The sequence below is a fragment of the Paenibacillus sp. JT22N7 genome, assembly GCF_059383875.1.
The window spans coordinates 1-57,671 of record NZ_JBXENY010000004.1; the positions used below are offsets into that span (position 1 = coordinate 1).

The following is a 57,671-nucleotide window of genomic DNA, read 5'->3' on the forward strand; positions in this document are numbered from 1 at the left end:
CAACTCCGATCATGCGACCAAGTTGTGTATCCGGTATTAGCATTCGTTTCCGAATGTTATCCCAGTCTTACGGGCAGGTTACCTACGTGTTACTCACCCGTCCGCCGCTAAGCATCAGGAGTGCAAGCACTCCATCAACTCCGCTCGACTTGCATGTATTAGGCACGCCGCCAGCGTTCGTCCTGAGCCAGGATCAAACTCTCCATTTAGGTGTTGTTTGACTTGCTCATTACTTAACTAGCTATTTAAAACATTGTTTGGATTTTGACGTGATCCATTTGTTCAGTTTTCAAGGAACTTGTTTGTCACATTTTGTAGTGACAGTTGTATATGTTATCACCATTCTTCGACAGTGTCAACAGCTTATTTTATTGTTTATTTCTCAATATTTCTGCTGTGTAACGCGATGTCTCCGAAGCGACAAGAAGTAATATACCATGTCCATTTTCGAAATGCAACTACTTTCGCAAAAAACTTTTCATTTTTTATTAATCCACATTTAAATCCTTAGCCCTTATAACGATAAAAAGCGCCGCGCACGTCCCAAAACCCAGGCGTGGCGGCACTTTTCGGTCTATTACGCTTCGTTTCCTTCTAATAAACGCTGCAATTCGGCTTCATCTTCAATAACGGTAACACCGAGCTCCTTCGCTTTCGTGAGCTTGCTGCCTGCATTTTCGCCCGCAATGACATAATCCGTCTTCTTCGACACGCTGCCGGATACTTTCGCTCCGCATGCTTCGAGCTTCTTTGCAGCTTCGTCGCGGCTCATGCCGGATAATGTCCCTGTAATGACCACCGTTTTGCCGCTGAATACACTATCTTCCCGTACAACGGCTTTATGCTCCGCTTCCGCGCTTACACCTGCAGCCCGCATACGGGCGATGCTGTCAGCCATTACCGGATCGGCAAAGAAGCTTACAATACTCTCCGCTACAATACCTCCGATATCAGGCAGCTCCACCAGCTCTTCCGCCGAAGCGGCCATAACAGCATCCAGGCTGCCATAATGATCTGCTAGCGTCCGCGTGGTGGACTTCCCTGTATTCGGAATGCCGAGCGCATATAGAAATGCCGTCAAATCCCTGCTCTTGGACTTCTCGAACGCATCAAGCAGCTTGCGCGCCTTCCGCTCGCCGAACCGTTCAAGCTTAATCAGATCGTCATACTCCAGCGCATACAGATCAGCAGGGTCATGCACCTTGCACTCTGTAAACAGCTGTTCAGCCGTCATAACGCTGAATGTATCAATATCCATCGCATCGCGCGAGGCAAAATGCGTAATACGACCGATCATTTGCGGACCACAGCCTAAGCGGTTGTTGCAAAACAAATGCGCGCCGCGCTGCTCAAGCTCCGTGCCACAAGAAGGACACTGCTCTGGAAAGACGATTTCCTGGCCATCTATTTCATCGGTTTTGCCGAGTATTTCCGGTATGACATCGTTGGAGCGGCGAATGGTTACGAACGTACCAAGCGCAAACTTAAGATTTTTCCGTTCAATATCGCCTATATTGTTGAGCGTGCAGTTTTGCACCGTCACTCCGGCAAGCTCAACGGCTTCGACGCGTGCGACAGGCGTTATTTTGCCAGTACGGCCAACTTCCCAAGAAACGGATTGCAATATAGTTGCCGCTTCTTCCGCTTCGAACTTAAATGCAACCGCCCAGCGCGGAAACTTGTCTGTATAGCCGAGCGCTTCACGAGTGCGGATATCCGTGAGCTTGACCACAGCTCCATCTATTAAATAATCGAGATCGGTACGGCCCTCTGCCAAACGCTCCAGTTCCGCCGCCACCTCTTCAATCGTATCAAAGTAGACTGCATACGGATTTACTTTAAACCGGTTGTCCCGCAAAAACTGCTGCATTTCCTGATGGGTGGTGAATGCCAGCTCTTCCGAATAGCCTATATTGTAGAAAAAAGCGCTCAGCTTCCGCTCAGCCGTCGTCTTCGGATTTAAGTTGCGCAGGGCGCCAGCAGCTGCATTGCGCGCGTTTTTGAGCGGCTCAGCAGCCGTCTGATTGTACTTCTCCAGCACCGACAGCTGCATAATACCCTCGCCTTGCACCTCAATCAAACCCTCCCGATAAGGAATCGTGAGCGGGACAGAACGAATCGTCTTCACCTGTGCCAGAATCCCTTCGCCTATCGCTCCATTGCCCCGCGTAGCCGCCTGAATCAGTTGTCCATCCTCATAGGTCAAGTTCAGCGTCAATCCATCGAACTTCAGCTCAATAACATAGCTTGGGTCTGGGAGCGGATCAACATCTGGATTTTTCGTATTATAATCGTTTACCGCCCGCAGCATCCGCTGGTTCCAGGCATGCAGCCCTTCAATGTTTTGCGCCTTGTCCAAGCTCCACAGCTTGGCCCGGTGACGATGCGGCTCAAAGCCCTTAAGCAGTTCTCCCCCAACACGCTGCGTTGGCGAATCAGGAAGCACGGTTCCCGTCTCCTTCTCCAATGCGACCAGCTCATCATAAAGCTTGTCATAATCAGCATCGTCAATGGACGGCTGATCCAGCGTGTAATACTGGTAGTTATGTGCGGTAATTTCATCAATTAGCGTAATCATTCGTTCGGTTTGGGCAGGCGAAGCTGCAGCTGTTTCCGCTTGGTTCATTTCCACAGCAAATGTCCCCTTTCAATAATGAGCTAAACTTTCGTTATTGGCGCAAAGCCTGCAAGCAGGCGTTTCACCCCTGTCGGAGCGGGAAAAGCGATCTGAAGCTCCATGTCATTGCCTGTTCCTTTCACGGAAACGATAACGCCTTCGCCCCATTTGCCGTGGGCTACCCGGTCGCCGGCAGCGAACTGCTTCGCGCCTGCATCACCAGCTGCGCCCGCTGCACCTGCACCGGCTGCTTGCGGCGTGCTTACTCGAACGCCGCTGCTTGTGCTCGTGCCTAGCGATCGGCCGCCTGAGCCAAGCCCGCCATTTGCCGCCGGACGCGAAGGAGCCGTGCGTCCGCCTGAGCCGAAGCCAGTCGAGCTTCCACCACCGTACCTGCTGCCTCCAATGCGGCCAAAACCGCCCGAAGCGGAAGCATCCTTTTTGAGCTCGCTCGGCACTTCATCCAGAAAGCGTGAAGGCATATTCGATGCGGTCCGTCCGAACAAGGTGCGCATCCGGGCCGAAGTCATAAACAGCTGCTTCTCTGCCCGGGTTATGCCTACATAGGCAAGTCGGCGCTCCTCCTCCAGCTCATCATTGTCGCTTAAGGCGCGGCTGTGCGGGAAGATGCTCTCCTCCATGCCAATAATAAAGACAACTGGGAACTCCAAGCCTTTGGCGCTATGCATCGTCATCAGTACAACAGCGTCACTTGGGGCGGCATTGCCCTGCTCATCCTGTTTATCCATGGAATCAATATCCGCAATGAGAGCGAGATCGGTCAGGAAGGATACAAGCGTCTTGTCTTCGTTGCGTTTCTCAAAATCCATCGTAACGGACAGGAACTCGTCAATATTTTCGACCCGTGCCGTCGATTCCAATGTTTTCTCGCGCTGAAGCTCCAGCTTGTACTGGGTCATCTCTAGCACCTTCTCCGTCAGCTCCGTTACCGACAAATATTCAACCATGCCGGCAAGGTTGCTGATCATTATATAGAACTCTCCAAGCAGCGCTTGCGTACGGGCATTGATATCCAGCCCCTGTAGATTACCCAAGACGTTGAAAATGGAAGTGCCACTCCGCGCTGCCTCCTCGGCCAGCTTGCCAACCGTCGTATCGCCAATGCCGCGCTTCGGCACATTAATGACGCGTGCAAGGCTAATATCGTCATCCGGGTTGGAAATCAGCCGCAAATAAGCGAGCAAATCTTTAATCTCTTTGCGATCGTAGAACTTGATGCCGCCAACGATTTGATAAGGAATATCCGACTTGATCAAAATTTCCTCTATGACCCGCGACTGAGCGTTGGTCCGATACAAAATGGCGTGATCTGCAAATTTGCGTCCGCTATTTTTATTTTTGCGAATTTCGCCTGTTACAAAATAACCCTCGTCATGCTCAGAATCGGCCTGATACACCGTAATTTCGTCTCCGGCACCTTGATCGGTCCAGAGATTCTTCGGCTTGCGTCCGGTGTTGAGGCTGATGACCGCATTCGCCGCATTCAAAATATTGGCCGTAGAACGATAGTTCTGCTCCAGCATAATCGTCTGCGCTTCGGGATAATCGCCCTCGAAATTCAAAATATTCGTAATGTCCGCTCCGCGCCAACGGTAAATCGACTGGTCGCTATCGCCGACGACGCAAATATTGTGATGCTTGTCTGCGAGCATGCGGCACAGCATATATTGCGCACGGTTCGTATCCTGATACTCATCGACATGGAGGTAACGGAATTTGTTCTGGTAAAAATCAAGCACCTCCGGCACTTCCTGGAACAGTTGAATCGTCTTCATAATCAAATCGTCGAAATCGAGCGAGTTGTTGCTTTTGAGCCGCTTCTGATAGGACTTATACACCTTAATGACGATATCCTGAAAATAGTCCCCCGCCTTCTGCTCATACCGCTCCGGCGTTAGCAGCTCATTCTTCGCGGCGCTAATGGACGCTTGAACAGCCTTCGGCTCGAATTTCTTCGTGTCGATATTCAGATCCTTCATGCAATTGCGAATAACCGACAGCTGATCGCCTGAATCCAAAATCGTAAAATTCGAAGTAAAGCCAATCCGGTCAATGTCCTTGCGCAAAATCCGCACGCACATCGAGTGGAACGTTGATACCCAAATATCGTTGCCCGACGGGCCAATCAGTGCGCTAACTCTGTCACGCATTTCACGCGATGCCTTATTCGTAAAGGTAATCGCCAAAATGCTCCAAGGCGCTACGCGCTTCTTCTCAATTAAATAAGCTATCCGATGGGTTAATACGCGGGTTTTGCCGCTGCCCGCTCCCGCCATAATCAATAGCGGCCCATCGGTTGCTTTTACCGCTTCGCGCTGCGGTGGGTTAAGCTTCTGTACCGCCTCGTCGATGCTTATAAAATTAAACATGGTCGTTCTCCTTTGTTCGCATTTGTTCGCCTATCAACAGTGTAGACAACGGGCCGTGAAGTGTCAATTTACCGATGCAAATAAATCCCTAAATAGACGGTTGTTTTTATAAAAGCTAGGCTTCGTTTCTTGTATGCTTGCGAATCGTGTTGTGAACGGCAGGCACAGTAGCCAGTGCTGCCTCCAAATCTGCATAAATAATATTGCCGACGACGACGGTATCGCAAGCCGATGCCGCCTCGCTCGCCTTCTCTGCGCTGTCGATGCCCCCACCATAAAATAGCTGGGCCTGCGCGATCGTATCATACGCTTTGTGAACGAGTGCCATGTCGCCGTAACGTCCGCTGTATTCGATATAAATGACGGGTAGGCGCATGAGCCGGTCTGCCATTTGCACATGCGCAAGCAGCTGCTCCTCGTCCAAGTCGGCATTCGCGCCTGTCAGCTTGGCCGCGGTCGCTTCTTCATTCAATATAATATAACCTTGCGCCGCCGTTTCCTCCCAAGGAATGAAAGAGCCGAATGCTTGCAGCCCTTCTGTCTGGCGGCCATTAATCCACTCTGCCTGGCTCGTGTTCAATACGAGCGGCACGAAATAGCCATCAAAGCCGGGAACCGCCGCATCCATCGTCGATACCTCCAGCGCGCAATCTACCGCATAACGGCGAATGCGCGCCATTAAATCTACTGTATTTTCAAATGTTACGCCACTAGAGCCTCCTACTAATACAGCGTCTGTACCCGACATGCAAATTGCATCCAGCTCCTCATCCGAGATGCTGCGCTCCGGGTCCAGCTTAAATACATGTCTCCAACCTGCATACCATTGTACGTCCATCCTCAACATTACCCCGCTTATCCCTATCCGTTATGCGACTCACTTAGGAGCTACGAGGAAATTAGTACCGCTTTTGTTGACAAAATCTCCACGGTTTTGGGAGTTTTGCCAACAAATTAGCGGTACTTTCTTTCGTCGCAGTCTCTTGTCGTTATGAGCGCTTCAGTTATTTCAGTAAATACGGCTCTAAATTGCAGCCTGCTTCTTCCTATGCTAAGCGAGCCGCATGGCGGTGTCAAACAACTTCGATAAGCTCAAAATTCGCCCCTGAGAGTGATCTGGTTGTATCCTTCAAAAAGAGCCGGCACTGCGTTTCCCGCAATGCCGGCTCCCCCCTCTTGCTGCTTTCTTACTTCACCAATTGTCCGCGCGTTACGCCGATTTGGTTCGTTGCTTTCAGCGTACGCCATACTTTAGTGCCCGTAATACGGCCATCGAGCGCATCGCGGTAAAGAGATAGCACTTCCGTTACCCGCTCCGGCGTTTCTTCCAAAAACTCGACGCGGAACGATGGAATGCCCAGCTCCAAAAATTGCTTAATATATTCAGCGCCTGATTGCTCAATAGCGTTGTACACCGTATTGCGGCAGCCTTCGTCTACGCGAACCGGATGGGACATGCCAATACGGTCCTGCAAGGAAGCGCGCGAATCTTCACACGGGCGTCCACAATTCGTGAAGTTGGTGCCTTCACTCATAAAGGTGCAATAGACGCAGTGCTCCGTATGGAACATTGGCAAATGCTGCTGGATTACGACTTCCAGCTTCGCTGTATTAGCCTTGTTCAGCATGTCCATCATTTGCTGAATGTTCAGGTCGTAAGACGGCGTAATCATATCGAGGCCAACTTCTTCAAAAAGCTTCACTGTCTTGTGATTAGCCACATTAAGCGAGAAGTCGCCAATCAGCTTAGGGAATGGCTGATCTGGGTTTTCGGCCTTAGCGCGCAAATAATAATAAAGCGCACCTGTATTGCGGACAAGCACAGCATCTGGCTTAAGCTTCAAAATGTTAGCATGGTAGCCGTTTTCACCCGGCATATGAATGCGCGGGGTTGCCAGAGCGATCGGCTTGCCAGCCGCACGCGCCAGCTCTACAGCTGCCGGAAACTGCTTAATAAATTCAAAATCAGCATAAATCATATCGACATCGGCGGCGATTGCCGCTTCGACTTGCGGCAAGCCGCGGCATAGAGCCGTCAGGCGCGGCGCAAGATCGCCTTCGTGCGAATAGCCGGAGACAGCTGCTGGAACAGCTTCTTGATCCGCGGTATAGGCCAGCGGGTCGATGTTATTTTTCACATAGACGGGCGGCTTCGGACGTTCTCCAGCCAAATGCTCCACCGCTTCGCGGCGCATCCGGTTAAGCTCGCGCACGGGCACAATAAGTTCGCCCTCAAGCAGAACTTCCAAATGATCGAGCTGATAAACCGTTCCGCCTAGACGGCCCAGTTGATCATTAAGCAGCTCGGCATCCATCGGACGCTTTTGCGCCTGCTCCAGCATCAGTTCGGATACTACTTCTACCGTCGTTCCTTTTTGCATATCTGTCCATATCGTCCGCAGCGGCTCGCCAAGCTTGCCTGTTACCGAAACATGAAGCGGGAAAACGCGGTAGGGCTTTTCCGTCTCATAGGTCGCACGCAGACGTTTATCCAGCGCCGGGTCATTCGTCTTCCATACGCGGTCACCCACATGCACCTTGCGCAAATCAACGTCGCTGCGCCCTGGAACGAGCTCCAGCAGCGTTCCTTCCTGCGCTTCGCCTTCAATCTTCACGCCTTGGCGGCGAATGTCGTAGACGCGGCCGCCCTCTTCCTTCTTCGTCGGATCGCCAGCGTCGAAGACGACGCCATCGCCACGCTTAAGCGGAGCTTCCAGACGCACCGTTACCGCATCGCGGAGAATCCGCTCGACACGGCCAATGAAGACGCCGCGGCTTTTTGGGAACGTGCCTTCGACGAGCATTTTATTGTTCGTGCCCGACAGGAAGCCATGTGTGAAGCCGCGCGAGAAGCTTTGCTGCAATTCGCGAACTTCCTCTACCGATGGCTTGGACAGGTCGCCGTCAAAATATTTATCAATCGCCTTGCGGTATTTGCTGACCACATTGGCTACGTATTCCGGGCTTTTGAGACGTCCTTCGATTTTGAAGGAAACGACGCCTGCTTCAATCAGCTCAGGCACGAGATCGATCGCCGCCAAATCCTTCGGTGACAGCAAATACGAAATATCGCCCATCGGCTGATGCTTGCCATCGACCATCAGATCATAAGGCAGACGGCACGCCTGCGCGCATTCGCCGCGGTTCGCCGAGCGTCCGCCCCACATTTCCGACGTTAGACACTGACCGGAATACGATACGCATAATGCGCCATGCACGAACACTTCCATCGGAAGCTTCGCCTGCTCGCCAATCGTTTTGATTTGCTTGAGGTTATTTTCGCGGCCGAGGACGACGCGCTCCATATTAAACGGCTTCGTAAATTCCACCGCTTCCGGAGAAGTAATCGTCATCTGCGTCGAGCCATGAATCGGGAAATCCGGCGACAGCTCGCGAATGAGCTTCACGAGTCCCAAATCCTGCACGATAACCGCATCCACACCTGCATCTATACACATTTCAATGAGCGTCTGAGCATCGCGAAGCTCGTCCTCAAACACTAGAATATTAAAAGTCAAAAAGCCCTGCACGCCATAGCTGTGCAAAAAGGCCATAATCTCAGGCAGCTCCTCGCTGCGGAAATTATTCGCTCTCGCACGCGCATTGAATTTTTCCACACCAAAAAAGACAGCATCCGCACCGTTCGCAACCGCCGCCCGCATACATTCCCAGTCGCCCGCCGGAGCAAGCAACTCTACATCTTGACGCGTTATATTTGCTTTCATAGTACCGCACATTCTCCTCAATAGTTAGCAATCTGTTGCTACTAGTGTAACAAACCGCCGCCAGCTATTCCACCATACATTGTTGACAAAATAATAGAAAGTCCAGACATGCTATCAAAATTTCTGTTAAAAATAAAAAAAGGAAGGAGCTTCCTTGCCGCCCCCTCCTTTGCTTTCGCCAACCTTAGGACTGCTTCGCAGCCTCTTCGTTCTCAATCTTCTGCCCATCGCTCAGCGTATGCTGGCCGGAGACGACAACGGTCTCGCCTGCTTTCAATCCTTCCAATACTTCCTGATAGACGCCATTGACGCGGCCCAGTTTAACTGCGCGCTTCTCGGCTGTACCCGCATTGGACAGCATGACGAAAGTTTCGCTGCCTTCACGCACAATGCTCAGCGAAGGAACGGCAATAACCTCTTCCTCTGCAACCGTCGTCAGCTCCACCTGAACGCGTCCGCCTGGTTTTAGCGAGCCATCCGTATTTTCCGTTGTAAGCTCAAGCGCGTACATTCTCGTTTTGGCATTAGGTACCGAAGCGAGGTAGACCACTTTCGCCTTTTTCTTCACCGAAGGGTTATCGGCATTGTAGTAAACGAGCTCTTTCTTGCCTCGTGCAAGCTCGGCCGCTGGTTCGCTCAGCTCGGTTTTAATTGAGATTTGCTTCACATTTTGCACCACAGCTACTACCGTACCTGCATTAATCGTCATGCCCTCGCTCACGGAAAAATCAGTAATCGTACCGTCCGCTGGAGCGGTAATTTGATAGCTGTCCAGCTGAATATCCGCCTGCTCGACGGCTAATCTCGCCGCATCGATTTGGGACTGCAAGCCGGAAAGCGAGCTGCCATTATCCAGATCGGAAAGCTGCTGCTTGGCCGACTCCAGATTGCGGCGTGCGGCATCAATCAAATTTTGATCGTCACCGGCACTAGCTTGAATGTACTGCGTCTCCAGGCTAGCAATATTATTCAGCAAAGTGGAACGGCTTGAAGCTATATCCTGCTTAGCCTTTACCAATGATTGCTCTGCTGCCGTCAAGCTGGTTTCCGCGCGCTTGCGGTCCAGCTCTGCGAGATTCGACTCCAATCGAATGATGGCTTCTCCTTTTTTAACCGTGTCGCCATTGTTCTTCAGCACGCGGGCGATTTTGCCAGAAGCCATTGTCGGGATATCCAGACGTACCGAGGCGCTTACCTCAGCGACCTGCTCGCGCGGATTTCCCATGCTGTGCTTGGCTGCCGCCTCAGTTTTAATGACTGTCACTTGCTGCTCTACTACTGTCTCCTCTGCAGCAGGTGCCGCGCTCGAGCATCCGGCAGCCATTAAAGCCACCGCAAACACGGTTGCGAGTGCGGCTTTGCTTCGCCGCTCCTGCTTGATCAAACGAAAAAACATATGTTCCAGCTCCCCTCTATATTGTTAACCCTCTTAATCATTTATGTGCTAAATGGTTAACCTTCCAAATTAGCAGGCTTATTGAAATCTACTGGTGCAGATTGGCCTTTCCCTTTGCGGAACAGCTTGCCCGTAATCGCTTCAAGCATCTCATATACGACGGGTACAACCACAAGCGTGAGCAGTGTAGAAGTGATCAAGCCGCCGATAACAACGACCGCAAGTCCTTTAGAAATAAGTACGCCTTCACCAGCGCCCATTGCCAGCGGTATCATCGCTACTATCGTTGCGCCTGCCGTCATAATAATCGGACGCAACCGGACTCTGCCCGCTTCAACCAGTGCATGGCGGACGGAGAAGCCTTCATGCCGCAGCTGCTGCGCTCGGTCGAGCAATACGATCGCGTTGGTCACGACGATGCCGATCAGCATCATAAACCCGATGAGCGATGTAATATTAATCGATTCATTCGTAACCAGCAGGCCGAGCAAACCGCCAATAATGGCGAGCGGAAGCGAGAATAGAATTGCAAATGGCGTGCTGGCATTGCCGAAGCACAGAACGAGTATAAAATAAACGATTGCGATAGATACAGCCATAGCCATAAACAGCTGCGTGAAGCTTTCGGCGATGTCTTCCGACACGCCTTGTATCTCGGTAGATACACCCGTTGGAAGCTCAATCGCATCCAGCGCTGCCGCCACTCTTGTGCTGACCTCGGTCTGGTTCGCTGCATCGATGGTAGCCGACATTTTCACGACTTGCGAGCGCGATTCCCGGCTCAAAGCAGCAGGAGCCTGTACTTCCTCTACTTTAGCAACCTCTTGCAAATAAACGATGCCTGCCGTTGGCGATAAAATCGGCATTCTGCCAAGCTTCTCAAGCGAGCCTTTATCTTCATCGCGAAGCTTAACCACCGTGGAATACAAAACATTATCAAAGCGAACATCTCCGAGACGCTGCTCTGCAAGCCACATCCGGACGGAATCTCTGACCCCAGCAGGATTAAGTCCAAGCTCTCTAGCCTTCGTCTGGGAAACGGAAATGCTGATTTCCGTTTTGGCGTCGCTAAGCGTATCGGTGATTTTGGTAAGCTCAGGGAACTCTTTCATTTTATCCTTGATGAGCGCAGCCCCCTGCTCAAGCAGCTGCTGATCGTCACCTTTCAGCACATAAGAGAAGGTTCCGCCGCTAAGGCCTCCACCGCCGCTTGCCATTTGGCCCGTTACTTCTGTGCCTTGGGGCAGCTGGTTTTTAATTATTTCTACATAGTTGTTCAAGACTAGCGTCGCATCCTCTGCTTCGCTGATCTCAGCGGTAAGCGAGGTTGTATAAGGAACGGTATCGTCACTGTCTGCATATCCGACCAAGGACTCCACGAAGGTGAACAGGCTGCCGCCTTGGCTGTCTTTGGCATCCAGCAGCATCTTCTCAATCTCTTGTGACTGCATGTCATTGCTTTCCAGCGACGTTTCATATGGGTATTTCACCTGGAAGAACACAAGCTTCTCCGGACCGCTAGAAGGCAGAAAGTTAACCGCCAAATTCGGTATCGTAATCGCCATTGTCACGATAAGCATAACAAGCGACATCAGCAAGGTTTTGATCCGATTAGACAAACACCATACTAGAATACGCTCATATAGACGCGTTACTTTGCCGTCATGCGCATGCTCATTCTGCTTAATCTGCTTGCGGCTGCGAAGTACGAGCAGCTTTGTCATCATTGGAATGACCGTTAGTGCCACGAGCAGTGAAGCAAGCAGGGCACAAGATACAGTCAGCGCGAACGGCCGGAACATCTGTCCAACGATGCCGCCAACGACAGCGAGCGGCAGGAACACGCCTGCCGTAACGAGCGTCGAGGACGTAATCGCCATGGAAACTTGGCGGGTCGCCATAATGATGACGGATTCGCCGCGCTCCTGCGCTTTTTCCAGATTGCTGTATATGTTCTCAATGACGACGATACTATCGTCCACAATTCGCCCAATGGCGATGAACATGCCGCCAAGCGTCATTATGTTCAGCGTAATATTCATGCTCGACATCATAATCAAGGTGATTAAAATCGAGAGCGGAATCGAGACGAGAACGATCATCGTCATCCGAATATTGCGAAGGAACAGCAGAATCATAAGCGAGGCAAGCGCAACCCCGATTAAGCCTTCCTTCAAAATGCCGCTGATCGATTTTCTAACCTCATCGGCGCCATCGTAGATTTTTTGGAATGTAATCGCTGGCTGATTGGTCTCCCAATCGGTAAGCACCGCGTTGACTTCATTGGAGAAATCAACCGCATTGGCTTCGCTCATCTTATAGAGACGAATGCCCAGCGCAGGCTGATCGTTGAAGCGGGCAATAAACTTTGATTCGTTTACAGCCTGGACATCTCCCAAATCCTGAAGCAGCACCGTTTGGCCTGTACTCGTCGCAAACTCCAAATTGCGGAGGCCGTAAATGCTGTTCAAATCGCCAGTCACCCGCGCCATCTGCGATTTGCCGTCCAGCTCTACAGAACCGACTGCACCATCCGTCAGAGCAGATTGAATGGCATTCGTTACCTCTATCGCAGACAAGTTGAAGACGGATAAAGCATCTGCATCCAGTAAAATATCAAGCGAGGTTGAACTGACCCCGATCGAATTGACATGGTCAATGCCATTAACGCCTTCCAGCGATGGCTCGATGCTATCCTCATAAAGCTTGTTAAGCTCGGTTTGCGACATGCCCTCCCCGGCATAAAGCGTTAAGTAATAAGCAGGCTGGGAGGAAAAGCCGAAGGTCAGAACTTTTGGCGTACTCGCGCCACCCGGAAGCACTACTTCCTGCAGCATGCTTTCCAGCTCCGTCTTTTTCTCCTTTACATCGTAGCCTTGCTTGAACTGGACAACGATGCTGGAAACATTATCGCTAGACGTTGAGCTGAGTGTATCCAGCCCTTGTATGTTCGCGATTTTATCCTCAATCGGCTTCGTCACCTCATCCATCACATCCATTGGCGGTGCCGGATATGTCGTTTGAATCATGACAACTGGAAAAGAGATATCGGGGATCGTCTCCATTTTCAGAGTCGCCGTTGCGTATAGCCCCCCTCCTACAAGCAGGGCAATCAATATAACCATTGCAGCCACTTTATTCATCGAAAAGCGGATTAAACCATTCAACCAGAACCCCTCCTACTCGCGTGTATACCTCAACGTTAAACTTTCTGTATGAACATAACGTGAACCATGCAAAAAAAATGATGCAAGCGACCATTTTTTTTGCAGCGTTCGCCTTCGCAGAAGTGAAATGATAGGCGTTCAAGGGATGATCTTATCGTTAGCCCATCATCTGAGAGGAAGCGGGCGGCGCCTTCAGCCTGTCAGGGAATCCGCTTCTTGGCTGCCATGCTCGGCAGCGTCACATCTACGCGTGCCCCGCCTTCCGCCCGGTTCGTAATACGGATGACGCCTTGATGCAAATTGACGATTTTTTGGGCGATGGATAGGCCAAGACCGCTGCCACCCAGCTTTTTGCTGCGGGATTTGTCTGCCTTATAAAATCGTTCAAACAACCTATAGCCGTCTTCGTCAGGAAACCCGCTGCCATTATCCGATACGGATACTTTAACGGAGTCTGTATCAAGGCTCATCTCAATGCGAATATAACCGCCTTCCGGAGCAAATTTGATCGCGTTGCCGATGACATTGATCCATACCTGGCTCAGCTGATCCTCATCGGCATTAATTTTCACATGGGGCAGCTCCAATATCATTTCAAGCGACTTTTCCGACCACAGCGGTTCGCAGGCGACAATAACTTGCCGCAGCTGCTCATCAAGATCGTAGGTCACCGGATCAAAAGCAGGCACGGCTGAATCCAGTTCCGCCAGTTTTAGCAAATTATCACTAAGACGCGACAGACGCTGGCTTTCTGTATAAATAATTTGCAAATAACGCTGCTTCTGCTCGGGATCCTCCACCGCATCCAGCATAAGCATCCGTGAAAATCCGGCAATTGACGTCAGCGGCGATTGGATTTCATGCGAGACGCTGCTGACAAACTGCCCACGCAGTTCATCCATCTGCTGGATCTCCTTTGCCATGCCGCTAAAGCTTTGTGCCAGCTGCCCTAGCTCATCCGTACGCTTGCCTGACTTTAGCTGAATGTCGAAACGCCCACTCGCCATTCGTTCCACCGCCTGCTTCATTTCCTTAAGCGGACGTACCAAATAAATGGCCGCCACAAAAATACACAGGCCGCCAACCCCCAGAACAACAGCAAGCGCTACGAACAGCATCTGGTTGAAAATAGCCACCTGGCTCGACTGCTGGTGCACGAACAGTCCGTAAGATTTATGATCCCATGTAAATGGCATCCCGAGCACAAGGCCACTCCCTGCAGTGAAGCCAAATCCAATATTCACGAACGGCTCGCCGCCTATGACAGATTTTGAAATGCTGTCTCCAGGCGTAATACCGTATTCTACAAACGGCTTCCCCTCCTCATTCAACCAGCCCTTCTCATCCATAACCATGAATGTATAGGACGGAGTAGGCTGCAATATCGTTACAATACGCTTCCCTTCGTCTATGCCATATTGCTCATATATGGTCGCGATAGATTGTCCGTATCCTAAAACCTCCTTCTTCACTTCCGTGATCACCTGGTCCTTAAAAAGCGTAATCGTAATAAAGAAGGCGCTGACCAGACCGACCAGCACCGCCGTTATAAAACTAATAATAACCCTGACATATAACGTTCTTAGCATGCATCCACCATTTCAAGCCTGTAGCCAAGCCCACGCTTAGTTACAATCGTAAACGGCGCATCCATTTCTGCAAAACGTTCGCGCAATCGCTTAATATGTACATCCACTGTCCGCTCATCGCCGAAAAACTGCGGACCCCAAATTTGGCTGATCAGCTCGTTGCGCGTGAAAATTTTACCCGGGTTGCCCGCCAGCTTGAACAGCAGCTCAAATTCCTTCAGCGGCAGCGCCACCCGTGCCTGCCCCTGCATCACCTCAAACGTATGCCGATCCAGCACAAAATCGCCCAACTGCAGCCGCATTGACGCTTCAATTCGGTAGCGTTTCAACAATGCCCGAACACGCAGCACTAGCTCATAGGGCTCGAAAGGCTTCACCATATAATCATCAGTTCCCAGGCCAAACGCTTTGATTTTCTGATTAATTTCACGCTTTGCTGTTACCATCAGCACAGGGATATTTGGGTATTCTTCCTTTACAAATTTACATAGCTCCCAGCCATCCATGACGGGCATCATGACATCAAGCACAACTAAGTCTGCTTTTTGCTTTCTCAGCAGCCGAATGGCCTCTTTGCCATGGCTTGCCTGAATCGTCTGAAATCCCTCACTGCTAAGCTGCGCGTGCATAAGCTCGCGTATATCTGGATCATCATCCACTAACATGACACTTGCCATCGCTTACTTCCTCCCGCTCTTGTTGGGCTTCTCCATAGTTTTCGGCAGTTTCTATTCAAAATTATAGCTTATGCTCAGAAAAAACTGTCAAGCCTTATCTATAACTTGTACGAACGAGAAGGCTTTTGGTAACCTTTTGTTTTGTTTATATGCGATTATGTCAAATTTGCACTTTTCATTAGATATCGGCAATCGGGCAATGGTATAATGAGAATTAGCTTTTCTTATAAATAGGAGGAATGATTGCACATGAAATTAGGAGTATTCAGCGTGCTTTTCGCACAGAAGTCATTTGAAGAAGCGCTCGATTACATAGCTGCCAAAGGACTGGATGCTATTGAAATCGGCACTGGCGGTTACCCTGGCACAGCCCACTGTGATCCTGATGTCCTGCTTGCTGATGAGGAAAAGTTGAAAGCGTTTAAGCATGCGGTAGAATCACGCGGCCTGATTATCAGCGCCCTGAGCTGCCACGGCAATCCGCTGCACCCGCAGAAGCATCTTGCTGCTGCAGATGATGCGACCATTCGCAAAACGATCGAACTCGCAGGACGTTTGGGCGTTCCTGTCGTCAATACATTTTCCGGCTGCCCAGGCGACCACGAGGATGCTAAATATCCGAACTGGCCGGTTGCACCTTGGCCAAATGATTTTCAAGAAATTTTGGCTTGGCAGTGGGAGCACAAAGTTATCCCTTATTGGACTGAAATCGGAGCGCTTGCTGTCGAGCATGGTGTGAAAATCGGACTTGAGCTGCACGGCGGCTTCTCCGTTCACAGCCCGGCAACGCTGCTTCGCCTGCGTGAAGCGGTTGGCCCGGTTATCGGCGCCAACTTGGATCCGAGCCACATGTGGTGGCAAGGGATTGATCCGGTTCAAGCAGTGCAAATTTTGGGTCGCGCTGGCGCGATTCACCATTTCCACGCGAAGGATACGACGATTGATCCAATCAACGTCAACCATCACGGCGTAACGGATATGCAATCGTATTCGCTGATGCTGGATCGCGCTTGGCAATTCCGCACCGTCGGCTTCGGGCATGACCTGAAAGTATGGGCAGATATTATTAGCGCGCTTCGTCTAGTCGGCTACGACTATGTCGTGAGCATTGAGCATGAGGACGGCCTGATGTCCGTTGATGAAGGCTTCACGAAAGCGGTGCAAAACCTGCAGCAAGTGCTGATTAAAGAACCACTAGGCGAAATGTGGTGGGTATAGATTGAAGGAGGGCGGCTGCATCCGATGAGGATGTGGCCGTTTTTTTGCAATAAGACTGTGGACGAGGGCTTGTAATCTTTACATTCCGCTAATAAATAACACTCTCCGCGTTAATCCTGCTAACGTACTCTATAAGTGCACCCCCCACTAAAACAGAGGATAGGTGATCCGCATGACTGGCTATACTTCTGCTTCTTCTTCGTTCGTCCCTCAGGTCAGTACAAGCCAAAGCTGCTATGAAGCGCTCCAGCTTTTTCGCAGCTACCCGGAAGCACCTTGCGCAGTTGTCTGCAATTCGCTGGCAGAGCCTGTTGGGCTCGTAATGCGCGACCGTTTTTTTCTCCAATTATCTAGCAGCTTCCTTGGCTATTACCAGACGGACATCACCAAGCTCATGAATACCCGCTTTCTCTCCACCGTCGCCTCATCCACTGACACAGACTTTAATCTGGGCAGCATCTCCTCATTGAAAAATAAAGCTATTGATCGTCACCCCGAGCTGCGCAGCGATTGTATCGTTATTACGAATGAACAGGGCCAATTCGCGGGTATCATCGATGTTGCAGTTTTAGAAAACGGCCTAACCTACTCCTAAGTATCAGCTTCAATCAGATCAAGTCATTCATTATACCAGTACTACCTTCCCAAAACAGCCAAGGAAAAAGATTACTATTTAGGTCTCCTCTATTCAGGGGAGATTTCTTTGTCTGAAAATAAGGATTTTCAGGTCTGTTTGTCGAATTGATTATAATTACCATCTCAGTAAATGGATAAATAAAATGGAACTAAAAAGGGATTAGGTCCTTACCTTAAGCAAGAGTGGTCATAAACTTACCAGTCTACTGAGCAGACCAGAATTCAGCTTACATATAAGGACTTATAGCAGAAAATTAATTGACTTAATAATTTATTGTACAACATGTGGAGGGCTGGGATTGGAAAAAATACTAATGGTGAACGGGCTTAACAAGAGCTATTCAGATTTCTCTTTAAAGAATGTAAATCTGGAATTGCTGCCTGGGGATATCATGGGCTTGATTGGAGAAAATGGAGCAGGAAAAACAACGCTAATGAAATTGCTGCTTAATCTGCTGACTCCCGAAAAAGGGGAAATCTTAGTATTCGGAAAAAATTATGAAGGTCATGAATCGTACATTAAAAATAGGCTGGGCGTTGTTTTCGATGAAAATTATTTACATGGATTGTTAACACCCAAACAATTTAACTACGTGATGTCCAGTATCTATGAGCAATGGAATCAACAGGCTTACTATAATTATTTGGAAATGTTCCATTTACCCGTAAACACAAAAATAAATCAGTTTTCCAAGGGAATGAAGGTGAAGCTGAATTTTTCTGTCGCCTTGTCACATCATCCTAAATTATTGCTTTTAGATGAAGCTACAAGCGGGCTGGACCCTATAATGAGGATTGAAATTTTAGATGTTCTGAATGACTATGTCACCGCAAATAACAGTAGCGTCCTCCTATCCTCACACATCCTCTCGGATGTTGAACGTATAGCGAATAAATTAACCTTTTTACACAAAGGAAACGTGGTTTTTTCTGAAAAAATTTCAAACTCCACCCAGAATGGGAGCCTTGAAGACATGATGAGATCATATATAAAAGGAGAGAACTCCATTGAAAGGCTTAATAATTAAAGATTTATTGGTGCTGAAAAGCAAAGTGAAAATCATTCCCTTTATCCTTTTATGTATTTTGGCTATTTTGGCCATTTACTTACTTGGCTCCACTGGCGTAATTGCTTTGAACGTATTTATCCCAATCTATTTCTGCGCTCTCGCCATACCTGTATTCCAAGAGGATGAGAAAGCGGGATGGCACACCTTTGTTGCAGCTTCACCGCTATCCAAGAAACAAATCGTTGGAAGCCGATATATTGTGAGCTTTTCGATTATAACCACCGTATTGTTAGGTCTATTATTGTTTAATGTACTTTATTATTTCTTATTTAGCGATCTATCCTTTTCGGTTCATATACTGACCTTATTCGCAGCGCTGTCCATCGGGTCTATTTACCTGTCCCTGCTGATCCCCTCCATTTACTATAATGGAACCAATGGCAGCTCTATTGTGATGCTAATCGTTATCCTATCCTCGTCAGGAGGCGCGTTTCTTATTAATTCTGGGAGGCTATCCTTAGAAGCCCTTGTCATGATGAACCCACTGCTTTTAGTATGCTGTTTGCTGCTTGGATTGATCCTAATCCTCTCACTATCCCTGTTTATTTCCATGAGAATTTTCGTTGCATCTCTAGCTAAATAGCCTCTCTGTATAAGAAAAGAGCCGTAACCCGAACCGTCCACGGCAGCCTCGGATCACGACTCTTTTTTTGTGTTCGCTGAGATTAGCTTATCCCCGCGTCATTTCTACTCCGTTGAGCACTAATCGGTAACGAATGTCCGCTTTCAGCGAATCCGAGACGGCGCAATATTTTTCCTTGCCGAGCTCAATCGCTTTCCAAATCCGGTAATCCGGCACATCGCCGTTTACTTTGAAAATCAGATCGATAGCCGTAAAGCCTTTCGGCATCTCCTCTTTGCGCGTGCCTTCCGCATCAATCTCGATGCTGGTGATTGAACCGAGGAACGCATCCATAATCATCGTAATATCAATGCCGATGCAGCCCGCGAGGCCCGCCAGCAGCAGCTCCATCGGTGTAGCTCCTTGTCCGTCGCCGCCATATGCTGCGGTTGCATCCATTCCAACGCTGTAGCCAGATGGCCCTACAGATGTAAATGCACGTTTGCCTGTCCATGTTGTTGTAACCTTCATTGCGGTGTACCCTCTTTCTTTCGTAAGAATCGAAGGCCATGCCTCCTACTTTAACTCTGAAGTTCTTGTATTGCCTAGGTCGCTTCGTTAGGTGAATCGTACTTAGTAAAGTTCTGTTGATCGTTATTGCTGCTCTTGCTGCACCCCTCTGTGCTGGCCCAGCTTATTTAGAAAGCGGCGCGCCCTTTCGGTAGCTGGATGGTCGAAAAACACCTCCGGCGCAGCCTCCTCGACAATTTGCCCGTCATCCATAAACACAACCCGGTTCGCGACATGGCGAGCGAAAGCCATTTCATGCGTCACCACCAGCATCGTCATCCCTTCGCGCGCCAGCTGCTGCATGACATCGAGCACCTCGCCGACCAATTCCGGATCAAGCGCCGAGGTCGGCTCGTCAAACAATAAAACGTCCGGCTCCATCGCGAGCGCCCGGGCAATCGCTACCCGCTGCTGCTGCCCGCCAGACAGCCTGGATGGATATTCATCCAGCTTGCCTTCCAGCCCGACGCGCTTCAGCATTTTTTTGCCGATAGCGATGGCTTCGCTTTTGGGCAGCTTTTTCACGATGAGCAGTGATTCAATGACGTTGCCTAGCGCCGTTTTGTGCGGGTACAAGTTAAACTGCTGAAAGACCATCCCGCTATGGCGGCGAATAGTTCGGACATTCTGCGTGCGCTCGCGTGGCTTCATTTGTGTATTCAGGTGAACACCGTTCATCTCAATACTGCCTCCGCTCAGCGTCTCCAGCCCATTCAGGCAGCGAAGCAGTGTGCTTTTTCCCGAACCGCTTGGCCCGAGCAGCACAATGATCTCCCCAGCGTTGACTTGAAGATTAATCCCCTTCAGCACCTCGGTGCCTTGAAAGGACTTCGTTAATTTTTCTGTCGTAATCATTGTATTTCTCACGCCCCAACCCAAGCGTAAACGGCTGTCGCCGTACTCTGGCGGAAAAGCTTCCGTTTCGCGATGAAATATAAGCCCATTATAAGAGTGAAACTTATCATTTCTTATATTTTTAATAAGCTTTGGACAAGCGCTTCTCAATCGCTTCCAAAATAGCTGAAAAAGCGGTGCTCATCACCCAATACATGACTCCAATTCCGATATAAAACGGCATATTGACGTAATACTGCGCGATAAGCAAATTCGCCTGGCGCAGCAGCTCGGTTACGGTAATAAATGAAACGAGCGAGGTCTCCTTGAGCATTCCGATAAACGTATTGCCCATTGGCGGAATGGCCACTCTTGCCGCCTGCGGAAGCACGATCCGGTATAGCGCCTGCCATGAGGTCATGCCCGTTGCATAAGCGGCCTCCATCTGTCCTTTTGGAATGGACACAATCGCCCCGCGGAACGTCTCCGATAAATACGCACCCACATTAATGCTTAGCGCTAGTGTTGCCGCCGTAAGCGGCCCGAATACAATGCCGTAATCAACCAGCCCATAATAAACGACAAAAATTTGGATGAGCACCGGTGTTCCCCGAATAATCGAGACGTACCCCCGAGCCAGCCATTGAACCGGTTTGTTGCCTTTCAAACGGGCAATCGCTACTACTCCGCCGATAATAAGGCCAAAAAACATCGACATCATCGTCAGCAGCAGCGTATAATAAGCGCCCTTAAGCAGAAAAAAGAAATTTTCAAAAACGAGATTCATATCGTGAAGGTTCCCTTCATATGAGCCAAAAATTTTGACGAGAGCCGGGCTTACTCAGCCGCTGGCTCCTCGCCGAACCATTTTACAAAAATAGTTTTATACGTGCCGTCGGCTTTCATCGCCTTCAAAGCTTCATTCAGCGCGTCGCGGAATTCAGGATTGTCTTTGCGCACTGCAATGCCTGCATTGTCCGATTTGATTGGATCGCCAACCGCTTTGATTTTAAAGCCATTTTTCTCGACGATCGGCTTCAGAGCATACATATTGTTGATCGTCGCATCGATACGGCCTGCATTCAAATCCTGCAGCGACGTAATGACATCGTCATAGGTTTTGATGGTGAAGTTGCCGACTTCAGGCAGCACCGTTTTGCGAAGATACGTTTCGTCGTTCGTACCAAGGCCTACGCCAATGTTTTTGCCTTTAAAATCAGCCAGCTTCGTAATTGTATCGTTTTTCTCGGCAACGATGATTTTTACAGAGTTCGTAATATACGGTTCGGTAAAATCCATCTGCTCCTTGCGCTCGTCAGTAATCGTCATTTGGCTAATGACGACATCAAATTTCTTCGCCTGCAGACCGGCAATCATGCCGGAAAACTCCTGTGCGACAAACTCGGCTTTAACGCCAAGGCGCTTCGCAATTTCTTTGGCAATATCCGCGTCGAAGCCATCCATTTCCTTGTTTTCGTTCAAAAAGTTATACGGGGCATAGGTTCCCATTAACCCCACCTTAAGTACACCAGCCTGTTTCACCTGCTCCAGCAAATTAGAAGAAGCAGTTGCTCCTGCTTCCGCTGTTGGCGATGCCGAACCCGCATTGCCGCTGTTGCTGTTCTTCGAACCGCAGCCCGCCACAATAACCGTTAGCAGCAAAATAGCTGTCATCATCCATAATGTTGTTTTTTTCATTTGAATCCTCATCTTCCACTCTCTCCTTCATAGCTTCTCTAATATTTATATTGTTGCTTATTAATGTGTCCGGCTTTCTCAGGGAAATGCAGCTAAATGCCTAATAAGCCGAAAAATTCAAAACGCGCCGTTTCAGCAGCCAGCAATTCCGCAGATTTCACCGCAATAGCATCGCTTTCCGGCGTGCTGCGAAACAGCCAACGAGACAGTACGCCTTCAATGAGGCTCATTAGAAATGCTGCTCGCAGCTTGGCATCAATGGTAGCCGGCAGCATGCCCAGCTCAGTGGCGCGTTCAATATTGAGTACAAAAGATTGCTCCATCGCCATTTGAGTAACCGTTATTTCTTGTCTAACGACTTCGCTGAATCCCGTGCCATCCAGCAGCATTCCCATTAAATAACGATTTTCCTTGGCAAAATGGAACAGCTCGGTCAACAAATGCTCGGAGGCCGAAACCATGTCCTGCACCGAACCAGCATTTTTACGGTAGCCTTGTCCAATAACCGTAAGCAGCCGCTCCCGACCATCCTGTACAATTTCTATAGCTATCGCTTCTTTGCTTTTGAAATACCAATAGAAAGTGCCTTGTGCAACCCCTGCATCCGCTACAATATCCGAAACTTTCGTCGAATGGTAACCATAAAGGGCAAAACGCTTCAGTGCGGACTCCATAATCTGGTGTTTGCGCTCCGCATTGTTCGCCGTATTCCGATCTACGGTTCCGATAAAGCATCGCCTCCATTGATTGACTCGTCAGTCAGTTTTGATTTAAATCCTATCGGATCACTGGTATATTGTCAAGTAGGCAACAAAAAAAGTCCGCCCAGGTTGGATTCAACTTGGACGAACTTTTTTTGTTTTTCCTTATGCCAACCATACTTTGGCGATCATGATGTAATCAATAAACAAAAACAATCCCAAAGATACAGCTGTGAAACCAATCGCAAAAATGTTCTTCTTGCGCTCTTTGACCAACCGGACAAAGCCGATCAATAACAAAATTGTAAACGCAAGCATGAACCAGTCAAACGTGTTAATGTTGCTGGTCGTTTGTGCTGCTTCTTCTGCCAAAAACATTTGAATGACCCCTCCCACAGTTAAGCTTTTGCTCCATTCCACTTGCTTTAGGACCAGTCTTCCAAACCAAGGTGAAACGGCTTTCGTCGTCCTCTGACGGCGCGGCGCGTTTCATTCCGAGAAATATAGAGAAAGGATGGAAACATCATATCCTTTCCTATATTTTAAAAAATCCATTTGGCCATACTCATCCTATCCTAACCTATATGTTATCTTTTCCATGCGTCTGACGCAAGTCCGAATCTGTTTTCGTAACAACTTTGTCACGTTTGTCCATGAAGTACGCCGCATCCTGACTAACCGCTAGCAGGAGGCTTTGCTGCTATCTCCTTATACGGTGTCCAGCTTTGTCCAACCTTATAACCTGCGGCCGTCATGAAATGTAGCTAGAGGAAAAATCAAACATAGAAAAAAGGCTAGCCCCCATCGGTTGGCTAGCCTCATAATACTAAGCTTAATTAGATGCTGCAGCAACGGAAGATTCCGTCTCGCGCCGCTGAATAGTCCGTTCCCGGTCACGCTCCATAATAGGCTTCAGGTATTTTCCTGTATAGGACTTGTCTACCTTGGCCACTTCCTCAGGCGTTCCCGTTGCCACGATCATTCCGCCGCCGCTTCCGCCTTCCGGGCCCAAATCGATCAAATAATCAGCTGTCTTAATAACATCCAGATTATGCTCAATGACGAGTACCGATTCACCCGAATCAACAAGGCGGTGCAACACCATTAGCAGACGGTCAATATCATCAGCATGCAAGCCTGTCGTCGGCTCATCCAAAATGTACATCGTTTTGCCCGTACTCCGGCGATACAGCTCGGAAGCCAGCTTAACACGCTGTGCTTCACCGCCAGACAATGTAGTTGCAGGTTGTCCCAGGCGCATATAGCCTAAGCCTACATCAAGCAGCGTCTGCAATTTGCGCTGGATTCTCGGAATATTTTCAAAAAACTTGCAGCCATCCTCAATCGTCATTTCGAGAACATCAGCAATGCTCTTGCCTTTATATTTCACTTCCAGCGTTTCGCGATTGTAACGCTTGCCTTTGCAAATTTCACAAGGAACGTACACGTCAGGCAGGAAATGCATTTCAATCTTGATAATGCCATCTCCACGGCAAGCCTCGCAGCGGCCGCCCTTCACATTAAAGCTGAATCTGCCCTTCTTATAGCCCCGTACCTTGGACTCATTAGTCGAGGCATAAAGGTCGCGAACGTCATCAAACATGCCTGTATACGTAGCGGGGTTCGAGCGCGGCGTTCTGCCAATCGGCGATTGGTCAATGTCGATGACCTTCTCCAAATGCTCGATACCGCGCATTTCCTTATATTGTCCTGGACGTGTTCTCGCTCGGTTCAAATCACGAGCAAGCGTCTTATATACGATTTCATTGACGAAGGTCGATTTGCCCGAACCAGATACGCCAGTAACCGCCGTAAAAATGCCAAGCGGAATTTTTACATTGACCCCGCGCAAATTATTTTCCTTCGCACCGCGAACTTCCAGCCACTTATCGCCCGCAGCGCGGCGCTCCAGCGGTACCTCAATAAACTTGCGACCGCTCAAATATTGGCCTGTCAACGAATGCTCATTGTGCATAATCTCCGCTGGTGTTCCTTCGGCGATAACGGTACCGCCATGAATGCCCGCACCAGGGCCAATGTCAATAATGTAGTCAGCCGCCAGCATCGTATCCTCATCATGCTCTACAACAATAAGCGTATTGCCGATATCCCTCATGTGCACAAGCGTCTCAATCAGCCGATCATTGTCCCGCTGATGAAGTCCAATGCTCGGCTCATCCAAAATATAAAGAACGCCCATCAGGCTCGAACCGATCTGCGTTGCCAATCGAATTCGCTGTGCTTCACCGCCAGACAACGTCCCAGCCGCACGGTTCATTGCCAAATATTCCAGCCCAACATTGACAAGGAAGCCCAGCCGGCTGTTGATCTCCTTCAAAATCAGATTGGCAATCGTTTGTTCCTTCTCCGTTAATACCAATCCTTCGAAGAAACGCTGCGAATCGCCGATGGAAAGCGAAGTGACGTGAGCGATGTTCTGGGAGGCAATCGTTACAGCTAGTGTTTCCTTGCGCAGCCGCTGGCCTTTGCAGCAGCCACATGGCTTGGCACTCATATAAGCTTCGATATATTCCCGCATGGAATCAGACGCCGTCTCGCGGTAGCGCCTTTCCAAATTGTTAACGATACCTTCAAATGGGACATAGGCCTCTTTACGATGGCCAAAATCGTTTTCATATAGGAAGCGAACGCGTTCTCCGCCCGTACCATAAAGCAGCTTATTCATTTGCTCGTCGCTGAGCTCAGAAACGGGCACATCCTGTGGAATGTCATAATGCTCGCAAACCGAGCTTAAAAACTGCGGATAATAATTGGATGTGCTTCCGGCCCAGGCAAGAAATGCTGCATCTTTAATGGATTTGCTCGTATCGGGAACGAGCAAATCTGGATCGACGATCATCTTCGCGCCTAAACCGTCGCAATCCGGACAAGCACCGAACGGGCTGTTGAACGAAAACATCCGCGGCGCGAGCTCCTCTACGCTAAAGCCGCATACTGGACAAGCCAGGTTTGAGCTGAACAACAGCTCTTCTTTCTCCATTACGTCAACGAGCACCCGGCCATCGGCTAATTTAAGCGCCGTTTCTATTGAATCAGCCAAGCGGCTGTGGACGTCTGCCTTCACAACGATGCGGTCGACAACGACCTCAATGCTATGTTTTTTATTTTTCTCCAGCTCGATCTTCTCACTGAGCTCGCGCAGCTCGCCATTTACACGAACACGGACAAAGCCCTGCTTCTGAATATCGGCAAACAGCTTCGTATGCTCGCCCTTGCGGCCGGATACGAGTGGAGCCAAAATTTGCAGCTTCGTCTTCTCGGGATATTCCATAATACGGTCAACCATTTGTCCTACGGTCTGCGAAGTAATCTCGATCCCATGCTCCGGACAATGCGGCTTGCCAATCCGCGCGAACAGCAAGCGTAGGTAATCGTAAATTTCCGTTACCGTACCTACAGTCGAACGAGGATTGCGGCTAGTCGTCTTCTGGTCAATCGAAATGGCCGGAGACAAGCCTTCAATGGAATCCACATCGGGCTTCTCCATCTGGCCGAGAAACTGTCTGGCATAGGCAGATAAGGACTCCACATAACGGCGCTGTCCTTCGGCGTAAATCGTATCAAATGCAAGGGACGATTTTCCTGAGCCGCTCAATCCCGTTAATACAACAAACTTGTCGCGCGGAATGGTGACATCAATATTTTTCAAATTGTGTGCACGAGCGCCTTTGACTACAATTTTGTCGCTACCCAATCTTATTTCCTCCTCTATCCTGTCCATCCTCTTGCTTCGATTCTACAATCCTGCACGCAGTTCCAGCAACGCGTCACGAAGCTCGGCTGCCCGCTCAAATTGCAGGTTTTTCGCCGCATCTTTCATTTCAACTTCCAATCTATTAATCATCGACTGACGGTCTTTCTTCGACATCTTGCCAGATCCGGCATCCGCCAAATAATCGGCCTTCTGCTCGGCAACCTTGGTCGCTTCAATCACTTCCAATACTTTCTTGCGAATCGTCTGCGGCGTAATGCCATGCTTCTCGTTGAAAGCTTCTTGAATCGTCCGCCGACGTTCCGTTTCCTTCATCGCACGACCCATAGAATCCGTCACCTTATCGCCGTACATGATAACCCGGCCTTCGCTGTTGCGCGCCGCGCGTCCAATCGTTTGAATGAGCGAGCGGTCTGAGCGCAGGAAGCCTTCCTTATCCGCATCCAAAATCGCTACCAGCGATACTTCGGGCAAATCAAGTCCTTCCCGAAGCAGGTTAATGCCCACCAGCACGTGGAATACGCCAAGCCTTAGATCGCGCAATATCGCAATCCGCTCCAGCGTCTTAATATCCGAGTGCAAATAACGCACCTTCACGCCAATTTCCTTAAAATAATCGGTTAGATCCTCCGCCATCTTCTTCGTCAGCGTCGTCACCAATACCCGTTCATCCTTCGCTACCCGATCGCGAATTTCGCCCAGCAAATCATCGATCTGCCCCTTCGTTGGCCGAAGCTCAATGATCGGATCAAGCAGGCCGGTAGGGCGAATAATTTGCTCTACCATTGTCGGGCATTGCTCCAGTTCAAAAGGCCCCGGTGTAGCAGAGACATAAATCGTCTGCTTAGCCTTCGCCTCAAACTCCTCGAACTTAAGCGGCCGATTGTCCATCGCCGATGGCAGCCGGAAACCGTGATTGACGAGCATTTCCTTCCTAGCCCGGTCGCCATTGTACATGGCGCGAATCTGCGGCAGCGATACATGCGACTCATCAATCACAATGAGCATGTCATCCGGAAAATAATCGAAGAGCGTATAAGGCGTTGCTCCCCGTTCCCGGAACGTCAATGGACCCGAATAGTTCTCGATGCCTGAGCAAAAACCCATCTCGCTCATCATCTCAATATCATAGCGCGTACGCTGCTCAAGCCGCTGCGCCTCCAGCAGCTTTCCCGCTTCCTTAAGCTCAGCAAGCCGCTCCTCCAGCTCTCGCTCAATATTAACGAGCGCAAGCTTCATCGTCTCCTCATGAGTTACAAAGTGAGACGCTGGAAAAATCGCTACATGCTCACGCTCGCCCACGATCTCGCCGGTCAATACGTCAATTTCCGTAATCCGTTCAATCTCGTCGCCGAACAGTTCAATTCTAATCGCCCGCTCATTATTGGCAACGGGAAAAATCTCTATAATATCGCCGCGGACACGGAATGTCCCGCGAATAAAGTTAATATCGTTGCGCTGATATTGAATATCGACCAGCTTATGCAAAATCGCATCGCGGGGCTTCTCCATCCCTACGCGCAGCGACAGCAGCATGCTGCCGTACTCCTTCGGCGAACCTAAGCCATAGATACAGGAAACGCTGGCTACAACAATAACGTCTCTGCGTTCGAACAGCGAGCTGGTCGAAGAGTGGCGCAGCTTATCAATCTCTTCATTGATGCTCGAATCCTTCTCAATATACGTATCGGTTGAAGGAATATAAGCTTCCGGCTGAAAATAATCGTAATAGCTGACGAAATACTCAACTGCATTATCGGGGAAAAAAGACTTAAATTCGCTGCACAGCTGCGCTGCGAGCGTCTTGTTATGCGCAATAACGAGCGTAGGCCGATTCACCTGCGCAATCATATTGGCAATCGTATAGGTCTTTCCCGTTCCAGTCGCCCCAAGCAGCGTTTGAAATCTCTGTCCTGCTTCAACGCCTTCAACCAGCTGCTTAATAGCACGCGGCTGGTCGCCTTGCGGCGTATAGTCGGACTTAATCTCAAAGTTACGGGCTTGCGGTGCAAGATTACTCACTTCAGCCATCCACTCCTTCTTCGTTCCTCAGCTATCTATCATTATAGTCAATATCGTGCAAAAGAAGCAGCAAGCCTCAATTTGTTCATGCTGTTACAAGTAATTCCATTTCATTCAGGCAAATCTACTCTTTTATAAGAATATGTGTTCCCGTTTATTATAGCTCTAAGCATTCTCCGATGCAACCAGCTAAATTTCCCTACATGAGGCCAAATAAAAAGCGTAGGGACAGAATCGAAAAATCTGTCACCACGCTTTTGGAACAATATTTGCTATTAGCCTGTCAAGCAAGCCTAGACAAAAGCCATTTAGAACGGTAGTACTGAAGCTTGTGCTATACTGGCGTTTTTTCGCCAGACGCAGCATTATTTTCAGAAGCCGACACTTTAGATGAACCCCGGCGATGCGCCGTACGCTTGTGCTTCAACAAGTCAATCAGCGAGGCAGGGCCTGAGGCCGCATAGAAATTCGCATCCTCGTCTGGCGCCAAAATAACTCCGAGCTGATGATGCTCATTTTCATAACGCGCGCGCTGCACAAACTTTACTTCACCCGCATAGTTCAGCACTTCCAGCTTGCAGAAAGCCGAGTTGAGATGCAGCGCGGCATGCAGATCAGCCTTCGAATGCACGCGAACACCATTAACCTTGGAAATAATTTCTCCAGCTTGAAGCCCCAGGGCCTCAGCCGGCGTTTGCGGCAAAATGCCTAGCAAGCGCAAGCCGCGCTGGTCATGGACGAATAGCGGGCTGCTGGCATTTTCCAGCCTGCGGCTGCGCCAAATGATCGCTTCATGGAGCAGCAGCGAGCAGAGCGCGGCAATTGGCAGCAGCACGGGCAGCCACCAAGCCAGCAAAGCTGCTGCTGCGAGTGCGACGCTGTAAAGCAGCAAGCCTTTCGCGGCGTGTCTGGCCTTCTCCTCAGGCAGCATCGAGCGTGTCAATTCGCTAAAGCCGATAATCATCGGCAGCGCGGCAATCGTCCAGCCCTGCGACCAGTCTGCGCCGAGCAGCGGCGTCCACGGCAAGGCTGCTGTTGCAGCGCCAGTGCCTGCACCTCCACCAACAGGAACGAGCAGCAGCAAAGGCACCGGCCAAAAGCTTTGCAGCATGTAGCCGCCGACAATTTTCCCTCTCTTGCCCGAGAGGAACAGTGGCGTCGCCAGCTTGCCGCCCTGATTTCGCACAAGCAGCGCCTCTGCCAAGTGCAGCAGAGCTACCAGCATGAACAACCCCGTCATATCCATGGCGGCGAGAGAAGCTGCAGCTTGACTGGCTATGCCTTCGCCCGAAGCCAGCGGCGTAAACCCAACGATCCACTGCAGCAGGCCAAGTACGCCGGCAGCATAAGCGAAGCATAAATAACGGATGCGAAACAGCATGAGCAGCGCTGAGACGCCCCATAACCACATCACTGATTGCTGGGTAACTGCAACGCCAATAAACGCGCCTACAAGGGATACAGCTAGTCCTACCAGCAAGCCTGTGACGATTGCCCGGCCAAGCAGCCGGGGCCATATATGCAGCTTGACGGCGAACAATTGCCGTTCAAGCTTAATCTGCTTTGTGTATTGGAGCAAAATAAATAAAATAGCCACATAATAAAAAGGTTGTACCAGCAGTTGAAGCAACGCCAGCTGGAATTGCTGCAACAAAGCAAGAGCCTGATTCACCGCATACACTCCTTCATTTTTACCAACTTATTCCTCAAGCCGCCTTTGCGGCATTTTCCCGTCTCACACCTGCTGCCGATTCAAAAGAAAAGGCTGACTCCGAAGACAGAGTCAACCTTGTAATGGATTCGACAACGAGGCGTTATTTCCTGCCTACCCGTTCAATCGCTTCCCGAAGCTGCACATCGTTGTTCTTGTCTTTAATCCATGCAATAACCGCCTTCTCCAATGCTGCGGCTGTTGACTTGTCCAGTTCTCCCGTCACCGGAAGACTTGAGTTTCGCTGAAATTGCTTAACGGCTTGCACGGTTTCCTCATTGAAATAACCATCATCGCGCTTCGGCTCATACCCAAGCCCTTTAAGCATAATTTGCGCACTGCGAATTTGCTCATTGTTCATATCGCGCTTCAGCGTTTCGGTTATCGTCAGCCGCGCAACGGTGTAAAGCGAAGGCGGGGCTACGGCCACGGTCGGCTCAACGCCCTTCTCATGAATCCAGATGCCTTCTGGCGTCAGCCACTTGGCAATCGTCATTTTCACAAGACTGCCATCGCCCAGCACTTTATTGTAGCTCACCTGTACCGTTCCTTTGCCGAACGTCGTCTCGCCGACCAGTATCGCACCGGCTTCCTCGCCCAGCGCACCAGCCAATATTTCCGAGGCGCTGGCGCTGCCTTTGTTCATGACTACGGCGACCGGATAAGCTTTGCGGCTGCCCTTGGACAACGTCTTCTCCCGCTTGCCGTCGCGATCCTCCACCTGAACAATCGCACTGCCCTTCGCAATAAACTGCTCGGCGATTTCTACAACGACCGGCAATACACCGCCAGGGTTATTGCGGACGTCAATTACGAGGCCCTTAAGCCCTTGCCGTCCCTTATCGCCTGCTCCTTCGCTGACCTGGGCACCAGACTGTACCTGTGCCTGCCCTGCTGCCTGCTGCTTCGCTTCCTGCTCCAGACGGGCAAGCTCTTCCTTGAAGCGTTCGGCCGTATTGAGTGAAAACTGACGGATTTCAATGACACCAATCCGGTCATCGGACAAATGGGCATATACGGTTTCCACATCAATATCATCCCGTATTAAAATCAGCTGGATCGATTCGCTTGTGCCCACCCGCTGGATCTGCAGCTTGGCCTTCGTCCCTTTCGGGCCACGAATTTTGTCTACGGCCTCATTCAGCCCAAGACCCTCCAGCTTCTCTCCATTGACCGAAATGACGACATCCTTCGCCAGCAGTCCCGCCCGTTCGGCAGGAGAGCCTTTGATCGGGGATACGACGACGAGCTTGCCGTTTTGCAGCGTCACTTCCGCACCAATACCTGTGAAAGATCCTTCGATGGATTCGGAAAAATGCTGCGCTGACGTCTTCTCCATATAAACGGAGTAAGGATCATCCAGCGATTCCAGCATGCCTTTGACTGCGCCGTCTACCAGCTCTTCACGATCCATCTTCTTCACATATTTGGTTTCAATCAAATCAAGCACCGCATTCATTTTGTCAATCTCGGCTTCATTCAGATCATGTTGCCCGCTAGTTTCGGCAGCTGCCGGAGCGGAGCCTGACGCCTGGTAGCTGCTCACGACAAGATCGCGAGCCACTACAAGCGTGACCAGAACAGAAGCGAGCATCGTAATCATTACAAAAGCAATGACTGTACGGCCTCTAAACTGCATATTCAGGACACCACCTTCTCGTTTGACCACAGCATTAAATAGAACCTACTTCGGTTAATGCCTTCCCGCTTGGAGGACACGCCCTAGTATATGACAAGTTCTGTCCATTTATTTGCGTCCGACCAGCGACCTGCTCATTCCATATTTTTCATTCCGAGAACTATAGAGAATGGATAGCGTTAGAATATCCTTTCTCTATATTTCAAGCGTAAACGGCTGTCGCCGTCCTCTGGCGGCCAAGCTTCCGTTTCGCGTTGAAATATAAGCCCATTATAAGTGGGTAACTTATAAATGCTTATATTTCAAGCGTAAACGGCGCTGCCATCCTTTGACGGCAACGCTCGTTTCACGCAGAAGCAGAAATAGAAGCTGACTTATTATAAAGTCATGTATAATTGCTTGTATTTCGAACAAGGGCAGCCCGAAGGCTGCCGCTTGTTGCTGATCGTCCTATTTTAAATAGCTGCTTGGATCGGTTGTTGTCCCGTTAATACGCACCTCAAAATGCAAATGCGGTCCGGTGGAATTGCCCGTACTGCCAACCTCGGCAATTTTTTGGCCTTTTGTAACACTGTCGCCTTTGCTTACTTTAATGCCGCCTTCGCGAATATGGCCATACAGCGTCCACATGCCGCCGCCATGGTCGATAATGACGGCATTGCCATAACCGCTCCAGCGCTGCGCCATAATAACAACGCCGCTTTCCGCTGCATGAATAGCCGTTCCCTGCGGAGCTGCAAAATCGATGCCGGTATGGAGCTTCTTGGCACCCGTAATCGGGTGAATCCGATAGCCATAGCCCGAGCTGACACGATAAGAGTCAAAAATAGGCATGCCCAGCTTACCGCCCGTATAGACCGTACCGCCGCTTCCGCCTCCGCTGCTGCCATTGCCTTTACCCGCAGCAGCAGCCGCAGCTGCAGCAGCTTTTTCCCTCGCGATTCTTTCCGCTTCCAGCTTCGCCACCTTCTCGGCTTCCAGCTCGGATACCTTCTGTGCAAATTCAATCATTAGCGCTTCCTGCTCTGCGCTTATATCTTCGAGATCCTCAAGCTGATGATCATATTCAGCAACGAGCTTGTTTTTCTCGGCTTCTTTTTTCGCTAGATCGCTTTGGTAGTTTTGCAGCTTGGTGTACATCGTTTTGACTTCTTCAAGCTTGTGCTCGACCTCAGCTTTTTTCTCCTCAACCAGCGCCTGATCAACCTTGTTTTGCTCTAAAATGCTGCGATCCTGGCTTAAAATCAGCTGAAGCGAATCGAAGCGGTCGATAAAATCGGAAAAGCTGCTCGCATTCAGCAAAACGTCAAGATACGACACCGAGCCGTTCTCATACATAAGCCGCAGACGCTGCTGAATCAGAATGTCGCGTGTTTTGACACGGCCTTCCGCTTCTACCAGCTCCGCGCCAGCCTGTTGCAGCTCCGACTCCGTTTGATCAACCTTTGCTTGCGTATTATTCATATTGACTACAACAGCATCCAGCTGTGCCAATACGGCTTTGATAGAAGCTTGTACATCAGATTTGAGTGTCGATACTTCCGTCTTTTGCTGCTCTGTCGCGTCAGCTTCCTTCTGTGCCTTGTCAATGGCCTTCTTGGCATCCGAAAGCTGCTTATTAATGCTGTCCAGCGATGCGGCACTACTGCTCAGTGGCTGTACAAGCAATACCGTCATTATCACCATAAGAACGATTAGATTTCTTCTCTTCACCGACGCTTCCACCTACACTTTCAAATATTTTCGAATGGATATCGTACTGCCCCATATGCCGATCAAGGTGCCAAGTCCAATCAATACACCGCTAATTTGAAGTCCTACTTCCTGAACCGATACGAGACTAAGCATCATCAGCCCAAGTCCCTCCTGCGTCAATGTAACAAACTGTGCGTAGCTGATGAGCAGCACAACCGTCGTCAATATCGAAGCAATCATGCCAATAAGCGCACCTTCAATAAAAAACGGCCAGCGGATAAACGCATTCGTCGCACCTACCAATTTCATAATGCCAATTTCCCGGCGCCGAGCAACAATCGTCACTTTAATCGTGTTGGAAATGAGGAACATAGCGGTTACCGTAAGCGCAAGCACGATCACGAGGCCAATGGTACGTACCGCATTCGTAATTTTGAACAGCGTTTCGATTTTGCCTTCCCCATATTTCACGCTCGTAATAGGCGCTGTTTCATCGCCTGTGTTAAGTGCCTCGATCTGCGCAGCTGCAATACTGACAGACTGAGGTTTAAATACTTCTACCGTAAAAGAGTCCGGCAGCGGATTGCTCGCATCATCATAGCCGTCAAGCAAGCCTTCGTCGCTCAAGTTTTTGCGAAGCTCCTCAAGTCCCTGTTCCTTCGTAACCAGCGTAACCTTCTTCACCTCAGGAATGAGGCGGATTTTATTCTCGACCTCATCCATCTTCGCCTTGTCTATATCCAGCTGCAGAAATACGCGAATTTCCACCTTGCTCTCTACCGAGGAGGCAAAATTGTTGACATTCAGCGCCAGCAGCATAAAAGCCCCGAGTAAAAACAACGAAATAAAAATCGAGCTAATGGAAGCAAACGACATCCAGCCGTTGCGAATAATATTTTTACAGCCTTCTCTAAGGTGGCGGAGCAGGGTTCTAAATTTCATAACCGTACTCCCCTCTTGCCTCATCCCGAACGACCAAGCCATTCTCGATTGCGATGACACGCTTGCGCAAGCTGTTTACAATATCGCGGTTATGCGTCGCCATGACGATGGTCGAGCCGCGAAAGTTGATTTCCTCCAGCAAAGCCATAATTTCCATGGACGTCTCCGGGTCCAAATTGCCGGTAGGCTCGTCCGCTACAATAACCGACGGGTTATTCACTATTGCCCGGGCAATCGACACACGCTGCTGCTCTCCCCCTGAAAGCTGGGCCGGCAGGCTGGCATGCTTATGCTTGAGGCCGACGAGATCGAGAACCTCCATCGTCCTTTTTTTGATAATCCGCTTGGGAGCTTCGATAACCTCCATCGCAAAAGCGACATTTTCAAACACGGTCAGCTTCGGAAGCAATCTAAAATCTTGAAAAATAACGCCTATGTTCCGCCGTACAAATGGAATTTTGCGCGGCTTCAGCTTGCCTATATTAAAACCATTTACAGAAAGCTGCCCTTTCGTAGGCACTTCCTCGCGATAGATCAGCTTCATGAAGGTTGATTTCCCTGCCCCGGAAGGCCCTACCAAATACACAAATTCATTGCGATCTATGCGTACGGACACCCCTCGCAGTGCATGAGTACCGTCGACGTAAGTCTTCCAAATGTCTTGCATTTCAATCACGTTATCACATCCTGTTTTTAGTCAGCATTAGTAATTCGACAATGACGTGGTAAATCCTTTCTTTTCGACGGTTTCTTTCCTCATTTTTCACAATTCTCATATTCATTCTAGCTGCTTGCATATACATAACAGAGTCACTTTTGAAATATAAGAATTTATAAGTTACGCACTTATAAATGGGCTTATATTTCTCGGAGTGAAACGAGCTGCGCCGCCAAAGGACGGCGAAAGCCGTTTCACCTTGAATTCTAAGAATTTAAAAGTTTCATCCTTTTATCCGCTTAGAATTCTAGGGCAAAGCTCTTCGCTCGTCCCAGAAGGACGACGAAGTCGTTTTTGCTTGACCCGAAGGAAGGGGGATTGTCCCATTGAAGAAATTGCATCTCATTAGCATTTTTGTATTTGCCCTGCTGCTTGCAGCGTCCGTCAGCTGGGGTGGACTCACCTATTATGCCGAGCAGCGCACCGTGCCGGCAGGCGTAACGGCGGGAGGGCTGAATATTGGCGGGCTGCCTATTCCAGAAGCGATTAAACTGCTGAATGACTATGAGCAGGCGCTTGGAGCGCGTGAACTGACGGTCGCTACCGGCAATGCCGGCTCGGACAGGCGCACGTGGAAGGCCGAAGCGTTTGGCTACAAGGCCGATACCTCCGAGGTGCGCAGGGCTTTGCAGCAGCTTGGCAAAGGAGAGTTATGGGAAGCAGTGAAATACCGCTATCATTTTCCGCGAAACTTTGAGCTTGCGCAGACGTTTGATCAAGCTTTGTTCGAAAAGCTTATTCGCCAGCAGTGGGGCTGGCTGGAGCAAAATGAGCCCAAGGACGCTGCTCGTATTATTACGGACCAGGATGAAATTTTTTATGAGCCGGAAGCAGAAGCATACCGTATTGAAATGAGCCGACTATCCGCTGACGTGAAGAGCTGGCTTTGGCTCGCCGCCGATGCTAAATCCCCTGCGGAGCAAGCGGCATATAACACTGAGCTTCCTATCCTTACCCTGTCTCCTTCCGTCACGCTCGAGCAGCTTAAGGCGCAAGGGGTTGAGCGCAAACTGATGTCATTCACGACCGACTTTGCTGCAAGCGCCGAGGGCCGCGCCTATAATGTCGCCTCAACGGCGGCGGCTCTCGACAACTGGCTGCTGGCTCCGGGCGAAATTTTTGATTACAGCAAAGTCATTCGCAGGGTTGAGGAAAAATACGGCTTTCGGGAAGCTCCCGTCATCTTGAACGGCAAGCTTGTTCCCGGTATCGGCGGCGGCATCTGCCAAGTGTCCAGCACACTTTACAACGCCGCACTGCGCGCAGGCCTTGAAATTGTCGAAAGACGCAACCACTCGCTGCCCGTCTCTTATTTGCCCGTTGGACAAGACGCTACCTATGCCGACGGCGCCATAAACTTTCGATTTCGCAATTCAACGGACAAGTACATCGTCATTCGCGCAACATCTGCGGGCCGCAAGCTGACAATCAAACTGTTCGGAAAAATGTCCGAGGATGTCCAATACCGCATTGAATCGGTTACCGTCGGCACTTTGTCTCCAGAGGTGCAGCAGCTTCAAGACCCTGCGCTGCCAGCTGGCACACGCAAGGTGATTGCTCCAGGACGAAACGGCTATGTCGTCGACACATTCAGAGTGACGCTGGAAAATGGCAAACCTCCAATTAAGGAACGCATTTCGCGCGACACTTACCGTGCCCAGCCTACTGTCATTCATATTGGCACGGGGAAAGCAGGGGGCACCGATCAAGCACCAGCACCACAACTCGATCCGGCTCCAAACGCACCGAGTACACCAAATGGATCGGGCACACCGACAGGGCCGCTGCTTGAAGACGGCATTAGCTAGTGTTCATTTCATGCCCGGAAAATGTAACATAGACATAACGCGAATAGGTTCTTAGTTATAAATAATGTCATTATTATTAACATAATGAGATAACGAGATTAAATCGTCGATATAGTTAGAAATATACTTATTCAATCGCTTACTTGGATGGTTTTCAAGACTTGCGCTCTCTACGCCCCCTACTATACTCTTTTATTAATGTTAGGTTACATTACATATTAGAGAGGGAGTTTAAAGATGCCAAATCTTCTTTCATCATGGAAAAAACACAGTGCTGCTTTGCTTGCCGGCGCATTGCTGCTCACAGGGCCTCTAACAGCCTCTACCGCTGCTGCGGCAGCAGCTGTCTATCAAGGAGAAGCTACGAAAGCGATAGAGCTTAAGCTGGGGGATGCCAGCATTTCCCCTGATAAGCTCATCCCAGCTGCGGAGCTGAAAAAACTGTTTGATCAAAGCGCAAAGCTCGCAGGCGGAGACGCTACGTTTACAGCTGCGGCGAAAGGGGCGACCATCACTCGCAAGGATGCTGCAGTTATGATTGCAAAGGGACTGCATTTGTCCCCAGCTGCCGAGCCATATAAAGATGTGCCGGATAAAGCATCCTATGCTTCATCAGTAGGAGCAGTTATGGAAGCGAAGCTGATGCTTGGCGTGAACCAATCCCATTTTGCACCAAACCAATCGCTGACTTATGCGGGCGCCTATGCACTTGCCTATCGCATTTATAATTACAGCATGCCATTCCTGCTGCCGGAAGCGACGATTGCCAGCATTCAGCAGGCTGTCGGCCAAGGCAAGCTCACCTACAAAGAGCTGGTTCAGCAATATTTGGATCGCATCGAGAAATACGATGACCAAGGCATTAAGCTGAACGCGATTTTGACGATCAATCCAAAGGCGCTCGAAATGGCCGAGGAGCTGGATAAAGAACGCGCAGCCTCTGGCATTCGCGGCCCGCTGCACGGCATTCCCGTCATCGTGAAGGACAACTATGACACGAATGATATGCCTACGACGGCAGGCTGTCTGTGCCTAAAGGATTCCATTCCTTCTGAGGATGCCGATCAGGTTGTCAAGCTTAAGGCAGCTGGCGCCATTATTTTAGCCAAAGCCAACTTGCATGAGTTTGCATTCGGCATTACAACGAGCAGCTCCTTAGGCGGCCAAACCTTGAACCCTTATGCGCTTGACCACTACCCCGGCGGCTCCAGCGGCGGCACAGGCGCTGCCATTGCAGCAAACTTCGGCGTCATCGGCATGGGCACCGATACAGGCGGCTCCATCCGCATCCCATCGACCTATAACAGTCTGGTCGGCATTCGCCCAACAATCGGCCTCTCCAGCCGCGACGGCATCATTCCGCTCGCCCTGTCGCAGGACGTAGGCGGACCTATGACCCGCACCGTAACGGATGCAGCCATCGTACTCGATGCAACGGTCGGTTATGACCCTGACGACGTAGCGACAGCAGGAAGCATTAGCCACATTCCAAGCAGCTACACGAGCTATCTGGACGCAAAAGGCTTAAAGGGCGCACGCATCGGAGTGGCGACAGAGCTATTCGGTACTACAGAAGCGGAGCAGCCGACCACTGAAGTGGTACAAGCAGCTGTTAAAGACTTAGCTAAACTAGGTGCGGTAACTGTCGATGTTACCATTCCGAACCTGAAGGAAATTATGGCTTACCCAAGCCTCAGCGGCTATGAATTCAAATTCCAGCTGAATGAATATTTGGCAGAGCTGGGCTCCAAAGCCCCTTACCACTCGCTTACTGAAATTATCGCTTCCGGCCAATTCGACAAATCGATGGAAGCTTCGCTCAAAACACGTGATGCCCGGCAATCGCTGAATACAGAGGATTACAAGGACATCGTGCTGTTCCGTACCAAAACGACAAAAGACGCGCTGCTGAAGGTGATGGCTGACAATAAGCTGGATGCGATTGTCTATCCATCCACTACGCAAACAGCTGCATTGATTGGCGAAGCGCAAAATGCAGGCGGCAACAATCGCCTCAGCCCGTTCTCCGGGTTCCCAGCCATTACCGTGCCTGCCGGCTACACAGCTGAAGGGCTCGGAGCGAGCATTGAATTCCTCGGCCGCGAATACAGCGAGCCGACACTGATCAAGCTGGCTTACTCATACGAGCAAGGGACGAAGCATCGCGTCGCTCCTGTACTTGCCCCTTAAAGGAGAAGCACCTACACTTGCGATTACATGATCACAAGCTCACGCGAGAAAGCAAAAAAATCTCCAAACCCACCTTTACGGCGGGTTTGGAGATTTTTGATTTTAAACCCTAAGCATAGCTTAACGGCTGCGCTCAGCGTATTCTGTTACCCATGCAGCTACCTTCAGCAGGTCCTCATCGGCACGACCGATAGCTGCTTCGACCTGTACAGTCGCTGTGCCGCCATAGACGTTGCGGGCATCCACAACCTGCTCCGGCTGGAGCACCGCATAAATGCGATCATCAAACAGCTCGGAAAATTGCTTGAATTCCTCCAGCTTCAGATCTAGCAAGTATTTGCCCTGCTCGATGCAATAAAGCACCGTTTTTCCAATAACTTCATGCGCTTGGCGGAATGGCAGCCCTTTGCCCACGAGGAAATCGGCAATATCCGTCGCATTGGAGAAATCCTGATTGACCGCTTGGCGCATCCGGTCTTTGTTGACCTTCATCGTCGCAATCATCGGCGCGAACAGCTGCAGCGCGCCTTGCAGCGTGCGAACCGTATCAAACATGCCTTCCTTGTCTTCCTGCATATCCTTGTTGTACGCAAGCGGAAGCGATTTTAAAACCGTCAACAGGCCAACCAGGTTGCCATAAACACGGCCTGTTTTGCCGCGCACTAGTTCAGGCACATCCGGATTTTTCTTCTGCGGCATAATGCTGCTGCCTGTGCAGAATGCATCATCCAGCTCAACGAAATTGAACTCTGTGCTGGACCACATGATGAGCTCTTCGCTCAGACGCGACAGATGCATCATAATGATCGAAGCATGGGAGAGAAATTCCAAAATAAAGTCGCGGTCGCTGACCGCATCCAGACTATTTTCATAAACACGATCAAATTTCAGCTGGCTCGCTACAAAATGGCGGTCGATTGGGAACGTCGTTCCCGCAAGCGCGCCTGCGCCAAGCGGCAGCATATTGATGCGTTTGTAGCTGTCTTGCAGGCGCTCAATGTCGCGTCCGAACATCGCTACGTAAGCCATCAGATGATGGGCGAACAAAATCGGCTGGGCACGCTGCAAATGCGTGTAGCCCGGCACGATTGTAGCCGTATTCGCTTTCGCCTGCTCTACAAGCGACGATTGCAGCTTTTGCAGCAAATCCACAAACTCAACAACACGCTTGCGCAAATAGAGATGCATATCGGTCGAAACCTGGTCATTACGGCTGCGTCCGGTGTGCAGCTTGCCGCCTACCGAGCCAATGTCGTCAATGAGCGTTTTCTCGATATTCATATGAATATCTTCGTCGGACACCGAAAACTCCAGATCATTGCGCTTAATGCGCTGCAAGACGCGGTGCAGGCCGTCCTGAATCGTCTCCACATCTTTATCTGGCAAAATGCCCTGCTTGCCCAGCATCGTTACATGAGCCAAGCTGCCTTGAATATCTTCTTCCGCCAGTTCCTTGTCGAACAGGATGGATGCTGTATATTCCTCCACCAGCTGATCGGTCTTCTTCGTAAATCTGCCGCCCCATAACTTGCTCACGTTATCGCACTCCCTCCCGGAAAAGGCGCGGGGCCGCTGCATGCAGCGGCCTCTCCTTTGCTTCCGGCATCTATTAATAAATGACGTACACTTATTTTTATTTACCGCTGTATTTCGTTCCGACTTTCAAACGCAGCGCGTTCAGGCGGATAAAGCCTGTAGCATCGCCTTGATCATAGGCTTGTGTCGGATCAGCTTCCATCGTAGCGATTTCTGGGTTGTACAAGCTCACAGGGCTTTGTACGCCAGCGCCAATGATATTGCCTTTGTACAGCTTCAGGCGCACAGTACCAGTCACGTTTTTCTGGGATTCCAGCACAAGAGCTTGCAGCGCAAGACGCTCAGGCGCAAACCAGAAGCCGTTATATACAAGCTGGCTGTATTTTGCAATGAGGGAATCACGCAGATTCATGACTTCACGGTCCATCGTGAGCGACTCCATTTTGCGGTGGGCGCTGAACAGGATCGTGCCGCCTGGCGTCTCATACACACCACGGCTCTTCATGCCGACAAAACGGTTCTCGACCATATCCACGCGGCCAATACCGTGCTTGCCACCCAAGTCGTTAAGCTTGTCCATGACTTGCAGCGGAGTAAGCGACTCGCCGTTAATCGCCGTACAGTTGCCCGCTTCAAAGGACAGCTCCACGTATTCGGATTGATCCGGCGCATCTTCCGGCGCTACGCTGAGCACGAACATATCTTTGTTCTCATCGGAGCTAGGGTCGAACCAAGGATCTTCCAGCATTCCGCTCTCAAAGCTGATGTGCAGCAGGTTGCGGTCAGTGGAATAGGGCTTGGCTGCCGAAGCTTGAACTGGAATGTTGTGCTTCTCCGCATAAGCGATCATTTCCGCGCGTCCCGGGAACTCTTCACGGAACTGCTCTTCACGCCAAGGCGCAATCACTTTAATATCAGGAGCAAGCGCAGCAACGCCGAGCTCAAAACGAACTTGGTCGTTCCCTTTGCCAGTCGCGCCGTGAGCGATAATAGTCGCACCTTCAGCGCGGGCAATATCAACCATACGCTTCGCGATTAGCGGGCGGGCAATCGAGGTTCCCAGCAGGTATTGACCTTCATAGAAAGCGCCAGCTTGGAACATAGGGAAAATAAAATCAGACGCGAACTCATCGCGCAGATCGTCGATATAAACTTTCGAAGCGCCAGTCGCAAGCGCTTTTGCTTCCAGTCCGTCCAGCTCATCCTTTTGTCCGATGTCTGCTGTGAATGCGATAATTTCCGCATCATACGTTTCTTTCAGCCATTTGAGAATAACGGACGTGTCCAGACCGCCCGAATATGCCAATACGATTTTTTCCTTAGCCATTGTTATTGTCGCACTCCTTAAAATCAATATGAATAATCTCGGCGAATATCCCGCTATGCGGGTGGCAAGCCGAATAACGCCGAGTTAAGCTTTATTACATAATGGCGGCCATGATGGCCTTTTGAGCATGAAGACGATTCTCCGCCTGGTCAAAAATGATCGAGTGGTCGCCGTCAATGACGCCCTCGCTCACTTCCTCGCCGCGATGTGCAGGCAGGCAGTGCATGAACAAAAAGTCCTTCTTGGCATGTGCAGTCAAGGCTTCATTCACTTGATAAGCGGCAAAAGCAAGCTCGCGTTCCTTCTGCTCCGCTTCTTGTCCCATGCTCGCCCAAACATCCGTATAAACGACGTCAGCGCCTTCAATAGCTTCTCTCGGATCGCGGCATACATGAATGCGCGAGCCCGTCTCAGCTGCATGATCCTTCGTTTGCTGCACGATGTCCGCATCCGGCTCGTAGCCTTCCGGAGTAGCTACCGACATGTCGATGCCCAGCTTAGCCGCTCCCATCAGCAGGGAGTGAACCATGTTGTTGCCATCGCCGATGTAAGCTACTTTCAGCCCTTCCAGCTTGCCTTTATGCTCCAGAATAGTCTGGTAGTCGGCCAGCGCCTGACAAGGATGTGAAAGGTCGGTCAAGCCGTTAATAACCGGAATCGTTGCACCGCGCGCCAGCTCCACTACTTTGCGATGAGCGAATGTACGAATCATAATGCCGTCCAAATAGCGGGAAAGCGTCTGTGCCGTATCCCAAATGGACTCGCCGCGCCCGATTTGCAAATCATTGCCGCTGAGGAACAATCCGTGACCGCCGAGCTGGTAAATACCTGTCTCGAACGATACGCGCGTACGCGTCGAGGATTTTTCAAAAATCATCCCGAGTGTTTTTCCTTTAAGCAAATGATGCGTTTCGCCCGCTTTCAGCTTTTGCTTAAGCTCGATAGCGAGATCGATCAGGTAACGGATTTCCGCTGGCGCATAATCGACCAGCATGAGAAAATCGCGGCCTTTCAGGCTCGCAGCCATTTCTTCTTTTACTGCTTCTTGCAATCGTATCTCCTCCACTTCCATCTATGCATTTTATTAATGATAGCTGTTATTTATTGTCGCCTGCGCCTGCCAGCAGCTCTGCCAAAATGCCCACCGCTTGATCAATCTCCTCGTTCGTCACGAGCAGATTTGGCAGCAGACGGATGACACTCGGCCCCGCCGAAATGACGAGCAGCCCTTTATCCTGCGCTGCAGTAAGCAAGCCAGCGATTGGTGCCGCGCATTCGATACCTACGAGCAGCCCTTTGCCGCGAATGTCTTTCACGAAAGGATTGCCTTCAAGCTTCGCTTTCAGTTGCGACGTCAAATATTCGCCCTTCTCCTCCGCACGCTCAGACAGACGGTCGCCGACAATCGTCTCCAGCGTCGCCTTCACAACAGCTGTTGCGATAGGTGTTCCGCCAAAGGTCGAACCGTGGCTTCCTGGGCCAAACGCTTCGCGAAGCTCTTCCCTGCACACAGCTGCCCCTACCGGGAAGCCGCTGCCCAGCCCTTTGGCCAGCGTGAAAATATCCGGTTCAATGCCGTAATGCTCGTAAGCGAACAGCTTGCCTGTACGGCCCATGCCTGTCTGGATCTCATCGACAATAAGCAAAATGCCGTGCTTGCGGCACAGCTTGCACAGGGCATGCACAAATGCCGGATCAGCTGGATAAATGCCGCCCTCTGCCTGAACCAGCTCCAGCATGACCGCCGCTGTTTTGTCGCTGATTGCCGCTTCCAAAGCTTCAATATCATTGTAAGGAATGTAGCGGAAGCCCTCCGGCAACGGAGCAAAGCCTTCCTTAACCTTCTCTTGGCCTGTCGCTGTCAAAGTTGCCAGCGTCCGTCCATGGAAGGAATTTTCGAATGTAATGATTTCGTAACGGCCATTGCCTTTAATCTTCTGCTGGTATTTGCGCGCCAGCTTGATTGCCGCTTCATTCGCCTCTGCGCCCGAGTTGCAGAAAAATACAGCGTCGCCGCTGCTGTTGTCCGTCAACAGCTTAGCAGCTTCCTCCTGATTCGGAATATGAAACAGGTTGGATACATGCCACAGCTCATCGAGCTGCTTCACTAAAGCTTCTTTGATTTTGCGAGGCGCATGTCCCAAATTCGTAACGGCGATGCCGCTCATGAAATCGAGGTAACGCTTGCCCTGATCATCCCACAGCCAGCTTCCTTCGCCCTTCACCAGCGCGATTGGGTATCTCGCATAAGTAGGCAGCAGCGAATTTGCCGCTGCCGCAGATGTTGTTTTCTCACTCATCGTTTATATCCTCCCTCCCGCTCTCGCGATTTAAACCCCTTTGACAATACGCGTACCGACTCCACCCTCGCGCACTGCCTTAGTCAATACGCCTGGCTCCTCGCCGCTGACGATGACGACTTCCTGCACCTGTCCTTGAATACATTGTACAGCTGCGCGAACCTTCGGAATCATTCCGCCATATATTTCTCCGCTTGCGATCATCTCGTCAATATCGGCAACGGTGACCACAGGCAGCACCTGCTTCACACCATCAACCGTGCGCATAATGCCCGGCACATCGGTTACTACGATCATTTGATGGACACCCAGATGGGAAGCTACAGCCCCAGCCGCGGTATCCGCGTTAATGTTGTAGCGCTGCCCCTGTGCATCAATGCCTACAGGCGCGATAACAGGAATATAACCCATTGCCATCACGCCTTCTATAACAGCAGCGTTAATGTCCGTCACATCGCCTACAAAGCCGATCTCATCGGCGTTCGCCACAGGACGTGCGGTAATCAGCTGGCCATCCACACCGGATAAGCCGAGCGCCTGTGCGCCGCAGGAAGACATTTTCCGTACAATTTCCTTGTTGATGCGTCCCGACAAAACCATTTCGACGACATCCAGCACCGCTTCGCTCGTCTTGCGCAAGCCGCCGACAAACTCCGTCTCAATGCCGAGCTTTGCCAGCGTCTCCGAGATCGCCGGTCCGCCGCCGTGTACAATAACCGGGCTAACGCCAGATTGCTGCAGCTCCCGCAGCTCGCCGAAGAAGGATTCAGGCAGCGCAGCAAGTGTGCTGCCGCCGCATTTCATTACAAATCGTTGCGTCATGCTATTATGAGCTCCTTTATCGCTTAATGCCGCCTCATGCACCGTTATGTACGGTAAGCCGCATTAATTCGCACGTAGTCATAAGTCAGGTCACAGCCCCAAGCCGTTGCTGCGCCTGCTTCCATATGCAGATCCACATGAATGACGACCGTATCGCCCTTCAAATACTCCAGCGCCTTCTCCTCGTCAAAAGCGACCGGCTTTGACTGCTGCAGCGTCACAATGCTGCCCAGCGAAATGTCGACCGTATCCGGGTTGACAGGCTCGCCAGCGCGGCCTACTGCCGCAATAATCCGGCCCCAGTTTGCATCTGCGCCAAACACTGCCGATTTCACAAGGGAAGAACCTATGACCGTCTTCGCAATCGCTTGCGCCGATGCATCGCTAACCGCTCCACGCACTTGAACCTCGACAAGCTTCGTTGCGCCTTCGCCGTCACGCGCGATCGCTTTCGCAAGCACCTCGCACACATGGCGAAGCGCCGCGCCGAAAGCTGCCCAGCCTTCATGCTGCGCATTAAGCTCGCTGTTGCCAGCTAGTCCGCTCGCCATCGCAACGAGCATATCGTTCGTGCTTGTGTCGCCATCTACCGTAATCATATTAAAAGTATGGTTCGTCGCTTCACGCAGCAGCTGCTGCAGCGCCTCGCTGCCAATTGCCGCATCCGTCGTAACGAAACCAAGCATCGTTGCCATATTCGGGTGAATCATGCCGGAGCCTTTCGCCGCTCCAGCGATATGAATGAGCTGTCCGTCAATTTCAACAGATACACAGACCATTTTTTGCACCAAATCGGTCGTCAAAATCGCTTGGCAGAAGCTTTCTGCCGCTTGCTTGTCCGAACCCAGCTTAGCTGGCAGCTCGCTGATGCCGCTGCGCACTTTGTCCATCTTGAGCAGCTCGCCAATGACGCCGGTAGAAGCTACCGCCACTTCATCTGCTGCAATGCCAACACGCTCAGCGAATTTATTGCGCATTTCATAGGCATCCGCCTCGCCCTGCTCGCCAGTGCATGCATTGGCGTTGCCGCTATTGACCAGCACAGCACGCAGGCGGCCGCCTTCGCCAATGCTCTCGCGCGTCACCTTAAGCGGTGCCGCCTGAAAAACATTTGTCGTGTAAACGCCCGCCGCTGCCGCCGGAACCTCGCATACGATTGCGCCGAGGTCATTGCGCGTCGTTTTTTTGAGGCCGCAGTGTATGCCGCCCGCTGTAAAGCCCTTCGGTGTTGTAATCGAGCCTTCCGCCACAACCTTATAAAGGGGTGCAGTGTGTCCCTGTCCCATAATTACATCGTTCTCCTTCGCTTCATTCTAAATTAGGTTATGCTGCTTCTTATGGATAAACAGGAACAAACTGCAAACCAAGCGTCTCATCCCAGCCCATCATAAGGTTCATGTTCTGAATCGCTTGTCCCGCTGCGCCTTTGACCAAATTATCAATGACCGAAACAATCGTCACTCTGCCCGTACGGCTATCGAACGCAAAGCCGATATCGCAATAATTCGAGCCCCATACTTCCTTCGTGGCAGGCAATTGTCCTTCAGGACGAATGCGCACAAATGGACGGTTCTCGTAATAGCTGCGATACAGGTCCATAAAATCATCCGCGCTTCTGCCGTCTTTCACCGTTGCATACATCGTCGTCATAATGCCGCGCGTCATCGGCACGAGATGCGTCGAGAACGTAATCACAACCGAGCGGCCTGCAACATCGGAAAGCACCATTTCGATTTCCGGCGTATGCTGATGCTGATTCAGCTTGTACGCTTTCAAGCTCTCGTTCAGCTCGGAATAGTGAGTGCCAAGGCTCGCGCCGCGTCCCGCTCCAGAAACGCCGGATTTCGCATCAATTATGATGCTGTCCGGATCGATAAAGCCAGCTTGCACAGCTGGAACAAGGCCGAGAAGCGCCGCCGTAACGTAACAGCCCGGGTTGGAAATGAGATTAGCACCCTGTACACGGTCGCCGTACACTTCAGCCAATCCGTACACCGCTTGCTTCAAATACTCCTCGTCCGCGGCGGGCTTTTTGTACCATTTTTCATATAAAGCTCTATCTTGCAGGCGGTAGTCGCCGGATAAATCTATCACTTTAAGACCTACAGCAAGCAAATCAGGTGCCAGCCTAGATGCGACAGCCGCTGGTGTTGCCAAAAATACAACATCCGCCTTGCTGCGGATCGCTTGTGGCTCTACATCATCTAGCAATTCTTCGCGAATGCCCGTTAAGTGTGGGTATCCTTCTGTAATCGGCGTCCCCGCGCTGGATGATGAAATAACCGAGGTCACCTCAGCAAGAGGATGTGAGGCTAACAATCGAATAAGCTCAACGCCGCCGTAGCCAGTTGAACCGATAATAGCTATTTTCAGTTTATCGCTCATATCCATCATCTCTCCCTATGAGACTATCTAAAAGTATATTGTACATGATTCGGCAGTCGATTAAAACACACTGTTTTTCCGTATTATTATACATGTCATTTCATATTAATACAATGAGCGAATGGATGTATTTTTGTGCCTAGCACGCTCGTACAACCCGTTGTTTGGGATCAATGTCGCTATTCCTATTCCAGCTTAAAACCTTCCCCTACTACCTCTGATGTATTGCTAATGATGACGAAAGCAGCTGGGTCAACTGTACGAACGAGCTGCTTGAGCTTCGCTACTTCCATTTGCCCCACGACGACCATAAGTACGGTCCGCCCCTCCCCACTGTAGCCGCCATGTCCATCAAGCCTCGTCAAACCGCGGTCGAGATCATAAAGAATCGTCTCTGACAATTTTTCCGGCTCGCTGCTAATAATAAAAGCAACCTTCGACACCGGCAGCCCGCTTTGAATAATATCAATTGTTTTACTCGTTACAAACAGCCCGACTAAAGCATACAACGCCACTTCCGGCGAAATAAGCAGGCCCGCCGCAATGATGACACACCCGTCAAAAATAGCGACGGAGAGCCCCAGCGACAATCCCGTGTAACGATGCAAAATTTGCGCAGCCAAACCAAGCCCTCCCGTTGAGCCGCCTCCGCGAAAGACGATGCCAAGCCCGAGCCCAACGCCGATCCCGCCATAAATAGCAGCAAGCAAGGGATTATGTGTCGGTGTATCCCAATGGGAAGTAAGCAGGACGAATAACGGCAGCACGACGGAGCCAAGCGCCACTTTAAGCGCATAGCGTTTGCCCAGCAGCCACAGCCCTACAAAAAACAAAGGAATATTAACAGCCCACTGCGTATATGCTGGCGAAATGTCAGCAAAACGCTGGACCAAAATCGAAATGCCGGAAACACCGCCTGAGGCAATCTCATTAGGCACCAGAAATAAATTAAAGCTTGCCGCCATTATAAAAGAGCCCAGCAGCACCAGAAGCATGCTCCAAATGAGCTGTTTACCAGGGCTGAGCGGTTTTTTCTTCCGTTTGTTTATTACCTTCGAATTGGCCGCATGCAGCTTGCCGTTTCGTGTATCATTCGTCTCTTTGCTCATCTCGAATCCCACCCAAATTCATAAAGTCATACCTATAAGCGCTCATAAAAAAGAAGAGTTCCACCCTTGTTCGAGTCGGAACTCTTCTTAGCTTACGTCAATATGGCTTGATCCATGCGTATTCATCCATATCCTATTACCTATAACCGCATTTGCCAGATGCGGTAGCTAACTGCTAGGAGCGCTATAACAGCCTGCCGTTTAGTCGTGGCGAATTTGATGGCGCAAATATCCGTTAATGAAGGCATTCAGGTCGCCATCCATAACGGCGCCTACATTGCCTGTCTCCACCGAGGTGCGATGATCCTTGACCATGCTGTACGGATGAAAAACATAGGAGCGGATTTGGCTGCCCCAGGCAATTTCCGATTGCTCACCGCGAATTTCCGCGAGATGCTGCCGCTGCTCTTCAATTTTCCGCTCATAAAGCTTGGAGCGCAGCATATTCATCGCCCGCTCACGGTTCTGGATTTGCGAACGCTCCTGCTGGCAGGCAACGACGATACCCGAAGGAATATGCGTAATACGAATCGCCGATTCCGTCTTGTTGACGTGCTGTCCGCCCGCTCCACTGGCGCGGTATGTATCAACCTTCAAATCCTCACTGCGGATTTCAATATCGATGTCATCGGTTATTTCCGGAACTACATCGCAAGATGCGAAGGACGTATGACGACGGCCTGACGCATCAAACGGCGAAATGCGAACGAGGCGGTGTACGCCCTTCTCCGCTTTAAGATAGCCGTAGGCGTTGTAGCCTTTGACCAAAATCGTAACGCTCTTGATGCCTGCCTCATCGCCTGGAAGATAATCCAGCAGCTCGACCTTGAAACCACTTTTCTCTGCCCAGCGCGTATACATCCGGTACAGCATTTGGCCCCAGTCCTGCGACTCGGTGCCGCCTGCGCCAGGATGCAGCTCAACGATTGCGTTAAGCTTATCATAAGGCTGGTTGAGGAGCAGCGTCAGCTCAAAATCATTCAGCTTGCGCAGCAGCTGGGCTGTTCCTTCCAGCAGCTCAGGCTCAAGCGTCTCGTCCTGCTCTTCCTCTGCCAGCTCCAGCATCGTTTGCAAATCTTCCATCTCGCCGTTCAAACGCAAATATTGATCGACGACCGATTTGACCGCATTCATTTCGGAAATAACGTTTTGCGCCTTGTCATTGTCATCCCAAAAATCAGGCGCCGTCATCTTTTCCTCATAGTTGGCGATTAATTCATTTTTTAGATCTAAGTCAAAGAGACCCCCTGAGATCTTGGAGCCGCTTCGCTATTTCCCGCAAATCTTGTTTCACCGTTGGTTCTATCATAGCGTACGTTTCACCTCAAATTTCTCATCTTGTCTGGTTGCCCAGCTTTTTCTTGCTCTGCTGCTCTGCTACTGCCTGATGGCATAAACGCGCCTGCTGCGAAGCGCTGCAGCTTTTGCCGCATTGCTCCGCACACTGGCGCGTTAAGCCTTGCCTATCCGATCACAGCACCTTATTTACCGTGGCACTGCTTGTATTTCTTGCCGCTGCCGCATGGGCAATCATCATTGCGGCCGACCCGGTCCAAACGCTTCGCCGGACGCTTTTCCTGGCTTTCGCCTGGGCTGTTCGTCGTTGTCTGGCCTTGAGCTACCTCTTGGCGCTCCAGGTTGCTTTCTACGCGCGACTTCATAATGTATTTGGCAACTTCTTCTTGGATCGTGTCAATCATCGCCTTGAACATCTCAAAGCCCTCAAATTGGTACTCGCGCAGCGGATCCGTGCCGCCGTATGCCCGAAGGTGGATACCTTGGCGCAGCTGATCCATTGCATCGATGTGATCCATCCATTTGCTGTCAACCGCGCGAAGTGAAACGACCTTCTCGAATTCACGCATCGTCGTTTCACCAAGCTCTGCTTCACGCTCGTCATAATAAGCAACGACTTTGTCATAAATAAATTCGGTAATTTCCTCAATTTCCTTGCCCCAAATATCGTCTCTCGTCACGGTGCCTTCATTCAGAAGGTTCGCATCTACGAAGTCGATAATGGTTTCCAAATCCCACTCTTCTGGAATATCCTCCGTACAGTGAGCTTTAACCGTGCGATCAATGACCGCTTTAATCATTTCCATGACGATTTCACGAATGTTATCGGAAGTGAGCACGTCCAGACGCTGCTTGTAAATCACTTCACGCTGCTGGTTCATGACATCATCATATTGAAGAACGACTTTACGCAGATCGAAGTTGTTTCCTTCTACACGCTTCTGAGCCGATTCTACTGCACGGGTAATCATCCGGCTCTCGATCGGTTGATCCTCTTCCAGACCGAGACGATCCATCATGGCCATAATATTATCCGAGCCAAAACGGCGCATCAGTTCATCTTCCAGCGACAAATAAAACTGGGACGAGCCCGGATCGCCTTGACGTCCGGCACGACCACGCAGCTGGTTATCGATCCGGCGGCTCTCATGGCGCTCCGTACCAATAATATGAAGGCCGCCAAATTCAGCTACCCCTTCACCGAGCATAATATCGGTACCGCGTCCCGCCATGTTAGTAGCAATAGTAACGGAGCCCTCTTGACCGGCACGCGAAATAATTTCAGCCTCTTCCGCATGGAACTTCGCATTCAGTACTTTATGTGCAATACCGCGGCGTTTAAGCATTTCTGCCAGACGCTCGGAATTTTCAATGGAAATCGTACCGACTAGTACAGGCTGTTTGTTCGCGTGGCGAGCTACGATCTCTTCCACAACGGCATTGAATTTGCCTTTTTCCGATTTATAAACGACATCTTGAAGGTCTTTACGAATCATGGAGCGGTTCGTTGGAACTTGAATAACGTCCAAGCCGTAAATCCGCTTAAATTCTTCTTCCTCCGTCTTCGCCGTACCCGTCATGCCCGCAAGCTTGCGATACATCCGGAAATAGTTCTGGAACGTAATCGTAGCCAAGGTCATGCTCTCATTTTGTACTTTGAGCTGCTCCTTCGCTTCAATCGCTTGATGCAAGCCATCACTGTAACGGCGACCAGACATTAGACGTCCAGTGAATTCATCAACGATGAGGACTTCGTCATCTTGAACGACATAATCGACATCGCGCTTCATAATGACATTAGCCTTAAGCGCCTGTTGGATATGGTGATTGAGCGTCACATTTTCATGGTCAAAAAGATTTTCAATGTGGAACGCCTTCTCCGCCTTCTCCACGCCTTCTTCCGTCAGCATGACATTGCGCAGCTTCACATCAATCGTGTAATCCTCTTCCGCCTTCAAACGGCTCAAGAAGCGGTCTGCCGAATAATAAAGCTCAGTCGACTTGGCAGCTTGTCCCGAAATAATAAGCGGTGTACGCGCCTCATCGACAAGGATGGAGTCAACTTCATCAATGATTGAGAAATAAAGCGGGCGCTGAACCATTTGTTCTTTGTAAAGAACCATGTTGTCGCGCAAATAATCGAAGCCAAACTCATTGTTCGTACCGTACGTAATATCGCAAGCATAGGCGCTTTGCTTCTCCTCATGCGACAAGCCGTTCAGGTTGCAGCCGACCGTCATGCCGAGGAAATTGTAAAGCTGAGCCATCAGCTGGCTGTCACGAGAAGCCAAATAATCATTGACCGTTACGACGTGCACGCCTTTCTCGAGCAGCGCGTTCAAATACACAGGCAGTGTCGCTACGAGCGTTTTACCTTCACCGGTTCTCATCTCAGCGATTTTGCCCTCATGAAGAACGATACCGCCCATCAGCTGCACATCAAAGTGACGCATGCCGAGCGTACGCTTCGAAGCTTCACGAGTAACTGCGAAAGCTTCTGGCAATATTTGATCAATCGTCTCCCCTTTAGCAAGGCGAGCTCTGAATTGTACAGTTTTAGCTGCGAGCTCCTCATCGGACAAAGCCGAGATGGTGGACTCCAGTGCATTGATTTCTTCTACTTTACGCGTGAGGCGCTTAACCTCGCGCTCGTTCGCATCACCAAATATTTTTTTCACTAATCCGAGCATGGGGCTTCCCCTTTCACCTTACGCTTGTTTGCCTTAAATTGTAACAGTTTGCAGGATGCACCGCAACGCATCACCAATATTTTCAGGTAAGAATATAACCATTTTTACCAAAAGGAAAAAAGGCGTATCGCCTACGTATTCAACTGAGTTCATTATACATCGCGCAGAGGGCGAAATCAAAACGACTTCCTATTAAAAGCGGCTCTCTCCCCTATGGTTAAATGCACCATGTCAAGCGTAAACGGCTGAAGCCGTCCTCTGGCGGCTAAGCTGCTGTTTCGAGGGTGGAATAAAAGCCCCTTTATAAGTGTAAAACTTATAAGATCTTATATTTCAAGGTGAAACGGCTGTCGCCGTCCTTTGACGGGGCAGCGCGTTTCATTCCGAGAAATATAGAGAAAGGGTGGGAAAATCATATCCTTTCCTATATTTCAAAAAAATGAAAAAGCCCTCCCTCCCGCAGGAGGAAAGGCTTGAATTTGCAATAGATTTATAAGTACGACTGGCCTTCTATTAGCCTTGTTCAATTAATCCATATGTTCCATCATCGCGTTTGTATACGACGTTCACCTCTTCATTTAAGCTATTGGCGAATACGAAAAAGTTATGGCCGACCATATTCATTTGCAAAATGGCCTCCTCCACATCCATCGGCTTGAGCAGAAACTTCTTCGTCCTTACGACTTCGAAATCCTCTTCCTCATGCTCGAGAACGCCTACGGCGGAGCCTTCTTCCCTGAACAGCGATTTCACACCGCTATCATGGCGGAATCTACGGTTGACTTTCGTTTTGTGTTTGCGAATTTGTCTTTCCAGCTTATCCACAACTGTATCAATAGAGGCGTACATGTCGGCACTTTTCTCCTCCGCTCTCAAAAAGTTGCGGGCAATCGGAATCGTGACCTCGACAGCGTGTATGCCTTTCGTTACCGATAAGGTTACGGTTGTTTCGGAGGTAGGGGCTTCAAAATACTTCTCTAAGCGGCCGAGCTTCTTCTCGACATAATCCTTGAGTGCATCTGTCACTTGTAAATGTTGACCTCGAATGATGTATTCCATGGGGCATGCCTCCTTTACATGTTCTTATTATAACATAGTAGGGGAGGTATAGTAAAACTATTTTCTATTTATTTAGAATTTTCTAATAATTTATGTCGAAGGTTTGAACGAAGGGCTTATTCGGGTATCTCGTGCAGATTCAGGGACACTTTCTGCAAAAAAATAAAAGCCCCGGTTGCCCGGAGCTTAAAGTTACATATAAATGAATCCTATAGACTGGCTAATGCAGCCTGATGATTACAGTTTAGTGACGTTAGCAGCTTGTGGACCGCGTGCGCCTTCTACGATGTCAAATTCAACCGCTTGGCCTTCGTCAAGAGTTTTGAAGCCTTCTGTTTGAATAGCCGAGAAGTGAACGAATACGTCGCCGCCTTGATCAGTTTCGATAAATCCATAACCCTTCTCCGCGTTAAACCATTTAACTTTACCTTGCATGCATAAACAGTCCCTTCATCTTCAAATACTGTGAAACACCTTACTCATGTGGCCCACAATTTGACTATAACACCGCGTTATTAGAATTGTCAAACAATTTATTGTAAGCGAATACATTCTTGCTGAATCTTGCATACAGTATCTCGGAATGGGTATTTATTAAAGATCCTTATCAGAACATTTTTTAGAAAATTGATACTTCGCTGGACCAATACCTGCCGCTCTAGCATCTAGAAAGGCATTAATTTGAATCATTGAAAGATCATATTCCCTTTCAAAATCGTTAGTCATGGTAATTGTAAGAATTGCTCTATCTGAATCAGAGTCTGGATCTGGATTAGGTGCTATTGTTTCTGTACCAAAAGCGTCAAAATCATATAATATGTTCGTGCTTGTTTTTATGTTACGTAAAACAATTTCTTTCACACCGTTCCAAGGGCCACTAATCACATACTGGTCAACCATTTTAACAAGTTCATAAGTATAAACGACTTCATTGGAAGCGTTGTACAATTTTATTTTATAACCATAATTCATACTTAACATAAATGAGGTTAGATGAGCTTTATTAAAAATTTATAGGATACTGTCTGCCCAGCACCAATTGCTGCCCACGAAGACCTGTATCCATCAGAAATATTCGCATTTGCAAGTTCTCCTGTACTATCATCCGTAAAACGTTTCCCAGCCAACAAACCTCCTGACGAAGCATAAACACTAGCCACAGGAATTATTGCTAGTAATAACGCCATCAGTATAACAACTGCCTTTAGCATGAGAAAATCACGTTAAGCTTGGTTCTTATCAAACGGGATGTGAATATGTCAATCTATCTCTTGATCAACTTGGTCAGTTGCCAGTCTTGAATGAATAAAGCTAGATTGATGCCAGCAATTTCTCCGTCGCCTATAGCATTTGGAAAACTTCTTGCAGTGATAACAACAGAACAGACGTCCAAACCACTCATTAATCCTAATTCTCCGTAAATGCCGTTAAGATGGGAGTAGTTCTTATTGGTTTCTTTAGTATTCATGATATTATAGTCCTTACTCATAGCACAGAACCGTTCAGTTTTTTGTTTTTACAGGTCAAAACCAAGAAAAATCTCCTAGACCACAGGAGATTTTTCTTGGTTTAATATTCTATTAACTGATATCAAGGAGTTACAATCTTTCAATTTATATAGTTACTCATTTTTAATTAATAGAGACAAATGACCGATCGTGTAATAGTTTTCCTTTTTCAACTCTTCACACACATCTTTAACGAATTGATTATTGTGCTCATAATTTTTCGAGAAGGACTGAATTAATTTAACTACTATTTCATCGGTTAAACCCTCATGATATTTTGCTATGCCTATCAGATGCATCTTTATTAATGAGAAATTAACGGCCAACATCATGAATTGCTCAAATATATTCAATTTTCCCGAGACGGGAAACAGCGTATGATATACGGTATTAACCAAATAGTTTTCCAAAATATATTCATGATCTTTTATATAGGGCAAATAATACTCCGTATATGCTTGTATGTAGTGTTTCATAATATTTTCTGGATCCTCATTCTCATCTTTAAGACCATTTATATAATCGTCCAGGCATTCCCTGTATCTTATATTCCAAATCTTTTTTTCAGCACGATTCATAATCAGTTTATTAAGAAACGTCAACTGAAATTTAGTATTGGATGGGAAAACCTTATAATCTCTAAGTTCGGCATTCGTTTCCATTTGATATTTAAACTTGTCTATTTCGTCTGTAACTACTGAAAAATCACCGTTTTTTGTAGCTTCATAAATTTGATCGCAAAGCCACCCAAGAAGCAACAAGCGATGTGGTAATTCAAATTCCCGATTTTGCAAAATTTCAATTGCGGCTATACGAATATCCCATAAAAACGAAGAAAATTCCCCAGTATTAGCGCTTACCTTACGATTCACGTAAATATTAGGCTTTCTAAGTGACTTCCCTTGAACAAATTCGATTCCATTTGGCTCAAGCAACATGATTCTGGCAATCTCGGGGCAGGAAGGAGTAGCTGATATCTCTTGCACACCGCTAACCTCATTAATCTTTCTAGGATAGGTAGCACAAGTCGGACTGAGATAATCCTCCCCCAAATTAGCTTGAATCGAGCATAAACCGTTATCAAGCATGGTGCAGCCGCCTGTTTGTTCATCCAATTTCATAGATGCATAATGGGCATCATGAGCATTCGTCTCAATTTTAGTAACGTTTCCTTTAAATCGTTCCCGCCATGCGCGATCCTTCACATTCATATATTTATTATAACTACGTTTATCAATTGAAATATGCCATAAAGCACAACAGGTATCCTCGCATTCTGCCCCAATACATTGAAAATGTTCCATATACTTAGGAATCAGCGCATAGTCTTCGGTCATATGTATCCTCCTCGTAATAACTCTTGGTCCATTTACGTTTCTTCCTGTTATATCGGCATTCATCCTATAAAAAATGATAGAAGTCGCTTGGATATAAATCCCAAGCGACTTCTATCAGCCAGCATTATTTTTTCTGATCAAAAAAATAGCTTTCAGTGGAATATCCCATATCGTATGCATTTTTTTGTAGACGGAACGATTGAATTTTACCTAATGCTAAGGAGGCATCACTTCTGATAGTATTCATTCTCTCCACAATAACCTGATCATACTCTAATATTTTGGAGAGCAGTTGCTTATCCGAGTCCGATATCTCAGGCTTTGCTTGGAGATTCTTAATAACCTCTTCTCGAAGATCAACTAAAGTATAAAAATGTTCTTCTGTGTTTTCTGTTAGTTCTACTGCCATGGCTTGTGTCATATCATATAACTTCTGAATTTCCATATTATTCAGCACTCTGTTGGAGTTGAATGGTTGAAGTCGTTCCTTTAATCGCTTCTTTCCATGTTACACGAAGCTCCTCCAAGTAATTCAATGCCTCTTCAGCTGGGACTGTATCCTTCTTAATATTAGCTTGAATCGTCAAATGCAGCATGTATTCATAGATACGATACAATTCTTTTGAAAGTGGAATATCAAAATTAAGCGCCGCAATGAGTTCATTAATAATAGATTGGCATTTCTGCAGACTCAAATTAGCTTGTTCATAGTTCCTAGTACGAATACCCTCAATACCGCCCTTAATAAATCTAATGGCTCCATCATACAGCATAATAATGAGTTGCTCAGGCGCAGCGGTTTGAACAGATGACTGTTTGTATATTTGATATGGTGAATTAATCACTGCAGTTCACTCCTTTTAACCTGAGAAGCTGGACAAGCTGGAGGCTTGGGAATTAAATTTATTGATTGCCGTCTCCATAGCGGTAAATTGCTTATAATATTGGGTTTCTGTTTTATTTAAACGAGTAAGCATGCTGCTTTCACGTTCCT

General features: G+C 49.4%; 45 protein-coding genes and 1 rRNA gene (1 of these 46 running past the window's edge). 6 read left to right on the plus strand and 40 right to left on the minus strand.

Annotated features, from left to right (window positions below):
• The 9 genes from AC50Y5_RS11620 to AC50Y5_RS11660 form a co-directional block, all read right to left on the minus strand.
• Positions 1-209, minus strand: a 16S ribosomal RNA gene (locus tag AC50Y5_RS11620); the annotation flags it as partial.
• A gap of 368 nt (positions 210-577) precedes the next feature.
• Positions 578-2,626: an NAD-dependent DNA ligase LigA gene (gene ligA, locus AC50Y5_RS11625; protein ID WP_494861506.1), complete on the minus strand. Its 2,049-nt coding sequence runs from the start codon at positions 2,624-2,626 to the stop codon at positions 578-580.
• A gap of 32 nt (positions 2,627-2,658) precedes the next feature.
• Entirely contained in the window at positions 2,659-5,007 is a 2,349-nt protein-coding gene (gene pcrA / locus AC50Y5_RS11630; RefSeq protein WP_056037006.1) for a DNA helicase PcrA, read from the minus strand.
• Positions 5,008-5,122: 115 nt separating this feature from the next.
• Complete coding sequence (gene pcrB / locus AC50Y5_RS11635) at positions 5,123-5,845, minus strand: heptaprenylglyceryl phosphate synthase (RefSeq protein ID WP_099518277.1); 723 nt, start codon at positions 5,843-5,845, stop codon at positions 5,123-5,125.
• A gap of 349 nt (positions 5,846-6,194) precedes the next feature.
• Positions 6,195-8,732: a U32 family peptidase gene (locus tag AC50Y5_RS11640; protein WP_494860758.1), complete on the minus strand. Its 2,538-nt coding sequence runs from the start codon at positions 8,730-8,732 to the stop codon at positions 6,195-6,197.
• A 184-nt stretch (positions 8,733-8,916) separates the two neighbouring features.
• On the minus strand, positions 8,917-10,128 hold the full coding sequence (locus AC50Y5_RS11645) for an efflux RND transporter periplasmic adaptor subunit (protein WP_494860760.1): 1,212 nt from the start codon (positions 10,126-10,128) through the stop codon (positions 8,917-8,919).
• A 56-nt stretch (positions 10,129-10,184) separates the two neighbouring features.
• A complete protein-coding gene (locus AC50Y5_RS11650) occupies positions 10,185-13,295 on the minus strand; it encodes an efflux RND transporter permease subunit (protein ID WP_494860762.1) in 3,111 nt (1,036 codons plus the stop codon).
• A gap of 200 nt (positions 13,296-13,495) precedes the next feature.
• Positions 13,496-14,884: a HAMP domain-containing sensor histidine kinase gene (locus tag AC50Y5_RS11655; protein ID WP_056036995.1), complete on the minus strand. Its 1,389-nt coding sequence runs from the start codon at positions 14,882-14,884 to the stop codon at positions 13,496-13,498.
• Positions 14,878-15,561, minus strand: coding sequence for a response regulator transcription factor (locus AC50Y5_RS11660; protein WP_056036993.1), 684 nt, complete (start codon positions 15,559-15,561; stop codon positions 14,878-14,880). The genes AC50Y5_RS11655 and AC50Y5_RS11660 overlap by 7 nt, the downstream gene beginning before the upstream one ends.
• Positions 15,562-15,810: 249 nt before the next feature.
• On the opposite strand from AC50Y5_RS11660, the gene AC50Y5_RS11665 reads away from it, so the two are divergent.
• The 4 genes from AC50Y5_RS11665 to AC50Y5_RS11680 all read left to right on the plus strand — a co-directional run bounded on the left by AC50Y5_RS11665 (position 15,811) and on the right by AC50Y5_RS11680 (position 19,068).
• A complete protein-coding gene (locus AC50Y5_RS11665; RefSeq protein ID WP_056036991.1) occupies positions 15,811-16,779 on the plus strand; it encodes a sugar phosphate isomerase/epimerase family protein in 969 nt (322 codons plus the stop codon).
• 172 nt (positions 16,780-16,951) lie between these two features.
• Complete coding sequence (locus tag AC50Y5_RS11670) at positions 16,952-17,374, plus strand: CBS domain-containing protein (RefSeq protein WP_056036988.1); 423 nt, start codon at positions 16,952-16,954, stop codon at positions 17,372-17,374.
• A 340-nt stretch (positions 17,375-17,714) separates the two neighbouring features.
• A complete protein-coding gene (locus AC50Y5_RS11675) occupies positions 17,715-18,443 on the plus strand; it encodes an ABC transporter ATP-binding protein (RefSeq protein ID WP_494860765.1) in 729 nt (242 codons plus the stop codon).
• Positions 18,424-19,068 carry an ABC-2 transporter permease gene (locus AC50Y5_RS11680; RefSeq protein WP_494860767.1) on the plus strand — a complete coding sequence of 215 codons (645 nt, stop codon included), beginning with the start codon at positions 18,424-18,426 and terminating at the stop codon, positions 19,066-19,068. The genes AC50Y5_RS11675 and AC50Y5_RS11680 overlap by 20 nt, the downstream gene beginning before the upstream one ends.
• Before the next feature lie 87 nt (positions 19,069-19,155).
• Here AC50Y5_RS11680 and AC50Y5_RS11685 read toward each other — a convergent pair whose 3' ends face one another.
• The 13 genes from AC50Y5_RS11685 to ftsE all read right to left on the minus strand — a co-directional run bounded on the left by AC50Y5_RS11685 (position 19,156) and on the right by ftsE (position 35,268).
• The gene (locus AC50Y5_RS11685) at positions 19,156-19,578 is read right to left on the minus strand and encodes an OsmC family protein (RefSeq protein ID WP_046229750.1); all 423 of its coding nucleotides are present in this window, start codon (positions 19,576-19,578) and stop codon (positions 19,156-19,158) included.
• Between the two features lie 123 nt (positions 19,579-19,701).
• A complete protein-coding gene (locus AC50Y5_RS11690; RefSeq protein ID WP_494860770.1) occupies positions 19,702-20,472 on the minus strand; it encodes an amino acid ABC transporter ATP-binding protein in 771 nt (256 codons plus the stop codon).
• 121 nt (positions 20,473-20,593) lie between these two features.
• The gene (locus AC50Y5_RS11695) at positions 20,594-21,238 is read right to left on the minus strand and encodes an amino acid ABC transporter permease (RefSeq protein WP_056036976.1); all 645 of its coding nucleotides are present in this window, start codon (positions 21,236-21,238) and stop codon (positions 20,594-20,596) included.
• Positions 21,239-21,288: 50 nt separating this feature from the next.
• On the minus strand, positions 21,289-22,161 hold the full coding sequence (locus AC50Y5_RS11700) for a transporter substrate-binding domain-containing protein (RefSeq protein WP_494860772.1): 873 nt from the start codon (positions 22,159-22,161) through the stop codon (positions 21,289-21,291).
• 80 nt (positions 22,162-22,241) lie between these two features.
• Entirely contained in the window at positions 22,242-22,823 is a 582-nt protein-coding gene (locus AC50Y5_RS11705) for a TetR/AcrR family transcriptional regulator (RefSeq protein ID WP_494860774.1), read from the minus strand.
• A 192-nt stretch (positions 22,824-23,015) separates the two neighbouring features.
• Positions 23,016-23,228: a hypothetical protein gene (locus tag AC50Y5_RS11710; RefSeq protein WP_056036971.1), complete on the minus strand. Its 213-nt coding sequence runs from the start codon at positions 23,226-23,228 to the stop codon at positions 23,016-23,018.
• Positions 23,229-23,682: 454 nt separating this feature from the next.
• On the minus strand, positions 23,683-26,565 hold the full coding sequence (gene uvrA, locus AC50Y5_RS11715) for an excinuclease ABC subunit UvrA (protein WP_494860776.1): 2,883 nt from the start codon (positions 26,563-26,565) through the stop codon (positions 23,683-23,685).
• A gap of 42 nt (positions 26,566-26,607) precedes the next feature.
• Positions 26,608-28,605, minus strand: coding sequence for an excinuclease ABC subunit UvrB (gene uvrB / locus AC50Y5_RS11720; RefSeq protein ID WP_056037112.1), 1,998 nt, complete (start codon positions 28,603-28,605; stop codon positions 26,608-26,610).
• A gap of 334 nt (positions 28,606-28,939) precedes the next feature.
• Positions 28,940-30,277, minus strand: coding sequence for a PDZ domain-containing protein (locus AC50Y5_RS11725; protein ID WP_081418861.1), 1,338 nt, complete (start codon positions 30,275-30,277; stop codon positions 28,940-28,942).
• A 142-nt stretch (positions 30,278-30,419) separates the two neighbouring features.
• Complete coding sequence (locus AC50Y5_RS11730) at positions 30,420-31,955, minus strand: S41 family peptidase (protein ID WP_494860779.1); 1,536 nt, start codon at positions 31,953-31,955, stop codon at positions 30,420-30,422.
• Between the two features lie 450 nt (positions 31,956-32,405).
• A complete protein-coding gene (locus tag AC50Y5_RS11735) occupies positions 32,406-33,668 on the minus strand; it encodes a murein hydrolase activator EnvC family protein (protein WP_063892575.1) in 1,263 nt (420 codons plus the stop codon).
• Between the two features lie 12 nt (positions 33,669-33,680).
• On the minus strand, positions 33,681-34,592 hold the full coding sequence (ftsX, locus tag AC50Y5_RS11740; protein ID WP_056036962.1) for a permease-like cell division protein FtsX: 912 nt from the start codon (positions 34,590-34,592) through the stop codon (positions 33,681-33,683).
• Positions 34,582-35,268: a cell division ATP-binding protein FtsE gene (ftsE, locus tag AC50Y5_RS11745; RefSeq protein ID WP_046229739.1), complete on the minus strand. Its 687-nt coding sequence runs from the start codon at positions 35,266-35,268 to the stop codon at positions 34,582-34,584. The genes ftsX and ftsE overlap by 11 nt, the downstream gene beginning before the upstream one ends.
• A 368-nt stretch (positions 35,269-35,636) precedes the next feature.
• Here ftsE and AC50Y5_RS11750 point away from each other — a divergent pair, with 368 nt between their 5' ends.
• Together AC50Y5_RS11750 and AC50Y5_RS11755 are read left to right on the plus strand one after the other, a co-directional pair.
• Complete coding sequence (locus AC50Y5_RS11750) at positions 35,637-37,118, plus strand: VanW family protein (protein WP_494860782.1); 1,482 nt, start codon at positions 35,637-35,639, stop codon at positions 37,116-37,118.
• A gap of 237 nt (positions 37,119-37,355) precedes the next feature.
• The gene (locus tag AC50Y5_RS11755) at positions 37,356-39,308 is read left to right on the plus strand and encodes an amidase family protein (protein WP_494860784.1); all 1,953 of its coding nucleotides are present in this window, start codon (positions 37,356-37,358) and stop codon (positions 39,306-39,308) included.
• A gap of 120 nt (positions 39,309-39,428) precedes the next feature.
• Here AC50Y5_RS11755 and argH read toward each other — a convergent pair whose 3' ends face one another.
• The 18 genes from argH to fliD all read right to left on the minus strand — a co-directional run.
• Complete coding sequence (gene argH, locus AC50Y5_RS11760) at positions 39,429-40,844, minus strand: argininosuccinate lyase (RefSeq protein WP_056037105.1); 1,416 nt, start codon at positions 40,842-40,844, stop codon at positions 39,429-39,431.
• 97 nt (positions 40,845-40,941) lie between these two features.
• A complete protein-coding gene (locus AC50Y5_RS11765) occupies positions 40,942-42,171 on the minus strand; it encodes an argininosuccinate synthase (protein WP_046229721.1) in 1,230 nt (409 codons plus the stop codon).
• A 94-nt stretch (positions 42,172-42,265) separates the two neighbouring features.
• Positions 42,266-43,198: an ornithine carbamoyltransferase gene (gene argF, locus AC50Y5_RS11770; protein ID WP_494861508.1), complete on the minus strand. Its 933-nt coding sequence runs from the start codon at positions 43,196-43,198 to the stop codon at positions 42,266-42,268.
• Positions 43,199-43,268: 70 nt separating this feature from the next.
• Positions 43,269-44,471, minus strand: coding sequence for an acetylornithine transaminase (argD, locus tag AC50Y5_RS11775; RefSeq protein WP_056036958.1), 1,203 nt, complete (start codon positions 44,469-44,471; stop codon positions 43,269-43,271).
• Positions 44,472-44,501: 30 nt separating this feature from the next.
• Positions 44,502-45,293, minus strand: a complete 792-nt coding sequence (gene argB, locus AC50Y5_RS11780; RefSeq protein ID WP_056036956.1) for an acetylglutamate kinase — start codon at positions 45,291-45,293, stop codon at positions 44,502-44,504.
• Positions 45,294-45,337: 44 nt separating this feature from the next.
• Positions 45,338-46,579 (minus strand): bifunctional glutamate N-acetyltransferase/amino-acid acetyltransferase ArgJ, encoded by a 1,242-nt coding sequence (argJ, locus tag AC50Y5_RS11785; protein ID WP_494860787.1) that lies wholly within the window; start codon positions 46,577-46,579, stop codon positions 45,338-45,340.
• Positions 46,580-46,628: 49 nt separating this feature from the next.
• Positions 46,629-47,678, minus strand: a complete 1,050-nt coding sequence (gene argC, locus AC50Y5_RS11790) for an N-acetyl-gamma-glutamyl-phosphate reductase (RefSeq protein ID WP_494860790.1) — start codon at positions 47,676-47,678, stop codon at positions 46,629-46,631.
• Positions 47,679-47,863: 185 nt separating this feature from the next.
• Entirely contained in the window at positions 47,864-48,787 is a 924-nt protein-coding gene (locus AC50Y5_RS11795) for a YitT family protein (RefSeq protein ID WP_494860794.1), read from the minus strand.
• 201 nt (positions 48,788-48,988) lie between these two features.
• Positions 48,989-50,096 (minus strand): peptide chain release factor 2 gene (gene prfB / locus AC50Y5_RS11800; RefSeq protein ID WP_494860797.1). Its coding sequence is split into 2 segments (ribosomal slippage): positions 48,989-50,023 and positions 50,025-50,096, totalling 1,107 coding nucleotides; the frame shifts between segments, so codons are not numbered across the junction.
• Positions 50,097-50,268: 172 nt separating this feature from the next.
• The gene (secA, locus tag AC50Y5_RS11805) at positions 50,269-52,773 is read right to left on the minus strand and encodes a preprotein translocase subunit SecA (protein WP_056036945.1); all 2,505 of its coding nucleotides are present in this window, start codon (positions 52,771-52,773) and stop codon (positions 50,269-50,271) included.
• A 513-nt stretch (positions 52,774-53,286) separates the two neighbouring features.
• Positions 53,287-53,832 (minus strand): ribosome hibernation-promoting factor, HPF/YfiA family, encoded by a 546-nt coding sequence (hpf, locus tag AC50Y5_RS11810; protein WP_099518253.1) that lies wholly within the window; start codon positions 53,830-53,832, stop codon positions 53,287-53,289.
• Positions 53,833-54,069: 237 nt separating this feature from the next.
• Complete coding sequence (locus tag AC50Y5_RS11815) at positions 54,070-54,267, minus strand: cold shock domain-containing protein (RefSeq protein WP_056036940.1); 198 nt, start codon at positions 54,265-54,267, stop codon at positions 54,070-54,072.
• Positions 54,268-54,426: 159 nt separating this feature from the next.
• Entirely contained in the window at positions 54,427-54,732 is a 306-nt protein-coding gene (locus AC50Y5_RS11820; protein WP_494860800.1) for a hypothetical protein, read from the minus strand.
• Positions 54,733-55,096: 364 nt separating this feature from the next.
• Positions 55,097-55,300 carry a hypothetical protein gene (locus AC50Y5_RS11825; protein ID WP_494860802.1) on the minus strand — a complete coding sequence of 68 codons (204 nt, stop codon included), beginning with the start codon at positions 55,298-55,300 and terminating at the stop codon, positions 55,097-55,099.
• 153 nt (positions 55,301-55,453) lie between these two features.
• On the minus strand, positions 55,454-56,677 hold the full coding sequence (fliB, locus tag AC50Y5_RS11830; protein ID WP_494860804.1) for a flagellin lysine-N-methylase: 1,224 nt from the start codon (positions 56,675-56,677) through the stop codon (positions 55,454-55,456).
• Between the two features lie 124 nt (positions 56,678-56,801).
• Positions 56,802-57,122 carry a flagellar protein FliT gene (fliT, locus tag AC50Y5_RS11835; RefSeq protein ID WP_494860806.1) on the minus strand — a complete coding sequence of 107 codons (321 nt, stop codon included), beginning with the start codon at positions 57,120-57,122 and terminating at the stop codon, positions 56,802-56,804.
• Between the two features lies 1 nt (position 57,123).
• Complete coding sequence (fliS, locus tag AC50Y5_RS11840; RefSeq protein WP_430160415.1) at positions 57,124-57,522, minus strand: flagellar export chaperone FliS; 399 nt, start codon at positions 57,520-57,522, stop codon at positions 57,124-57,126.
• Between the two features lie 15 nt (positions 57,523-57,537).
• Positions 57,538-57,671: the 3' end of a flagellar filament capping protein FliD gene (gene fliD / locus AC50Y5_RS11845; RefSeq protein ID WP_494860808.1), read on the minus strand. 1,375 nt of this gene lie beyond the right edge of the window; the window shows 134 of its 1,509 coding nt (coding positions 1,376-1,509); the start codon falls outside the window, past its right edge — the gene reads right to left on this strand; its stop codon occupies positions 57,538-57,540.

Excerpts from the sequence above, each read along its gene's own strand:
- ligA (WP_494861506.1), bottom strand. The coding sequence starts at position 2,626 with ATGAACCAAGCGGAAACAGCTGCAGCTTCGCCTGCCCAAACCGAACGA.
- pcrA (WP_056037006.1), bottom strand. The coding sequence starts at position 5,007 with ATGTTTAATTTTATAAGCATCGACGAGGCGGTACAGAAGCTTAACCCA.
- pcrB (WP_099518277.1), bottom strand. The coding sequence starts at position 5,845 with ATGGACGTACAATGGTATGCAGGTTGGAGACATGTATTTAAGCTGGAC.
- AC50Y5_RS11640 (WP_494860758.1), bottom strand. The coding sequence starts at position 8,732 with ATGAAAGCAAATATAACGCGTCAAGATGTAGAGTTGCTTGCTCCGGCG.
- AC50Y5_RS11645 (WP_494860760.1), bottom strand. The coding sequence starts at position 10,128 with ATGTTTTTTCGTTTGATCAAGCAGGAGCGGCGAAGCAAAGCCGCACTC.
- AC50Y5_RS11655 (WP_056036995.1), bottom strand. The coding sequence starts at position 14,884 with ATGCTAAGAACGTTATATGTCAGGGTTATTATTAGTTTTATAACGGCG.
- AC50Y5_RS11660 (WP_056036993.1), bottom strand. The coding sequence starts at position 15,561 with ATGGCAAGTGTCATGTTAGTGGATGATGATCCAGATATACGCGAGCTT.
- AC50Y5_RS11665 (WP_056036991.1), top strand. The coding sequence starts at position 15,811 with ATGAAATTAGGAGTATTCAGCGTGCTTTTCGCACAGAAGTCATTTGAA.
- AC50Y5_RS11670 (WP_056036988.1), top strand. The coding sequence starts at position 16,952 with ATGACTGGCTATACTTCTGCTTCTTCTTCGTTCGTCCCTCAGGTCAGT.
- AC50Y5_RS11685 (WP_046229750.1), bottom strand. The coding sequence starts at position 19,578 with ATGAAGGTTACAACAACATGGACAGGCAAACGTGCATTTACATCTGTA.
- AC50Y5_RS11690 (WP_494860770.1), bottom strand. The coding sequence starts at position 20,472 with ATGATTACGACAGAAAAATTAACGAAGTCCTTTCAAGGCACCGAGGTG.
- AC50Y5_RS11695 (WP_056036976.1), bottom strand. The coding sequence starts at position 21,238 with ATGAATCTCGTTTTTGAAAATTTCTTTTTTCTGCTTAAGGGCGCTTAT.
- AC50Y5_RS11700 (WP_494860772.1), bottom strand. The coding sequence starts at position 22,161 with ATGAGGATTCAAATGAAAAAAACAACATTATGGATGATGACAGCTATT.
- AC50Y5_RS11705 (WP_494860774.1), bottom strand. The coding sequence starts at position 22,823 with ATGGAGTCCGCACTGAAGCGTTTTGCCCTTTATGGTTACCATTCGACG.
- AC50Y5_RS11710 (WP_056036971.1), bottom strand. The coding sequence starts at position 23,228 with ATGTTTTTGGCAGAAGAAGCAGCACAAACGACCAGCAACATTAACACG.
- AC50Y5_RS11730 (WP_494860779.1), bottom strand. The coding sequence starts at position 31,955 with ATGCAGTTTAGAGGCCGTACAGTCATTGCTTTTGTAATGATTACGATG.
- ftsX (WP_056036962.1), bottom strand. The coding sequence starts at position 34,592 with ATGAAATTTAGAACCCTGCTCCGCCACCTTAGAGAAGGCTGTAAAAAT.
- AC50Y5_RS11755 (WP_494860784.1), top strand. The coding sequence starts at position 37,356 with ATGCCAAATCTTCTTTCATCATGGAAAAAACACAGTGCTGCTTTGCTT.
- AC50Y5_RS11765 (WP_046229721.1), bottom strand. The coding sequence starts at position 42,171 with ATGGCTAAGGAAAAAATCGTATTGGCATATTCGGGCGGTCTGGACACG.
- argF (WP_494861508.1), bottom strand. The coding sequence starts at position 43,198 with ATGGCTGCGAGCCTGAAAGGCCGCGATTTTCTCATGCTGGTCGATTAT.
- argD (WP_056036958.1), bottom strand. The coding sequence starts at position 44,471 with ATGAGTGAGAAAACAACATCTGCGGCAGCGGCAAATTCGCTGCTGCCT.
- argB (WP_056036956.1), bottom strand. The coding sequence starts at position 45,293 with ATGACGCAACGATTTGTAATGAAATGCGGCGGCAGCACACTTGCTGCG.
- argJ (WP_494860787.1), bottom strand. The coding sequence starts at position 46,579 with ATGGGACAGGGACACACTGCACCCCTTTATAAGGTTGTGGCGGAAGGC.
- argC (WP_494860790.1), bottom strand. The coding sequence starts at position 47,678 with ATGAGCGATAAACTGAAAATAGCTATTATCGGTTCAACTGGCTACGGC.
- AC50Y5_RS11795 (WP_494860794.1), bottom strand. The coding sequence starts at position 48,787 with ATGAGCAAAGAGACGAATGATACACGAAACGGCAAGCTGCATGCGGCC.
- secA (WP_056036945.1), bottom strand. The coding sequence starts at position 52,773 with ATGCTCGGATTAGTGAAAAAAATATTTGGTGATGCGAACGAGCGCGAG.
- hpf (WP_099518253.1), bottom strand. The coding sequence starts at position 53,832 with ATGGAATACATCATTCGAGGTCAACATTTACAAGTGACAGATGCACTC.
- AC50Y5_RS11815 (WP_056036940.1), bottom strand. The coding sequence starts at position 54,267 with ATGCAAGGTAAAGTTAAATGGTTTAACGCGGAGAAGGGTTATGGATTT.
- AC50Y5_RS11820 (WP_494860800.1), bottom strand. The coding sequence starts at position 54,732 with ATGGTTGACCAGTATGTGATTAGTGGCCCTTGGAACGGTGTGAAAGAA.
- AC50Y5_RS11825 (WP_494860802.1), bottom strand. The coding sequence starts at position 55,300 with ATGAATACTAAAGAAACCAATAAGAACTACTCCCATCTTAACGGCATT.
- fliB (WP_494860804.1), bottom strand. The coding sequence starts at position 56,677 with ATGACCGAAGACTATGCGCTGATTCCTAAGTATATGGAACATTTTCAA.
- fliT (WP_494860806.1), bottom strand. The coding sequence starts at position 57,122 with ATGGAAATTCAGAAGTTATATGATATGACACAAGCCATGGCAGTAGAA.